The organism is Rothia sp. 11273D007AR (assembly GCF_053547255.1).
Map to the genome: position 1 here is coordinate 1 of NZ_JBPPWJ010000017.1, position 46,917 is coordinate 46,917.

General features: G+C 61.0%; 44 protein-coding genes. 24 read left to right on the forward strand and 20 right to left on the reverse strand.

Going from position 1 to position 46,917, the window contains the following annotated elements:
* Positions 1 to 446 precede the first annotated feature (446 nt).
* Together ACED88_RS09495 and ACED88_RS09500 are read right to left on the reverse strand one after the other, a co-directional pair.
* Positions 447 to 1,124, reverse strand: a complete 678-nt coding sequence (locus ACED88_RS09495) for a potassium channel family protein (RefSeq protein WP_185174178.1) — start codon at positions 1,122 to 1,124, stop codon at positions 447 to 449.
* Positions 1,117 to 2,589, reverse strand: coding sequence for a TrkH family potassium uptake protein (locus ACED88_RS09500; RefSeq protein WP_449109467.1), 1,473 nt, complete (start codon positions 2,587 to 2,589; stop codon positions 1,117 to 1,119). The genes ACED88_RS09495 and ACED88_RS09500 overlap by 8 nt, the downstream gene beginning before the upstream one ends.
* Positions 2,590 to 2,776: 187 nt before the next feature.
* On the opposite strand from ACED88_RS09500, the gene ACED88_RS09505 reads away from it, so the two are divergent.
* The 12 genes from ACED88_RS09505 to ACED88_RS09560 all read left to right on the forward strand — a co-directional run bounded on the left by ACED88_RS09505 (position 2,777) and on the right by ACED88_RS09560 (position 13,224).
* Complete coding sequence (locus tag ACED88_RS09505) at positions 2,777 to 3,928, forward strand: acetoin utilization protein AcuC (RefSeq protein ID WP_449109468.1); 1,152 nt, start codon at positions 2,777 to 2,779, stop codon at positions 3,926 to 3,928.
* Between the two features lie 136 nt (positions 3,929 to 4,064).
* A complete protein-coding gene (locus ACED88_RS09510; protein WP_449109445.1) occupies positions 4,065 to 4,694 on the forward strand; it encodes an ArsR/SmtB family transcription factor in 630 nt (209 codons plus the stop codon).
* A 48-nt stretch (positions 4,695 to 4,742) separates the two neighbouring features.
* On the forward strand, positions 4,743 to 5,978 hold the full coding sequence (locus tag ACED88_RS09515) for an FCD domain-containing protein (RefSeq protein ID WP_449109446.1): 1,236 nt from the start codon (positions 4,743 to 4,745) through the stop codon (positions 5,976 to 5,978).
* Between the two features lie 236 nt (positions 5,979 to 6,214).
* Positions 6,215 to 6,313: a 30S ribosomal protein bS22 gene (locus tag ACED88_RS09520; RefSeq protein ID WP_005504750.1), complete on the forward strand. Its 99-nt coding sequence runs from the start codon at positions 6,215 to 6,217 to the stop codon at positions 6,311 to 6,313.
* A 117-nt stretch (positions 6,314 to 6,430) separates the two neighbouring features.
* The gene (locus ACED88_RS09525) at positions 6,431 to 6,685 is read left to right on the forward strand and encodes a glutaredoxin family protein (RefSeq protein WP_449107594.1); all 255 of its coding nucleotides are present in this window, start codon (positions 6,431 to 6,433) and stop codon (positions 6,683 to 6,685) included.
* Between the two features lie 53 nt (positions 6,686 to 6,738).
* Positions 6,739 to 7,425 carry a histidine phosphatase family protein gene (locus ACED88_RS09530; RefSeq protein ID WP_237199603.1) on the forward strand — a complete coding sequence of 229 codons (687 nt, stop codon included), beginning with the start codon at positions 6,739 to 6,741 and terminating at the stop codon, positions 7,423 to 7,425.
* Positions 7,426 to 7,475: 50 nt separating this feature from the next.
* Entirely contained in the window at positions 7,476 to 8,084 is a 609-nt protein-coding gene (locus tag ACED88_RS09535; RefSeq protein ID WP_377128179.1) for a TlpA family protein disulfide reductase, read from the forward strand.
* Positions 8,077 to 8,829 (forward strand): cytochrome c biogenesis CcdA family protein, encoded by a 753-nt coding sequence (locus ACED88_RS09540; protein WP_185174184.1) that lies wholly within the window; start codon positions 8,077 to 8,079, stop codon positions 8,827 to 8,829. Before ACED88_RS09535 ends, ACED88_RS09540 begins: the two co-directional genes overlap by 8 nt.
* 45 nt (positions 8,830 to 8,874) lie before the next feature.
* Entirely contained in the window at positions 8,875 to 10,479 is a 1,605-nt protein-coding gene (gene resB / locus ACED88_RS09545) for a cytochrome c biogenesis protein ResB (protein WP_449109447.1), read from the forward strand.
* Positions 10,480 to 10,559: 80 nt separating this feature from the next.
* Positions 10,560 to 11,651, forward strand: coding sequence for a c-type cytochrome biogenesis protein CcsB (gene ccsB / locus ACED88_RS09550; RefSeq protein WP_449109448.1), 1,092 nt, complete (start codon positions 10,560 to 10,562; stop codon positions 11,649 to 11,651).
* 153 nt (positions 11,652 to 11,804) lie between these two features.
* Entirely contained in the window at positions 11,805 to 12,122 is a 318-nt protein-coding gene (locus ACED88_RS09555) for a PadR family transcriptional regulator (RefSeq protein WP_449109449.1), read from the forward strand.
* A gap of 37 nt (positions 12,123 to 12,159) precedes the next feature.
* The gene (locus ACED88_RS09560; protein ID WP_449109450.1) at positions 12,160 to 13,224 is read left to right on the forward strand and encodes a hypothetical protein; all 1,065 of its coding nucleotides are present in this window, start codon (positions 12,160 to 12,162) and stop codon (positions 13,222 to 13,224) included.
* A 76-nt stretch (positions 13,225 to 13,300) separates the two neighbouring features.
* Here ACED88_RS09560 and ACED88_RS09565 read toward each other — a convergent pair whose 3' ends face one another.
* A complete protein-coding gene (locus ACED88_RS09565) occupies positions 13,301 to 13,696 on the reverse strand; it encodes a PLD nuclease N-terminal domain-containing protein (protein ID WP_449109451.1) in 396 nt (131 codons plus the stop codon).
* Positions 13,697 to 13,813: 117 nt separating this feature from the next.
* Here ACED88_RS09565 and ACED88_RS09570 point away from each other — a divergent pair, with 117 nt between their 5' ends.
* The gene (locus tag ACED88_RS09570) at positions 13,814 to 14,098 is read left to right on the forward strand and encodes a DUF4229 domain-containing protein (RefSeq protein WP_431464828.1); all 285 of its coding nucleotides are present in this window, start codon (positions 13,814 to 13,816) and stop codon (positions 14,096 to 14,098) included.
* Here the strand turns inward: ACED88_RS09570 and ACED88_RS09575 are convergent.
* Together ACED88_RS09575 and ACED88_RS09580 are read right to left on the reverse strand one after the other, a co-directional pair.
* Positions 14,095 to 15,012 (reverse strand): 1,4-dihydroxy-2-naphthoate polyprenyltransferase, encoded by a 918-nt coding sequence (locus tag ACED88_RS09575; RefSeq protein WP_449109452.1) that lies wholly within the window; start codon positions 15,010 to 15,012, stop codon positions 14,095 to 14,097. The two genes, ACED88_RS09570 and ACED88_RS09575, sit on opposite strands and share 4 nt — an antisense overlap.
* A 90-nt stretch (positions 15,013 to 15,102) precedes the next feature.
* On the reverse strand, positions 15,103 to 16,368 hold the full coding sequence (locus ACED88_RS09580) for an AMP-binding protein (RefSeq protein ID WP_449109453.1): 1,266 nt from the start codon (positions 16,366 to 16,368) through the stop codon (positions 15,103 to 15,105).
* Between the two features lie 106 nt (positions 16,369 to 16,474).
* On the opposite strand from ACED88_RS09580, the gene ACED88_RS09585 reads away from it, so the two are divergent.
* Together ACED88_RS09585 and ACED88_RS09590 are read left to right on the forward strand one after the other, a co-directional pair.
* Complete coding sequence (locus ACED88_RS09585) at positions 16,475 to 16,651, forward strand: hypothetical protein (protein WP_237184993.1); 177 nt, start codon at positions 16,475 to 16,477, stop codon at positions 16,649 to 16,651.
* A 2-nt stretch (positions 16,652 to 16,653) separates the two neighbouring features.
* A complete protein-coding gene (locus ACED88_RS09590; RefSeq protein WP_237199593.1) occupies positions 16,654 to 16,881 on the forward strand; it encodes a hypothetical protein in 228 nt (75 codons plus the stop codon).
* A 62-nt stretch (positions 16,882 to 16,943) separates the two neighbouring features.
* Here the strand turns inward: ACED88_RS09590 and ACED88_RS09595 are convergent, their stop codons facing one another.
* From ACED88_RS09595 to gluQRS, 6 genes are all read right to left on the reverse strand, one after another.
* Complete coding sequence (locus tag ACED88_RS09595; RefSeq protein ID WP_185174195.1) at positions 16,944 to 17,201, reverse strand: Txe/YoeB family addiction module toxin; 258 nt, start codon at positions 17,199 to 17,201, stop codon at positions 16,944 to 16,946.
* Between the two features lie 8 nt (positions 17,202 to 17,209).
* A complete protein-coding gene (locus tag ACED88_RS09600; protein ID WP_185174196.1) occupies positions 17,210 to 17,464 on the reverse strand; it encodes a type II toxin-antitoxin system Phd/YefM family antitoxin in 255 nt (84 codons plus the stop codon).
* Positions 17,465 to 17,696: 232 nt separating this feature from the next.
* Positions 17,697 to 18,650, reverse strand: a complete 954-nt coding sequence (locus ACED88_RS09605; protein ID WP_449109454.1) for a 1,4-dihydroxy-2-naphthoyl-CoA synthase — start codon at positions 18,648 to 18,650, stop codon at positions 17,697 to 17,699.
* 191 nt (positions 18,651 to 18,841) lie between these two features.
* A complete protein-coding gene (putP, locus tag ACED88_RS09610) occupies positions 18,842 to 20,341 on the reverse strand; it encodes a sodium/proline symporter PutP (protein WP_449109455.1) in 1,500 nt (499 codons plus the stop codon).
* 224 nt (positions 20,342 to 20,565) lie between these two features.
* A complete protein-coding gene (locus ACED88_RS09615; RefSeq protein WP_449109456.1) occupies positions 20,566 to 21,504 on the reverse strand; it encodes an EamA family transporter in 939 nt (312 codons plus the stop codon).
* A gap of 8 nt (positions 21,505 to 21,512) precedes the next feature.
* On the reverse strand, positions 21,513 to 22,484 hold the full coding sequence (gene gluQRS / locus ACED88_RS09620; protein ID WP_449109457.1) for a tRNA glutamyl-Q(34) synthetase GluQRS: 972 nt from the start codon (positions 22,482 to 22,484) through the stop codon (positions 21,513 to 21,515).
* 209 nt (positions 22,485 to 22,693) lie between these two features.
* On the opposite strand from gluQRS, the gene ACED88_RS09625 reads away from it, so the two are divergent.
* The gene (locus ACED88_RS09625) at positions 22,694 to 23,608 is read left to right on the forward strand and encodes an MBL fold metallo-hydrolase (RefSeq protein WP_237199588.1); all 915 of its coding nucleotides are present in this window, start codon (positions 22,694 to 22,696) and stop codon (positions 23,606 to 23,608) included.
* Between the two features lie 102 nt (positions 23,609 to 23,710).
* On the opposite strand, the gene ACED88_RS09630 is transcribed toward ACED88_RS09625, so the two are convergent.
* On the reverse strand, positions 23,711 to 25,153 hold the full coding sequence (locus ACED88_RS09630; protein WP_449109458.1) for a phosphatase PAP2 family protein: 1,443 nt from the start codon (positions 25,151 to 25,153) through the stop codon (positions 23,711 to 23,713).
* 218 nt (positions 25,154 to 25,371) lie between these two features.
* On the opposite strand from ACED88_RS09630, the gene ACED88_RS09635 reads away from it, so the two are divergent.
* Together ACED88_RS09635 and menD are read left to right on the forward strand one after the other, a co-directional pair.
* Complete coding sequence (locus ACED88_RS09635; RefSeq protein WP_449109459.1) at positions 25,372 to 26,451, forward strand: o-succinylbenzoate synthase; 1,080 nt, start codon at positions 25,372 to 25,374, stop codon at positions 26,449 to 26,451.
* A gap of 9 nt (positions 26,452 to 26,460) precedes the next feature.
* The gene (menD, locus tag ACED88_RS09640; RefSeq protein WP_449109460.1) at positions 26,461 to 28,188 is read left to right on the forward strand and encodes a 2-succinyl-5-enolpyruvyl-6-hydroxy-3-cyclohexene-1-carboxylic-acid synthase; all 1,728 of its coding nucleotides are present in this window, start codon (positions 26,461 to 26,463) and stop codon (positions 28,186 to 28,188) included.
* 72 nt (positions 28,189 to 28,260) lie between these two features.
* Here the strand turns inward: menD and ACED88_RS09645 are convergent, their stop codons facing one another.
* From ACED88_RS09645 to ACED88_RS09660, 4 genes are all read right to left on the reverse strand, one after another.
* Positions 28,261 to 28,425 carry a methionine/alanine import family NSS transporter small subunit gene (locus ACED88_RS09645; protein ID WP_237204728.1) on the reverse strand — a complete coding sequence of 55 codons (165 nt, stop codon included), beginning with the start codon at positions 28,423 to 28,425 and terminating at the stop codon, positions 28,261 to 28,263.
* 1 nt (position 28,426) lies between these two features.
* Positions 28,427 to 30,043, reverse strand: a complete 1,617-nt coding sequence (locus tag ACED88_RS09650; protein WP_449109461.1) for a sodium-dependent transporter — start codon at positions 30,041 to 30,043, stop codon at positions 28,427 to 28,429.
* Between the two features lie 140 nt (positions 30,044 to 30,183).
* Entirely contained in the window at positions 30,184 to 31,224 is a 1,041-nt protein-coding gene (locus tag ACED88_RS09655; protein ID WP_449107626.1) for a polyprenyl synthetase family protein, read from the reverse strand.
* Positions 31,225 to 31,323: 99 nt separating this feature from the next.
* Positions 31,324 to 32,082, reverse strand: coding sequence for a demethylmenaquinone methyltransferase (locus ACED88_RS09660; RefSeq protein WP_423817185.1), 759 nt, complete (start codon positions 32,080 to 32,082; stop codon positions 31,324 to 31,326).
* Positions 32,083 to 32,181: 99 nt separating this feature from the next.
* On the opposite strand from ACED88_RS09660, the gene ACED88_RS09665 reads away from it, so the two are divergent.
* The 3 genes from ACED88_RS09665 to ACED88_RS09675 all read left to right on the forward strand — a co-directional run bounded on the left by ACED88_RS09665 (position 32,182) and on the right by ACED88_RS09675 (position 34,681).
* The gene (locus ACED88_RS09665) at positions 32,182 to 32,952 is read left to right on the forward strand and encodes an ABC transporter substrate-binding protein (protein WP_237241574.1); all 771 of its coding nucleotides are present in this window, start codon (positions 32,182 to 32,184) and stop codon (positions 32,950 to 32,952) included.
* A gap of 142 nt (positions 32,953 to 33,094) precedes the next feature.
* Positions 33,095 to 33,889 carry an amino acid ABC transporter permease gene (locus ACED88_RS09670; RefSeq protein WP_449109462.1) on the forward strand — a complete coding sequence of 265 codons (795 nt, stop codon included), beginning with the start codon at positions 33,095 to 33,097 and terminating at the stop codon, positions 33,887 to 33,889.
* Positions 33,890 to 33,919: 30 nt separating this feature from the next.
* A complete protein-coding gene (locus ACED88_RS09675) occupies positions 33,920 to 34,681 on the forward strand; it encodes an amino acid ABC transporter ATP-binding protein (protein ID WP_449107613.1) in 762 nt (253 codons plus the stop codon).
* Positions 34,682 to 34,819: 138 nt separating this feature from the next.
* Here the strand turns inward: ACED88_RS09675 and rarD are convergent, their stop codons facing one another.
* Positions 34,820 to 35,788 (reverse strand): EamA family transporter RarD, encoded by a 969-nt coding sequence (gene rarD, locus ACED88_RS09680; protein WP_449109463.1) that lies wholly within the window; start codon positions 35,786 to 35,788, stop codon positions 34,820 to 34,822.
* A gap of 152 nt (positions 35,789 to 35,940) precedes the next feature.
* Positions 35,941 to 37,335 carry a DUF6882 domain-containing protein gene (locus ACED88_RS09685; protein ID WP_449109464.1) on the reverse strand — a complete coding sequence of 465 codons (1,395 nt, stop codon included), beginning with the start codon at positions 37,333 to 37,335 and terminating at the stop codon, positions 35,941 to 35,943.
* 242 nt (positions 37,336 to 37,577) lie between these two features.
* Here ACED88_RS09685 and ACED88_RS09690 point away from each other — a divergent pair, with 242 nt between their 5' ends.
* Positions 37,578 to 38,885 (forward strand): SseB family protein, encoded by a 1,308-nt coding sequence (locus tag ACED88_RS09690; RefSeq protein ID WP_237194848.1) that lies wholly within the window; start codon positions 37,578 to 37,580, stop codon positions 38,883 to 38,885.
* A gap of 31 nt (positions 38,886 to 38,916) precedes the next feature.
* Positions 38,917 to 41,373, forward strand: a complete 2,457-nt coding sequence (locus ACED88_RS09695; RefSeq protein ID WP_449109465.1) for an MMPL family transporter — start codon at positions 38,917 to 38,919, stop codon at positions 41,371 to 41,373.
* A 122-nt stretch (positions 41,374 to 41,495) separates the two neighbouring features.
* Here ACED88_RS09695 and ACED88_RS09700 read toward each other — a convergent pair whose 3' ends face one another.
* Both ACED88_RS09700 and ACED88_RS09705 read right to left on the reverse strand, forming a co-directional pair.
* Positions 41,496 to 42,998, reverse strand: a complete 1,503-nt coding sequence (locus ACED88_RS09700) for a catalase (RefSeq protein ID WP_237184947.1) — start codon at positions 42,996 to 42,998, stop codon at positions 41,496 to 41,498.
* A gap of 86 nt (positions 42,999 to 43,084) precedes the next feature.
* Complete coding sequence (locus ACED88_RS09705; protein WP_449107627.1) at positions 43,085 to 43,633, reverse strand: Fur family transcriptional regulator; 549 nt, start codon at positions 43,631 to 43,633, stop codon at positions 43,085 to 43,087.
* Positions 43,634 to 44,597: 964 nt separating this feature from the next.
* On the opposite strand from ACED88_RS09705, the gene ACED88_RS09710 reads away from it, so the two are divergent.
* On the forward strand, positions 44,598 to 46,917 hold a 2,320-nt coding region (locus ACED88_RS09710; RefSeq protein WP_449109466.1), incomplete at its 3' end, for a sigma-70 family RNA polymerase sigma factor.

A 46,917-nucleotide genomic window follows, 5' to 3' on the forward strand; every position in this document is an offset into this window, starting at 1 on the left:
GGGTGAGGGTGTGGTGGTGCGGCGTGGTTGGGGTGGTCGTGGTGGGTGACGCGCCCGGGGTGGGACACACTTTTCTGCCTATAACCCCTTTTGTCTGTGAAAGTAGTCTAGATACACTAAAGGCCAGTCCGTAGGGAATCGGACTGGCCTTTAGCTTTCTCTTTCACCGGTAGGGATCCGGCTTCAAGAGAAGGCTCGCCACCTGAAGCAGATGGGATTAGGGGGAACCATCTGGGAATCTTCAGGCCTTGAGCTACTTGAACGGGTTCGCGGACCGTTCAGTAATCACTCGCACCTTTAGAGGTAGTTACAACTATATGCCAGTTTTTAAGTTTATGCACCCTGAAATCTGAAAAAAGACGAATTATTTTGGAAGACACCTGGGTGGTTTCTATGCTCAGGTGGGTATAGGGTATGGTCAACCGCTTCTTGTAGGTATAAACCTGTTAGGGTCGTGCGGCAAATCTTTCAATAAGATCTACCTGGCCTGAAACGATTAATAAATCGCGTGAAGAAACCCGGGTGTCGGGGGTTGCGTAGGTAATTTCTTCACCCGGTGATTTTACCCCCACAATGGTCACCCCGTATTTAGACCGCACATCAGACTCTGCCAGGGTGAAGCCGTGGGTCTCCTTGGGTGGGTACATCTTGACGATGGCGAAATCGTCATCGAACTCGATAAAGTCCAGTAGGCGCCCGGAGACCAGGTGGGCTGCTCGTACCCCGGCGTCCGACTCCGGGTAAACAACCCGGTGTGCTCCAATACGGGAGAGAATCTTGCCATGAGAAGGGGTGATAGCTTTAGCCCAAATGCGCTCAATGCCCAGGTCCACCAGGTTGGCGGTAATCAGCACCGAGGCCTCCACAGAGGTGCCCACACCCACTACGGCGGCGGTAAAGTCCTGGGCCCCCAGCTGACGCAGGGCATTCATATCGGTGGCGTCGGCCTCCACCACGTAGGTGAGATCGCCCGACCATTTCTGCACCAGGACGGGGTCTTTCTCAACAGCAAGAACCTCTTTATTCTGGCGGACGAGCTGGGCAGCGGTAGCCGACCCAAAGCGTCCTAGGCCAATCACCAGCACGGGGGCGCTGTGGGCTGGGCGGAAGTCTTTTCTAGCCAATGATGGGCCTTTCTTCGGGGAACTTGTAGAGGCGGCGACGGGAGCGCATCGCCAAGCCGGTGGCTACGGTGATGGTGCCGATACGGCCAATGAGCATGAGGACAGAAAGAATGTAGGTTCCGGACGGCGGCAGCTCAGCTGAGAGCCCTGTGGATAGGCCGCAGGTCGCGTAAGCTGAGATAACCTCAAAGAGGGCCCGGTCGAGGCCGACGTTGCCAATCAGCATGATGGCGGTGGTGCCAGCTAGCACGAACATGAAGCTCATCATGATGACGGAGATAGCGATGCGCAGGACGGCGTCGGGGATGGTGCGGTTGAAAGCAACGACGAAGTGGTCGCCGCGGGCTTCTGCCAGAATCGCCAGGAAGACCACGGTAATGGTGGTGATTTTGATGCCGCCTGCGGTAGATGCGGAGCCGCCGCCGATGAACATGAGTACGTCGGTGAGCAGCATGGTGACGGGGTGGATATCTGCCATGTCAACCAGATTGAAGCCTCCGGAGCGGGTCATGATGGATGCGAAGGCGGCGTTGAGTGCTTTGTCGCCCGCGCCCATGGCACCGATGGTGCGGTCGTTGCCCCACTCTAGGGCGCCCCAGGCAAAAGAGCCCAGAAAGAAGAGCACCAGCGTGCCGATGATGGTGAGCTTGGCGTTAAGATTCCATTTACTAAAGCGCAGGTTGTTGCGCAGCACCAGAATGACAGGGAAGCCGAGGGATCCCACCATCACGCCCAGGGCAATAGGGAAGAGAATCCAGAGATCGTGGCCGTAGGGCACAATACCGTCTGAGTGGGGGGTGAAGCCCGCGTTGTTGAAGGACGAGACCGCATAGAAGACGCCGTGCCAGACTGCCTGCCAGAGGGGCTCCCCCAATACCAGGAAGCGGGGGATGAGCGTGAAGGCGATCAGACCCTCAATGGCGATGGAGGTAAAGGCCACGGTGCGAAGAACTGAACCTACTTCACCCAGGCGTCCGATATTGAGGGATTCCTGGGCGATAATTTTGGAGCGCAACCCCAGCTTGCGCCCTACCGCCAGCGCCAGGATGGAAGTGAGGGTGAGCGTGCCGAGGCCGCCAATCTGCGATCCTAAGAGAATCATGAGCTGGCCAAAGAAGGTCCACTGTTCGGCGGTAGAAACCGTGGTGAGACCTGTGACGGTCACGGCACTAGTCGCCGTAAAAACAGCGTGGTGGAACTCCACCTGCTGGCCATCGCGTGAGGCCCAGGGGGTGTAGAGCATGAGCGAGAAGAAAATAATGACCAGCAAGAAGGCTGCAATGGCAATACGCGAGGACGACGACCCAAAGAGGCGGTCTACCAGGTCGCGCAGGTGGGCCAAGCGAGCCTGAAAGGCTGCCGAAAACTTAACAATCTTAAGGAGCTGCTGGTACTCCAGCTGCCCCTGTTCCATGGCGTCCAGAACCCGCTTGCGCTCCTGGACCTTGCGCACAATTTTGCCCACGTTCTTCACCTCGCTTTCTTCTGCCGTCTCTAGCGTAGTCTGCGTGTCATACAAGCGGGGTGTGGTGCCCGCAGAGTTTTTATGTGTTTAATGGTAAGTGTGACTCAACTTACCAAAGGAGGTAGTGCTGGTGGCTATTATCGACAGCCTCACGCCCACCGACGTGCGTGTGCTCTGGACCCCTGCCATGGCCAACTACTATTTTGGCGACTATCACCCCATGCACCCCTCGCGACTCGATGCCACGGCTACGCTGGCTCGGGACCTTGGGATTTTTGACCTCCCGCAGGTAGAGCTTGAAGAGCCCGAAATTGCTACCGTGCATCAGCTTATGCTGGCCCACGACTACCCCTATATCGACGCGGTTCAAAAAATCAGCGCCGACCCCACGCTGACCATCGCCAGCTGTGGCCTGGGCACCGAAGATACCCCCGGGTTTGAGGGGGTGCACGAGGCTTCCGCCCGACTTGCCGGTGGCACCTACCAGGCTGCCGAAGCTATCTTGAGTGGCAAGGTCAAGCACGCGGTTAATTTTGGCGGAGGCATGCACCACGCCTCACGCGACCATGCCAGCGGTTTCTGTATTTATAACGACTGCGCTGTGGGCATAGCTCGTCTACTTGAAGCGGGAGTGCAACGGGTCGTTTACATCGATGTGGACGCTCACCACGGGGACGGTACACAAAGTATCTTCTGGGATAACCCTAATGTCATGACCATTTCCCTGCACGAGAGTGGCATGACTCTCTTTCCCGGTACGGGTTTCGCCAACGAAGTGGGTCCCGAAGGGACGGCAGCAGGAACCTCGGTCAATATTGCCATGCCCGAAAGTACCACCGATTCAGGGTGGCTTCGAGCTTTTGACGCTGTGGTCCCTAGCCTTCTGCGGCAGTTCCAGCCCGAGGTGATCGTCAGCCAGCACGGCTGTGACTCCCACCTGGCCGATGACATGTCGCACCTGAATATCAGCATCAACGGTCAGCGGGAAATTGCCGCCCATATCTCCCTTCTGGCGGACGAGCTGTGCGAGGGGCGATGGATTGCCACCGGGGGAGGGGGCTACTCCATCTATAACGCTGTGCCCCGCTCCTGGAGCCACCTTATTGCGGTGGCGGCCGGGCAGCCCCTCGATATAAATATGCCAACTCCGGAATCATGGCAGGCTTATATGCTTGAAAAGTATGGTACCAAGGTGCCTACCATGATGGGGGATCCCGTGGACCTCTGGTGGTATTCCTGGGAGGTTGGCTATGACCCAGCCAGCAGCGTAGACCGTAGCATTATGGCCACCCGCAAGGAAGTATTCCCCCTATGGGGCCTTGACCCCTGGTACGACTAGCTACGGGTGCGATAGAGTGTCGAGGCGTAACGTTGGACCCAAAATTTCTGTGTGCTAGCTGGGCATAGACGATGAGTGTCCCCATTTCTGCTGGTCAAACATGCAATTGTGGGTATATATGTGTAAAGATGTCAGTATGAAAGACGACGTATTTGCTGTTATCGCTGACCCCACGCGGCGACACATCCTCCAGGCACTAGCCGTCGAACGACTGGCCGTTGGCGAACTGGTTGAGGAGCTGGGCGTCAGTCAGCCCACCGTATCCAAGCACCTCAAAGTGCTGCGTACCGCCGGTCTGGTCGAAACTGAAGCCGTGGGCCAAAAGCGTTTTTACTCTATTACCCCCACTCCCCTCACCACCGTTACCGACTGGGTAGATGGTTTGCTGGCTGCCCCCGCTGCTGAGCCTGAAACCGCTTCTATTCCCGAGGAGCCGGAAGAGGCGCCCGCTCCGGTCGTTGACGTGCCCCACCCCAACACCGCCGGTATTACCTTTACCCCGCTGACCCCCTTTACCCCCGTGCTCGATAACCGGGTGGACGAAGACATCGTAGAGAGCCAGGAGAGCCAGGAGAGCCAGGAGAGCCAGGAAGCTGTGAGTCAGGAGGTCGCTGCTCAGGAAGCTATCCGTCAGGTGGTGGCTGACTCCGAGGCTCGTGCTAGAGTTACTGACTCTCAGGCCTACAGCCCTGCCGGTGAAGAAACCGGCGATGATCGCGGATTGCTGGCCAATCTTACCCGCTGGGGCCGCCGTAGCTCCCGCTAGGCTCCTGCCCTAACACACTGCTAGTTTCAAAGGACACCGTAAGACTGTATGGCACACCACCAGCAGCTTCTCGACTGGATCGAGAATGAACTGATTAACCAGACCCTGCACCTGGGCGATAGTTTGCCCGATGACAGGGTACTGGCCCATGAAGTGGGGATCAGCCAGAACCATATGCGGGAGAGCCTTAAGCACTGCGAAGAAATCGGAGTGCTGAGGCTCTATGAGGGGCGCAAGAAAAGCATTATCGCCCAGCTGGTGCGGGAACCGGCAGCTTCTGCCGGGCCAGCCGTCAGCCTTTATTTGGCGAGCTCTCGTTCTCCTCGGCAAGACCTCCTATCGACCTGCCTACTTCTTGAAAGCTACGCGCTGGCCGGGCCCGCCTTCGACCAGACCGCCTTTGAAGAGCTCGACCGTATCGTTGAGGTTATGCAGGACGATGCTACTAGCCTGAGTGATTTCCACGAGCTCGAAGCGGATTTCCATATCCAACTCGGAAGGCTATCGGGCAATGCCCTTATCTCTGCTCTGCTAGCCACCCTGCGTGATGCCATGATTGAGGCCCGCTTTGAGCTTGTCAGCCAGGTGCCGCTGTGGAGCGCTACGTCGTCTCGCCTGCGTATGGAGTACCGGGCTATTGTCGATGCTGCCCGCTCCGGTGACGCAGCGCTAGCCCAGACCCTGCTCAAGGCTAACTTGCAGGAGCGTTTTGCTGAAGCGGGCCACCCGGTAGATCTTGATACCTCGAATCAGGGCGGTAGCGGGGTCAATCTTGAACCCATTGAGGTAGAGACCCAGGAGTTGGTTCCAGAAGACTGGGGCGGCCCCATTGAGCCTGAGCTCTTTGAAGCTCTCACCACCATCCAACCTATCGAAGTAGCCCCTACAGCAGATTTGCCCCCTGCCAAGAGCGTAAGCCGCCGGAAGCGAGGGACGGTGAGCCCGGTCGTCCGCGCCGCTAGCTCTGCCGCCAGCCCTGACCCCGGGGCAGCAGCCTCCCAGGAAGCCGAGACGCCCACGGCCAGCGAGGCCCCCGAGTCGCAGGACGCAAGGGAAGAAACTGCCAGCGATGGTGCTAAAGCCGTAGCCCCGCAGGGCGACAGAAATCAGCCCTCCAAAAAGCGTTTTGACGTTGTTGGATATTTTGGTTTCCGTAAAAGCGCCCCCGTTCAGGGCAATACTGAAGCCGACGAAGAACTCTTTGACGCCGATGCGGAGGGGGATCCCGAAGAAGAGGCCGCTACCCTGCGCGAGGGGTACGAATACGCCACCAGCGACCGCTAGGCGGTAGATAAAACGAGAAAATGCTCTCACTTGCCGGTGAACAGGGAGCGAAAAGTCCTCTTACCCTGTAGGCTTGGGAGAGAGCGTTTTTTCACGCCGAGGGTATTGCTATGCCCTTTATGCGTGCTTTGGAGCGTTTATACCGGTATAGCGCCCGGATAGCTACCGACCTACCGCCCCCGGGTGGTTGCTGTCGGCCGGGTATCGACCACTATTTAATAAGTGAGGTGAATCCAATGGGTTCAGTTATCAAGAAGCGCCGCAAGCGTATGTCTAAGAAGAAGCACCGCAAGCTTCTTCGCAAGACTCGCCACCAGCGCCGCAACAAGAAGTAAATTCTTCACCGCGAGCCCCGCACCTGTTTCGGTGCGGGGCTCGCGCTGTATCACCGGACTTTTCGGGGCGGACGAGCCCGCTCGCCTCGTGGGGGAGCGGCGGGTTAGAGTGGAGTAATGGCTACACCACTCATTGAACTGCTCACTAAGCCCGGCTGCCATCTGTGCGAAGCTGCTCGGGAGACGACCGGCCAGGTGGTAGGCAGCTACGGGCTGACCTATACAGAAATCAACGTTGAAGAGCACCCCGACCTGTTGGAGCGTCACCGCACCGAGATCCCGGTGCTGCGGGTTGATGGTGAGGTTAAGGACTTCTGGCAGGTCAATGCCAAACGCCTGGCGAAGATTATTGAGAAGAAACTGGCGGAGTAAACCGGCGGGGTTGCTGGTTAGCGCTTACTGACTAGGTTTGAGAGACTAGAGATATGAATACTTCTTCGGCAACTGTCACCGTGCACCTGATGCGCCACGGCGAGGTGCACAACCCCGACCGTATCGTGTATGGGCGTCTGCCCAACTACCACCTGTCTGAGACGGGTCAGAAGATGGTGCGCCTGTCTGCCGAAGAGTTCAAGCGCCGCGCGGACGCCGGTGCCAACATCGTGCACCTGGTCTGCTCCCCGCTCACCCGCACCCGCGAGTCGGCTGCCCCCATCGAGGAACTGCTGGGCCTGGTCGCCCAGCCCGATGAGCGCGTGATTGAGGCCGGGAACTATTTTGAGGGCCTGCACGTGAATAAGCAGGAGCTGCTGGGCAACCCCCGCCACTGGAAGCACCTGCTCAACCCCCTGCGTCCGTCCTGGGGTGAACCCTACCGGGACCAGGTAACGCGCATGGCTGAGGCTATTAAGGACGCCGCCCGCACCGCCTACGAGAAGGGCGGGGACGGCGCTGAGGCGATTATTGTCTCGCACCAGCTACCCATCTGGATGGCCCGCACCTCTGTAGAGGGCGGGGCGCTGCCGCACGACCCGCGCAGCCGCCAGTGCAATTTAGCTTCCATTACAAGTTTTACCTTCCCCAATATTTTCGCCCCTGGCAAGCCAAAACTCTCCTATGTTGAGCCTGCTGCCGAGCTCTATTCAGGTGTTATTCAGTTACCGGGGTCATAATGGCACCGACTGTAAGCGCACATTACACTGACCTGAAAGACCTGTAATTCATGTCTACCTCTTTCCCCCTACGTGTGAGCCGCAAACAGGCCCTGAGCATCGCCGCTTTAGGAACTGTTGGCCTGCTCTCTGCCTGCTCATCAAGCCAGGACTCCCTGGCTGCCCAGGCAGATGCCGGAGATTCCAAGGGCTACATCGCCGGTGATGGTAGCGTCACCGAATACGCTGCTGGTGAGCGCGGTGAACCCGTTGACTTCGAAAGCGAGCTCTTTGACGGCACCGTCGTCTCAGCCGCAGACCTGCGCGGTAAGCCCGTGCTGCTGAACTTCTGGTACGCAGGGTGCGCCCCCTGTCGCGTGGAAGCTCCCTGGCTCAACGAACTGCACGACACCTACGGTGAGAAGGTCGCCTTCTACGGGGCCAACGTGCGCGACGAAAAGGGGACCGCTGAGGCTTTTGAGAAGAACTTCTCCGTGCCCTACCCCTCCTTCCGCGACGTGACCGGCAAGGTGCTGCTTGCCATGAGCAAGTACGTGCCTGCCCAGGCGGTGCCGACCACGGTCGTCCTCGACGCTGAAGGGCGCGTAGCGGCCCGTATTCTGGGGCAAATCGACAAGTCTGTGCTGGGCACCCTGCTCGAAGACCAGGTCAGTGCCTAGCTTCGGCAATATCGTTCTCGACGGCTCCCTCTGGCTCGCCCTGCCCCTTGCGGCACTGGCGGGCCTAGTCTCGTTTGCCTCCCCCTGCGTGCTACCGCTGGTGCCGGGCTACCTGGGCTACGTGACCGGCCTATCGGGGGGAGAGATGAGCCCCCGCCGCCGCAATCTGCGCATGGTTACCGGTATCGGCCTGTTTGTGCTGGGCTTCTCGTTTATCTTCGTGCTCATGTCTGTGGTCCTAGCCCAGCTAGGGGCGGCCCCCTGGCTACGCGGGCAGGGCTGGGTCAACCTGGTGTTGGGCCTGCTAGTGATTGTGATGGGTCTGGTCTTCATGGGCCGCTTCGACTTCTTCCAACGCGACCGCAAAATTGAAGCCAAACCCCCGGCCGGCCTCTGGGGCGCACCGATTCTGGGCATCACCTTTGGTCTGGGCTGGGCCCCCTGTATCGGCCCGACCTTCGCGGCCGTGCAGACCCTGGTCTATACCGGAGGCTCCGATAACACCAAGGCGGTGCTTCTGACCCTGGCCTACTGCTTGGGACTAGGCATCCCCTTCCTGCTCGTGGCGCTGGGCGTTGCCCGCGGCGTCAACACCATGGGCTGGGCCCGCCGAAACCGACTCCTGCTCCAGCGCCTGGGCGGCATCATGCTCATCATCATCGGCCTGCTTCTGGCGACCGGCCTCTGGACGCAGCTGATGTCCTGGTTCCAGGCCAGCATGCCGGTCTACGAACTCCCCATCTAAACACACCCCACACTGACGCACCGAACCGAAGATAGCAAGGAAAACATGGCAGAGACTCAGGACGCCCCGGCCCTAGGCCCGCTGGAAATGCTCCGCTGGGCCTGGACGCAGCTGACCAAGATGAACACCGCCCTCTTCCTGCTGCTCATGCTGGCGGTCGCCGCTGTGCCCGGTTCGGTCTTTCCCCAGCGTATTCAGGACCCCGCCGCTGTAGCCGACTACATCGAGGTGCACCCCACCTGGGGCCCTATCGCTGATAAGCTCCAGCTCTTTGACGTCTTCTCGTCGGTCTGGTTTGCGGCTATCTATATTCTGCTCTTTGTGTCCCTGATTGGCTGCGTGCTTCCCCGCGCTACCAAGCATTATCAAGCCATGCGGTCAGGGCCCGCCCGCACCCCCAAGAACTTCTCCCGCCTACCCCAGCACCGCACCCTCACCATTCCGGTAGGCGCGGGTGCCGGGGAGCTAACAGCCTCCCGCGCTATTGAGGACGCTGCGGCCGTGCTGAAAAAGCGCCACTACCGTATCGAGGTGCGCGAAGAAGCTCCGGGAGTCGTGAACGTTGCTGCTGAACGCGGCTACCTGCGCGAACTGGGAAACATTCTCTTCCACCTGGCCATGATCGGCGTGCTGATTGCGGTAGCGCTTGGCTCCCTCTTTGGCTACAGCGGCCAGCGCGTGGTGACCGAGGACGAAACCTTCGTCAACTCCCTGGTCGCCTATGACTCCTTCAGCCCCGGCACCAACTACAACCCCGACTGGCTGGTGCCCTACTCAGCCACCCTCAACAACCTGACCGTCGAATACGACCGCCAGGAAGGCTCACCCACCTACGGCTCAGATATCAACTACGAAGCTGACTTCACCCTCACCAGTGCAGACGGTGAACAGCGCGAGCAGACCCTCAGAGTCAATGAACCCATCTACTTTGAGGGAACCTCTATCTACCTGCTGGGCAACGGTTACTCGCCGGTCGTCCGTATCACCAACACTGACGGCTCTGTTGCCTACGAGGGGCCCGTGGTGGGCCTACCCTCGGGCCGTAGCTACCTCTCATCTATCGTGCTGAAGGTTCCGGACGCCCACCCCGACCAGCTGGGCTTCGTCGGCATGTTCCTGCCCACCGGCGAACGCACCACCGGCAGCGCCCCCACCTCTATCGACTCAGACCTGCTTAACCCCATGCTGGTGCTCCAAAGCTACGCGGGCGACCTCGGGCTTGATAACGGCGTGCCCCAGAACGTGTACGTACTCGACGTTGATAGCCTGACCCCGCTCAACACCATGGCCGCCGGTAACGGCATTGTGCTCGATGCCAGCAACAACACCGCCACCCTGCCCGATGGCCACGGAACTATCGAATTCCTGGGTGTTAAGCGCTACGCTGGCATTGAGATCAGGTCAGACCCCGGTCGCCCGATCGCCCTGGTCTCAGCAACCCTGCTCTTTGGCGGCCTGCTGATCTCGGTCTTCGTCGCCCGCCGCCGCGTCTGGGTACGAGCCACCGAAAGCGGCACCGGGCCAGACCGCGTACTCACCGTCGAATACGGCCTCCTGGCCCGCGGCGAAGACCCCCGCCTCGCCACCGAAGCCGACAAACTCACCGACCTCTTCGCAGAGCGGTGGGGACTAGAATTTGATGAAGCCTAACCTACCCACCGCCCGCCCCGGGGCAACCCGGCCGGGCACCGGCGTCCGCGCCCTACCTCAACCTGTGAAGTGAGAACACCATGTCAGAAGTCAACATAGAGCTCGCCCGCTGGAGCGAACTCTTCATGTACCTAGCAGCCATCACCTACATGGTTGCCTTCGTCGCCTTCGCCTGGGACGTCGCTGCCCACTCCCGCACCACCAAGCGCCTAGAAGCAGCCAATGCCCCCGAACCTGAAAAGGAACTCGTGGGCGCGGGCACAGCCGTCAAGAACGCCCGATCTGCCCGCATCACCGGCACCGAACAGGGCACCGGCGCCCGCGGTATGGGCTACAAGCGGTCAGCAGCCGCTAAAATCTCCGGCCACGTTGCCGACTCAGAAATGCGCTACGGCACCGGCGAACGCCGCCCCGCCGCCCGCGCCGGTGTGGTCATCCTGGCCCTGGGCTGCCTCATCCACCTAGCCGGTGTGCTCTCCCGCGCCTTCGCCGCTAACCGCGTGCCCTGGGGCAACATGTACGAGTTCTGCACCACCGGCGCCCTGCTCGTAGTCGTGGTCTACCTGGGCTTCCTCATCTTCCGCGACCTGCGCTTTGTAGGCACCCTGGTCTCTGGCCTCGCCCTGACCATGATGACCGCAGCCACCATCGCCTACCCCACCCCTGTAGGTCAGCTGGTGCCCGCCCTACAGTCCTACTGGCTGGTCATCCACGTATCCATTGCCGTACTCGCTTCAGCCATCTTCACCATCACCTTCGCCATGGCAGTCCTGCAGCTGGTGCAGACCGCCCGCGAACGTCAGATCATTGAGGGCACCGACAGCTCCCTGGTGCGCCTGGGCTTCATGCGTCTGATCCCCTCATCCACCGCCCTGGAAAACTTCTCCTTCCGCCTCAACACCGTGGGCTTTGCCATGTGGACCTTCACCCTGGGTGCCGGCGCCATCTGGGCCGAGAAAGCCTGGGGCCGCTACTGGGGCTGGGACACCAAGGAAGTCTGGACCTTCATCATCTGGGTGGTCTATGCCGCCTACCTGCACGCCCGCGCGACCCGCGGCTGGTCAGGCCCGCCCAGCGCCTGGCTCTCTATCGCAGGCTACCTCTGTATCATCTTCAACTTCACCGTGGTCAACGTGTACTTCTCGGGCCTGCACTCCTACTCAGGTCTGTAAACCGGTTTATCGCTGACGCTTTTCCACAGGTTCAAAGAAGCCCCCGCACATTGTGTGCGGGGGCTTCTGCGTAGGTGCTGTTCGGTAATAATCGACAAAAGTCTTGAAACCTATCTAGGTAGATGTTGTACTTAGGTACAGAAGGAGGTGCCCATGAACCCCACTACCTACCCGCCGGCCCTGGTGCGGGCAACCTTGCCCACCGCCGTCCTGGCCTGCCTGGCTCAAGAAAACCTGCACGGCTACGGCCTGGCTACCCGCCTGGAAGAGATGGGCTACGGACGCCTGCGCGGCGGCTCCCTCTACCCGGCTCTTTCCAAGCTCGAAGAAGCCGGGTACGTCACCACCAGCTGGACGGAAGGGGAGAGCGGCCCCGCCCGCCGCCAGTACCGGCTGACGGACGCAGGCGCCCGCCAGCTCGCCGACGAACGAGCTACCCTGGCCCGGCTCACTAGCGCCCTTGGAGCCTAAACCCACCAGACGTTTCTATATGACTCAAGGAGGAGACATGGCAAACAACCCCTACGAACGCCTGACCGCCGCAATCGAAGAAGCCAGCGACAACCCGGCAGACAAAGACTGGGTACAAACTGCCTTTGCGACCCTCGCTACAAACGGTGTCAAAGCAGTCACCAGCGAAAGCGCCCTCAACGGCATCATCCGCCAGGTGGCTGAAACCGGCCAAAGCGCCACCGACCTCTACGGTAGCCCTCAGGAATGGGCCGCAGAAAAAATCACCACCTGGCGCGAAAAGGGGACCCAGGCTTTTTCCGAAGACGAGCCATGGGCCCTCAAAGAAGTAATGGTGGCAGGTTTCTTGACCGGGGCGTTCTTTAGCATTCTTTTCTGGGTTGTCAGCGTTCTACCCAGCGACAGGCCGAGCTCCCAGCCGCTGGGCTTCTATCTTCTTCCCGGGGCCTTGGGCATGCTTTTGCTTGCTCAGCTCGTTACCTTCCAACACAGCCGTAAAAAATTTGGCTTTACCGCTGCCGTACTTCTGACAGCGCTCGTTATTCTGGCTGGCTCAGCAGCTATCGGGCTTGGTTTATTTGCCTCCTACGAGGTTTTCACCCAGCGCTTTCCCAGCTGGGCCCACCTAGTGGCTGCCCTGGGGTTGGGTGTTTTGGGAACAGCTGTGGGCTTCCTGCTGCCCTCACCCCCGCAGGTTACAGGTCTAGATGAGGAAGAAGATTACCAGGACGATGAAACCTGGCTTGCTCGATTCAAGCAGGAGCTGAGGGGGCGTGGCGATATCTCAGACGCTCGCGTGCGCGAAGAAGTTTCCAGGGTCAAAGAGCATGCGTATGAAAGCGGTAGTAGCTACCTGGAAGAATTCGGCCACCCGGTAGTCTATGCCCGTTCCCTCTCAGAGCAAAAGAAGGTCAGACCCTACCGGCTTTACCTGCACTCCCTACTCATGCTCGCGATATTCGGTCTATGGGGCTACGGACTTTACACGACCGATGACTACGCTAGCTTGACCTGGCGCCTGCCACTCCTAGTTGTCATTGTCATCGGGGGTGTACTTGAAACTAGAAGGCACTACCGGGCCTACCGCCAGGCCAAGAAATAAGAGCGAACCCCACACTTTGTCACGAGTCCCACCTGTAAACCGTGGGGCTCGTGACAAAACGTGGGGTTCGAAAAAACTAGGACTCGTCGTCCGGCTCAGTGGCCTCCTCGCCCTGGGCAGAGCCCTGCCCACCGGCGTCCTTACGCTTCTTGCGTTCCTGCCACTCGGCGTCCTGGCGCTCGCGCCGGGCCCGGGCCTCCAAGAACTTCAAAAACTCAGGGTCATCATCGGGAGCCACCGGCGGTTTGGTAGTAGGCGCCCCAAAAGACCCGTGGCGCGACCCGCGCGGCCGCCCCAGCCAGAACCACAGCACCGACCCCAGCAGCGGAAAGAGCACCAGCACAGCAAGCCAGGCCCCCTTGGGCAGGGTGCGAACGCGCAAACGGTCGGTCTGGGCGGCATCCAGAATCGAATAAATCCACACGCCCAGCAGAAGAGCGGCGCCGCCAATAATCAAAATAGCTCTACCCATACCACCATTTTTCCATGAACAGGCCCGCCCACCCCTCTTTGTGCGCTCACAGCGTGCCAGCTGAGCAGGTGCCCGCCGCGCAGACCCTGCCCGCAGCGGGTTGGGTAGAATGAAGGGGTGAATTTTCTGAAGTACTCCCTGCTCCGCCTGCTGTTCTCAGCTGCCGCCTTCTTCGCCTCCTACTACTTTGGCGTGGGCTTCATCCTGGCCATCATCTTCGGCGCGCTCATCGGCTTCGCCATCTGCTACCTGGCCTTCCCCCGCCTGCACGACGCCGCAGCTGCCGACTTTAACCGGATGATTCGCCGCAAGAACAAGCCCAAGAAAACGACCGTTGAAGACGAAAACCAGGCGATTGAAGACGAGCTGGACGAAGCAGCCCGCCGTAGCCAGGGCCTTTAGTAGCCGGTAAAGACGGTGGCCCGCTCAGCAAAGATTTCAAGCGGGTGCAGGGCTACCGCTAGGGCAATGAGCAGTGAATAAATGAGGGCAATGATGCCAGCCTGCTTAAGCACCGGAATCAAGTCGCGTCCCAGGGCACCCGAGAGCACCACCAGGGCCGAATGAACGACCGGCCCAATCAGAATAAAGGCCAGGGCGTACCAGGGGTTCTGCGGAACCAGCAGGGCGGTCAGGGCCAGACCCAGGCCCATCTCTACGGCGTAGGTGATGCGCGAAGCGCGGTCGCCCAGGCGCACCGCCAGGGTCTTCTTACCCGCCTCAATGTCGGTGGGAATATCGCGTACGTTATTAGCCATCAGCAGGGCACAGGAGAAAAGCCCCAGGGCGACGGCGAAGACCCAGGAGCTCAGGGTCAGCTGGTTGCTCTGGGTAAACATGGTGCCGAGGGTGGCGACCAGGCCAAAGTAGATAAAGACGAAAATATCGCCCAGGCCCATGTAACCGTAGGGGTGCTTGCCGCCGGTGTAACCCCAGGCCGCCAGCACAGCCGAGGCACCGATAGCCAGGAACCACCACTGCTGCGAGAGCATAATCAGGGCTAGACCGCTGACCCCCGCCAGACCAAAGCAGATAAAGGCCGCCATCTTCACGTGGGAGGGCTTGGCGACGCCCGAGCCGACCAGGCGCAGGGGACCTACGCGCACCTCGTCCGTGCCCTTAATACCGTCGGAGTAGTCGTTGGCGTAGTTGACGCCCACCTGCAAGAAGAAGGCCACCAAGAAGGCCAATAGGGCGCGGACGGGCTTGAACTGGTGCACCTCGTAGGCCGCCGCAGACCCCGCAATAATAGGAGCTGCCGCCAGGGGGAGCGTGCGCAGGCGCGCCCCCTCAATCCACTGTGCAACCGTTGCCACTGCCTTGCTCCTTATCAGCCCAAATGTTTACCTGGCGTTGTGCCGCCACAAATACACACCATTCTCTCACTTTTTAGCGGTTGGTGCCCGCTAGCTGCCGCGTGATGTGCCCCGGCCGCCCTGCTGGGCCTGCCAGGCCGCTGTTAGGAGGGCCTGTACCGCCCGCCGGTCAGGCTTGCCGGTGGGAAGAGTCGGCAGCTCAGGGAGCACCTTAACGAGTTTGGGGGCGGACGCCGTCCCCAGCTTTTCTGCCACCAGCTGGGGGAGGGCGTCCGCAAGCTCAGAAGCGCGTGCGCTGCTGCCCGCCACCAGGGTGACGGCGGCGGTGATGGCGGTACCCCAGCGGGCATCTGGAAGGCCGGCGACCAGGGCTTCGCGCACAGCCGGGTGACTTTCGAGGGCGGTAGCTACGGCTGCCGCGCTGGTTTTGATACCGCCGGAAATGAGCACGTCGTCGGCGCGACCCGCTACGGTGAGGGCTCCGGTGCGCAGGTCTTGGGTGCCCAGATCGTCGGTGCGGTACCAGCGGGTTCCCTGACCGTCTACAAAGAAGTGGGCGGCGGTGCGTTGAGGGTCATTGGCGTAGCCGCTGGCGATGGTTGGCCCGCCCAGCCAGATACGCCCGGGAGCTTGTGGGTCGGCGGCATCGGCTTCTATCTGCACGCGGACGCCCGGCAACGGCTTGCCCTCGTAGACGCAGCCCCCGGCGGTTTCGGCCGACCCGTAGGTGCGTACTACGGGGAGCTCCAGGGCGCGGGCGGTCGCGATGAGATCGGCGCTGGCCGGTGCCCCGCCCAGCAGAATTGCAGAGAAAGAGCGCAGAGCGGTGAGGGTTTCTTCGCGGAGGGTGCCCTCCGGAGTTTCGAGCAGGCGGTGTAGCTGGGTGGGTACCAGGGAGACCAGCCGGTGCGGGGCTGAGAGTTTTTCGGCGGAGCTGACGAAATCCTGGGCCGTGAAGCGGGCACCCTCGCTGACTGAAGCAGTCAGGACGGGGACGGTACCTGCCAGGGCAGACCTCGCCACCACCTGCGCCCCGGCAACGTACTGTAGGGGCAGAGCCAGGAGCCATTGGGCGCTACTTGTCCCGGTGGCTGTTTCTGTACCCTGAGCCGACGCACGTAGCGCCGAGGTAGAGAGCACCGTCTGCTTGGGGGCACCGGTGGAGCCGCTGGTCGTAACGACCAGGGCGGGGGCGTCCTGCCCTCTCTCTAGCTCTGCAAAGCGGGTGCTGAAGGTGTGCAGGGCTTCGGTGACCTGCTGGGCGGGGCTGGCGGGCTGATTTGCTCCGACGCGGACGGCGCCTCCCGGCTCGGGCAGGACGGGTGCAGGGAGCGGGGTAAGGGAATCTAGTGTCATGGCTCTTTTTAGTCTACGCCTGGTGATTATTGCCAAATAGTATGCCTACTTGGTAATCTTGTAGGTAACACCTTCTGCTTCTCAAGGTCGAGATAGGAGCCAACCCATGCTTGAAGTAACCGGTGCAGAAATCGCGATTCTGCTACTTTATCTGGCCCTGCTGGTGCTCTTTTTTGTAGTGCTCCTGGGGTTCCATAAGAAAAATAAGACCGAAATTCGGGTGATTCGTAAGCGCCTGGGGCTGGGCGAAAATGCCACAGGTAACACCGACAAGGGAGCCTAACCATGACTGTACTTGCTACTAATCCGCTGGTGCCCACTGCCGGGGAGGCCGTTCTTTCTGTAATTGGCCTGGCCTACCTGGTCTTCATGCTGGTTTTCCTGGTCTTTCTGGTCAACGTGCTACTGACCTGGCACCGCAAGAACAAGCTGCGCATCATCGAGCTGGAGTTCGAAGAACGCGCCATCGATAACCGCAAGGCTGCCCGCCGCATGGCAGGCCCTGAGGCCTAGCCCCGAGCTGAACGCAAGGACGCCCCGCCCTACCTTCCGTGGAGAAGACGGGGTGGGGCGTCCTACTCGTAGTGGTACCTCACCGCAGCAATGCGCACAGAGTTGCCCACGATTTTGTAGACCAGCCGGTGTTCTTCGGTAATTCTGCGTGACCAGTAGCCGGAGAGGTTGTTGCGCAGGGCCTCTGGCTTGCCAATACCTTCGTTGCCGTTGCGTTGGATATCTTTGAGTAGGGTATTGATTCTTTTGAGAACCTTGCGATCTTGCCTCTGCCACCACAGGTAATCTTCCCAGGCCTGACTGCTCCAGATAAGTTCCACGCTGCTGCCTAATCTTCGAGAAGTGCTTGACTGGAGCCTCCGCCTGCTTCGAGTTCATCGATTGCATCGAGTAGCTTACGGGCATTGGCAGGCGAACGTAAGAGGTGAGCGGTCTCTTTGAGCGATTCGTATTCGGCAAGTGAAAGAATGACGGCAGGTTCGCGCCCTGCCCTGGTGATGACGACTTCTTCAAGGTCTTCTACCGCGATATCGAGTACCTGGGCGTAGTTGGCGCGGGACTCGGTGTAGGTCATAGTTTTCATCAGAACCTCCTGTACAGAAAACTGTACGCTTGAGAGGCGGTATCTTCAAGAGCTAATGTTTTTCCTTTGGAATACCGCACGCTGCAGGGGAAGTATCGTCTTATTCTTTTGCTCAGACAGCGAAAGCCCACCAGACTCTCGTAATGTCCACAGTGAAGGTGGACAGTATGAGAGTCTGGTGGGCACTTAGCCTGCGCGGCACTGAGCCGGGCGCGCGGACGCCTGTGAGCGGCTAGAAGTAGTAGGGGTAGTTCTCCCAGTTGGGGTCGCGCTTCTCGAGGAAGGCGTCACGGCCCTCGACGGCCTCATCGGTCATGTAGGCCATGCGGGTGGCCTCACCGGCAAAGACCTGCTGGCCGACCATGCCGTCGTCCGGAAGGTTGAAAGCGAACTTGAGCATACGAATCGCCTGCGGTGACTGGCGGGCAATGTGGGCCGCGTACTCCAGGCCCTTGGTCTCCAGCTCGGCGTGGGGTACCACGTCATTCACAGCGCCCATCTCGTACATGCGCTTGGCGTCGTATTCCTTAGCCAGGAAGAAAATCTCGCGGGCAAACTTCTGGCCCACCTGGCGGGCCAGCAGGGCTGAGCCGTAGCCGGCGTCAAAGGACCCCACGGTCGCGTCGGTCTGCTTGAACTTGCCGTACTCCTCAGAGGCAATGGTCAGATCGGCAACCACATGCAGGGAGTGGCCGCCACCGGCCGCCCAGCCCGACACCAGGGCGATGACCACCTTGGGCATGGTGCGAATCAGGCGCTGCACCTCCAGAATGTGCAGGCGCCCTGCGCGGGCAGGGTCAATCGAATCGCGGGTCTCGCCCTCGGCGTAGCGGTAGCCGTCGCGGCCGCGAATGCGCTGGTCGCCGCCGGAGCAGAAGGCCCAGCCGCCGTCCTTGGCAGAGGGGCCGTTGCCGGTCAGCAGCACGGTGCCCACGTTGGAGGTCATGCGGGCGTGATCCAGCACCCGGTAGAGTTCATCGACGGTGTGGGGGCGGAAGGCGTTGCGTACCTCGGGCCGGTCAAAGGCGATGCGGACGGTTGGTAGGTCGCGCAGGATCTCACCGGCCTCGTCGCGTTCCACCTGGCGGTGGTAGGTGATATCGGTTAGGTCCTCAAAGCCCTCAACCAGACGCCACTGGTGGGGGTCGAAAATGTCAGAAACCTTGGCAGGAAGTTCGTTAGTCATAGCCACCAGTCTACCCAGGGGTGCCCCGGGCTGGTTCCTTGCATGTAATTGAAAGTTTCATCTGCGCGTTCAATGCACGCGCAGATGAAACTTTCGACGACACTCGGCGCAGAAAAGGACGGACGCTACCTCCAGCGCCCCTGCCCGCAGGCAGGGGAGTGGGGTGCGGCGTCCTGACTTAGACGAAGCTGCTAGCGGGAGAGCTCCACGGCGCGGTCGAACTCTTCGTTGATCTCGCGGGCGGTGGCGGAGTCACCCTTGTAGGTGGCAACCGACACCAGGTAGGCAAAGAGCAGGTTGACCAGGAAGCCGGGCACGATCTCGTACATGTAACCCGAGAGCACCTCGTTGTAGCCCCAGACGAAGACGGTGATGGTGCCTGCCACCATACCCGCTACGGCGCCAAGTGCGGTGAGCTTGCGCCAGTAGAGGGAGAGAATCACGATGGGGCCGAAGGCTGCGCCGAAGCCAGCCCAAGCGAAGGAGACCAGGGAGAGCACAGAGGAGTCGGGGTTCCAGGCCAGCAGACCTGCGATGACAGAGACAACCAGCACGCCCGCGCGGCCTAGCCAGAGGCCCTTGGCGTCTGAGAGTTCCTTGCCGCCGCTGGTGAGCTTGTAGAGGTCTTCAGCCAGGGCAGATGAGCAGACAATCAGCTGGGAGGAAAGGGTTGACATGATAGCCGCCAGCACCGCTGCCAGCACGAAACCGGCCAGCAGGGGGTGGAGCAGAATCTGGGACATATCCAGGAAGACTGACTCAGCATTGGTGGTGTCGGTCAGGGTCGCTTCGGGGTGGTGGGCAAAGTAGGCGATACCGATAAGACCGGCGCTCATGGCACCGACCAGGGTGGCGATCATCCAGGTGATGCCGATGCGGCGGCCGGCGGTGGCGTCCTGGGCTGAGCGCAGGCCCATGAAGCGCACGATGATGTGGGGCTGGCCGAAGTAGCCTAGACCCCAGGCAGCTGAGGAAAGAATGCCCAACACGGTGGTGCCCGCAAAGAAGGAGAGGGCGGTGGGGTTAACGGACTCGATGGTGCTCTCAAGGCCGGAGAAGCCGCCCACGTAAACCAGCGCCATAATCGGCAGAACAATCAGAGCGGTGAGCATGAGTAGACCCTGCACAACGTCCGTGTAGGTTGCGCCTAGGAAGCCGCCAAAGAGGGTGTAGGCAACGGTGATACCGGCGACCAGCAGCATGCCGGTGTGGTAGTTACCGCCGAAGGATGACTGGAAGAAGACGCCCCCAGCGACCATGCCGGAGGAGACGTAGAAGGTGAAGAAAATCAGAATCACCAGGGCTGCGAAGATGCGGATGATGCCGCGGGAGTCGCGCAGGCGGTTGTGGAAGAAGGAGGGGACGGTCACCGAGTTGCTGGAGACTTCGGTGTAGGCGCGAAGGCGGGGGGCTACGAACTTCCAGTTGAGCCAGGCGCCGATAGTTAGGCCGATTGCGATCCAGGCTTCGGCTAGGCCGGTGATGTAGAGGGCGCCGGGCAGGCCCATGAGTAGCCAGCCTGACATGTCCGAGGCTCCTGCAGAGAGAGCGGCGGCGGTGGGGGAGAGGGAGCGCCCGCCCAGTACGTAGTCGTCGAGGTTCTTGTTCTTGGACTTGGCCCAGATGCCAATGCCGACCATGGCGGCGAAGTAGATAGCCAGGGCTATCAGTTGGTAGGTGGTGTTGCTCATGAGCTCCCCTTGGGTTGTGGGCGAGGACGTGCGAGGTTGGGAGGTGCGGCACCGCACCCACCCTTTTGTGCAGTTTCTCTAAAGTATCTTGTTTAGATTACTTGAGGTGTTTACTGAAGCACACGTTTTGGTCTGTGGGTTAGCTTACACCCTGAGGGTCTGGGTGACACTATCTCGCCGCCTGAAGCTATTTAGAATCTTCGTACAAAAACGGTGAGCTTTTCTTAAGAGTGCTTCTGCGAGCGTGGATCTATCACGGGTAGGGCCGATGTATGCAGTGTTACCGCGATGGCTGACCTGTTGGTGCGCCAGACGATGTAGGCGCCGGAGGCGGCGATGAGCACAATGCCCAGGTAAGACCAGGTAGAGAGCACTTCACCCAGCATGAAGGTACCCACGATGGCCCCTACCACGGGGTCGATGGAGAAGAGCACCCCGATGACGGCGGCGCTGGTCAGCTGCCCGGCGATGTTATCGGCAGAATAGGCCAGGGCTACGCCCACGATGGCGGAGAGAGCCAGCTTGAACCAGGCGTCCGCGTCCAGACCCGCCATGGCGGGCACCGATAGGGGAAGCTGGATGAGAGCCGAAAAAGCCAGCGACATGGTGGTGCCGCGCAGGCCGCTGGTCGCGGCGGACGCTGAACCCATGCGGGCCGAGAAGATGGTGTAGCCGGCCATTGAGGCGGCTGACCCGAGGGCCCAGATGAAGCCGATGGGGTGGGCGTCCCCCGCGAGGGTAGGCCCGGCAATCATCACAACCCCGGCCAGGGCGAAAAAGGCAATGAGCCCGTCGCGCAGGCGCCGCACACCGAGCAGAGCCACCACAAAGGCACCCAGATATTCAAAGGTCACCGCCACGCCCAAAGGAATATGGTGCACCGCGTTGTAGAAACAGACGCTCATCAGGGTCAGCACCAGCCCGTAGACCAGCACCTGGGGAAGGTCCCGCCGCCGCAGGGCAAGGGGGTTAGGGCGCACCAGCGCCCACAGGACCACAGCGGCAATCAGAGCACGCAGGGCGGCGACCTGGGTGGGGCCAACGCTGGTAAAGAGCACCGAGACAATCGCAGCTGAAATCTGAATACCCAGGGAGCCAGTGAGGATCAGAAGCAGGGCAGCGGTGCCCCGGCGTTCGGCCGGTATGCGGTCAGCGAGGTTCACAGCGTCTCCTAAAGCCCGCAGGTGCTTTCAAGCAGCGGGTCTACTACAGTCCAGGGGGCCTGCTTGATACGGTCTGGGCTGAAGACAGAGAGCATCTCAGCGGCGGTTTCGGGCAGGTGGGGGCCGCTTTCGCCAGCGCTTGCCCCGGTGAGCGGGGGCAGCGGAATAGAGGCAGCAATCATACGCATGATGTGGTCGGTGCTGACCCCGGCGGCGGTGAGCTCGGCGAGGGTCACGGCCCCGTCCCGTTTAGCCAGGCGCTTGCCCTCGGTGTTGAGGGCCAGGGGGACATGGGCGTAGGCAGGTACCTGCAACCCCAATAGGTGAGCTAGATAGGCCTGGCGGGGAGCAGAGGGCAGCAGGTCATCGCCGCGCACCACCTCGGTGACCCCCTGGTAGTCGTCATCAACCACGCACACCAGGTTGTAGGCGTAGACCCCGTCGGCCCGCACCAGCACAAAATCGTCGACAGCGTCGGTGTATTCCCCGGTGAAACGGTCGGTGACAGTCCATTTGCTCACCTGGGCTTTGAGGCGCAAGGACGCCGGCCTCAGCTGCCTGCGCTCAGCCCTTTCTGCCTCGGTGAGGTTGCGGCAGGTGCCGGGGTAGGCACCGGGGGCGCCGTGCGGGGCACTGGAGGCCTCCTGAATTTCTTTGCGGGTGCAGTAGCACTCGTAAACTAGCCCGGCCTCGCACAGACGGGTAAGGGCGTCCGCGTAGGCATCTAGGCGGGTGGACTGGTAGAGCACCTCCCCGTCCCAGTCGATGCCCAGGGCGGCAAGGTCGGCCAGCTGACGCTCTGCCGCCCCCTTCTTGACCCGGTCTAAATCCTCCACCCGCATCACAAAACGGCCTCCCGCGGTACGGGCCATCATCCAGGCCAGTAGGGCGGTGCGTAGGTTGCCCAGGTGCAGGTCACCGGAAGGGGAAGGCGCATAACGGCCGCAGGGAACGGGAACAGGAGCGGTTTTGATAGACATCACCCCACTAGTCTAGTGCCCAGGGGAAGCTAGCGGGTTGAGGGCAGCTACCCCTGATGAGCCGGTAGCTAAGGTGATACATCTTTTTATGACATAAGATTGCGCTCAACCTGCGTAACACCGTTAAAGAAGGGCAGTGTGGTGAGAAATAACTGCTTAGCCACTCGTAAACACGGTAGGCACCTTTTATTTCAAGTACCTTAGAGAGTATGGCTAGAACTCTTGAAATTGCCGATGGTATCTATCAGATCTCAACGGATAACTACCGTCTTAACTCCGGTCTGATTGTGGGCGCAGAGAAGGCTATGGTGGTTGACACCGGCGCCGGGCCCCGTCAGGGAGCCGAGATCCTGAGAGCCGTGCGACGGGTCACCGAGCTTCCTCTGGTTGCGGTCAACACCCACGCGCACTTCGACCGCTTCATGGGCAACGCCGTGTTCGCAGCTGACGGAGTCACCGACATCTGGGCCCACCCCCGCGCCGCCCGCGCTATCGAAAGCTACGGCGACCGCCAGCGTCTTTACGTTGAGGTGCTAGAACCCGAGATGGCCCACCAGGCTGGCCCCAACACCCAGCTTGTTGTACCCACCCGGTTCTTGCCCGGCGACGGTACCCGTCCGGCCTTTACCCGGGTAGAACTGGGCCAGCGGGCCGTTACCCTCATGTACCTGGGCCTGGCCCACACCGACGGCGACGTGCTGGTAGGGGTAGACGACGTCCTGTTCGCCGGTGACATCATCGAGCAGGGCTCAGACCCCGCCTTCGACGACTCCTACCCCGAACTGTGGGTTAGCACCCTACGCACCCTGGCAGGGCTCGACCGCTACCGCATCTTCGTTCCCGGGCACGGCACCCCGGTGGAGAGTTCCTTCATCGAGCGTATGGCCGACACCATGGAAGACGCCGTACAGAAAATTGCTGACTCTGCCCTGAAGAAGGTCAAGGGGGCAACGACAGCCTCCATGTACCAGCTACCCTATTCGGGGGGATCCACCCGAATTCTGCTCGACCGTCTCACGAAGCTCGAAGCCCGTGAGGCTGAGGGGCAGGGGCTCTCGACCGTCACGTTTGAGGGGGATGCTGCCTCTGGCCTGACCGGCCCCATTACCCTGGGGCAGGGTTAGAAGCACCTCGCACGATTTGCTCAGAAGCTTAGGCGCGAGACAGAAAGAGCTACCCAGCTCAATGCCGGGTAGCTCTTGTCTTTAAACTGAATCCAGTCTGTATTAGTAAGCCCAGACCTTCCGGTAGGCACTGCGCTTCTTATTCTGGGGGCGTAGCAGGGCAATCTGCGTGCTGGTGGTCAGAGCCGCTACCGCCCCGATGAGACAGATAGCTGCCATAAAGGCAGAGCCGGGAATCGGGTTGGTGTAGGTGACCCAGTAGAGGGCCAGGGCGCAGAAACCCGAGAAGAACCCTGAGATAGAAAGCAGGGGAACCAGGATCAGCCCTGATCGCTGGGTGTCGCTCATATCAAGTTCCTCTGAGCGCATGAAACGCAGAATCACGAGCCCCAGCACACCCCAGAGACCGGTGACCAGAATAGCTGTGACCACATCGGCTGGGCGGTGCCAGCCATTGACCACGGTGGAATAGCCGGCCGCTACCGTAAAGACCATGCTAATCAGGGCCACGGTGGGGCGGAAGCGCTTGGGGGAGGCCAGGAAGAGAGCCAGGCCCGCAGCCGCCGCGAAGGTCGTGTGGCCGGACGGTGCCGAGTTACCCAGGGCCTCCTGAATACCCAGGTTGGGCTTGACGATGATGTAGTTCTTCAGCAGCTGGGTGGTCAGGTTAGCACCGGCGGCAATGGCCACACCGACCAGGGCTGGCACAAAGCGGTGCTTCCACAGCAGCACAAAGAGAATGCCGATAGCCGCGGTAATACCGGCGGCGGTGGGAATGAAGTCGAGCAGGGTAGAGGTCTGCTCAGTGTAGGTCATGAACTGGTAGGAGAACTCCTGGAAGGAAATCTCGTCGAGCTCCTGGCCGGTTGACGTTGTAATAAAGAAAACAAAGGCTGCCACCAGAAGGCAGAAGAGGGTTCCTGCCGCAAAGAAGTGCTGGATCAGCGTCCAGAGCGAGGGGCGAGTCTGCCGAATATGCGAGGGAGTGAGCATATGCAACCGGCCCGAGGGGGAGTACTCCCCTGAGTGAGCCTGGCTGCTGTAGGGCGCCTGGCCGTAGCCCTGCGCCGGGTGGCCGGGGCGGGGGCGTCCTTGCTGAGCAGCGGCAGGGGCCCCGTAGCTAGCCTGTGGCGCCCGGTGGGCGCTGACTGCGTCCGGACGCGGGGCCGCCGCTTGGGCGCGGGCCTTGCTCGCCGCCCGGGCGGCACGTTCCTTCTTGACCCGGTGCGCTGCCTCCTGGGCCGCTGCCTGCGCGGCGGCAAAACCGGTTTTAGCTGCCGCCAGGCCACTGGCGGTACCGGCCTGGAGCTTAGCTTTCAGAACCTCGCCCTGGGGCGCAGAAGGCGCGGCAGGGAGCACCACGGTGGCGTCATCATCTGTAAAAGTAGCCCTTACCCGAGAAGCGGGAAGCACCTCGGTGGCGTCGTCACCGGGGCTGGTCGGCAGGGCAACCGTGCGGTCGTTATAGGTCTGGGGCGTTAGCACCTCGGTGGCATCGTCGGGTGTGCCAGAAACAGCGTTAGAATCGCGCTTCTCAAAACTCACAGTTATCCCCAAAGACCTTTCTGCTGCGTGTAGACACCTCAACGAGCCTACCAAGCTGTACCTGTTATTTCAGCCCTAGGCCCTGCTAAGAGCTAACAGGCTCAGCCTGTAGTGCTATTGTGGCAAACTCACATGGGACTTTCCTGAGAGAACCCCTAATGTTGCGCGAGCGCCCCAGCTACACCCCACAGCTAAAGCCGAAGAGTAGATTAGAAGACATGACAGCTCACGCCCTCACTCCAGGCTTTGCCCTGCCCCCGCTCGAAGAAATCCTGGCCGCTACCCGCGTCGTAGCCCTGCCCATGCGGGTGAAGTTCCGCGGCGTCAGCCTACGTGAAACCGCCCTGATTCAAGGCCCGGCTGGCTGGGGAGAATTTGCTGCTTTTACCGAGTACGAGCCGGCAGAGGCGTCCGCCTGGCTGGCCTGCGCCATCGAGGCGGCCTGGCTGCCCTACCCGCAGCCGCTGCGTACCAGCATTCCGCTCAATGCTACGGTGCCCGCGGTGCCTGCTCAAGCGGTAGAGGACGTGCTAGCCCGCTACCAGGGGCAGGTGCGGGAAATCAAAATCAAGGTGGCTGAGGCGGGTCTGCCCTTTGAAGAATCCCTGGCCCAGGACCTGGCCCGGGTAGCGGCCGTCCGCGCGGCCTGCCCCGGGGCTCGCCTGAAGATTGACGCCAACGGCGGCTGGGAGGAGGGCCAGGCCGTCCGCGCCCTCAATGAGCTAGCTGACTACGACCTGCTTTACGCCGAGCAGCCTGTGCCGGGTATCGAGGGCCTGGCCCGGGTGCGCGAGGCACTGCGGGCCCGGGGTAACCCTCTGCTGATCGCCGCCGATGAGGCTGTGCGTAAGGCCGATGACCCGTTACGGGTCGCCCGCCTGGGAGCAGCTGACCTGATGATTATTAAGGCCGCACCCCTGGGAGGAGTCAGACGGGCCCTAGAGCTAGTGGAGCAGGCCGCCCTACCTGCGGTTGTCTCATCGGCTCTTGAAAGTTCGGTCGGCATCCGTACCGGGGCAGCGCTGGCCGCTGCCCTGCCCCAGTTGCCCTACGGGTGCGGGCTGGGCACGGTCTCCCTCCTGGCTCAGGACGTCACCCCCAGCCCCCTCGTAGCCCGAGACGGCTACCTGCCCCTGCGCGATATCGCCCCTGACCCCCGGCTCCTCGAAGAGGCAGCAGCCAGCCCCGAACGCACCGCCTGGTGGCACCGCCGAATCGAAGCCTGCTACCGCCTACTTGAACAGGGGCATCTGGGCAGCAGCAGAACCCGGCTGAGTGTTGAAGAGGGCAGCGAGTAAACTGGTGGGGTGACTGATGCACCCTCAACCTCCTTTATGACCGCAATTTCTGTGCTCGACACCCTCGTGCGGGCAGGAATGCGGCATGTTCTCATCGCTCCGGGATCGCGCTCAGCCCCCCTAGCCTATGCACTCGCTGCCCTAGACCAGGCCGGGGTCATCGAAGCCCACGTGCGCATCGACGAGCGCAGCGCCGCCTTCACAGCTTTGGGAATGGCCAAGGCCAGCGGCCAACCGGTGGGTATCGTCACCACCAGCGGCACCGCCGTGGGCGAGTGCCTCCCGGCCCTCATGGAGGCCTACCACACTGGCGCACCCCTGGCCCTGCTCTCGGCCGACCGCCCTGCCCGGCTCCAGGGCACCGGCGCCAACCAAACCACCGACCAGCAAGTGATTGCTCCGGCACACACCCGGGCGTCCTGCACCCTTGAAAACTACACGGCCGACCCCGCCGACCCCCAGAGCGCCCAGCTCAACGCGGCGCTCGCAGCTCTGACCGGGCGTTCAGCAGATAACTGGGACACCCCCTCAACCACCCCGCGAGGCCCCGTCCAAATCAACCTGGCCCTTGACACCCCGCTCACCCCCAACCCCCTTGACCAGCAGATCCTAGAGCGATGGGCGCGCTCGCTGGCTGAGAACCCACCGGCGCCTGCCACCCCGCTACCTCCCGCCGACCCCAGCGCAGCTAGCTGGCTACGCGCAGGCACCAACGAGGGGGCTTGGCGGACGGACAGCGCCGGTACCGCCCGCCGTACCGTCGTGGTGGCCGGTGACGGGGCAGGGCCTATCGCCCAGGCCTTTGCCCAGCAGCAGGGTCTACCCCTGCTGGCCGAACCCTCATCGAACGCCCGCTTCTCACCCCTGGCCGTGCCCGCCTACCGGCAGGTACTGGCAGGGCACCTGGGGCAGCAGATTGAGCGGGCCGTTATCTTCGGTCACCCCACCCTCTCCCGGCCGGTTGCCACCCTGCTGACCAACTCCGCGGTAGAACGCACCCTCTACGCCCCCTCACCTGCCCCCTGGTATGAGCCCGGGGCCCTTGACCTGCGGGAGATCGCGACCCTGGCTGAACTGGCCGACTTCGCAGGCACAGGTCGGGGAGCTACCACCGAGGACGGCCACGACTGGACGACCAGCTGGAGCGAAGCCGGGCAGGAACTAGCCCGCGAACTGAACCAGCAGGTCGCCAACTACCGGGCAGGCACCTACACCCTGAACACCCAACCCGGCGCAAGCTCAGCCGACCGCACCGCAGGCTACGCCCTGGCAGAAGCCACCTGGCGGAGCTGCCTAGAAGATGGCGCCGTGCTGATGGTGGGCTCATCCAACCTCATCCGCGACCTTGACCTCATCGCCCCCTCCCTGGCAGCCTCACCCCTGGTCTTTGCCAACCGCGGACTAGCCGGTATCGACGGCACCATCGCCACCGCGTCCGGAATCTCCCTGGCCCTCAACCGCCCGGTACGCGTGCTCGTCGGAGACCTCACCTTCCTACACGACACCGGCTCCCTCAACATCGGCCCCCTCGAACGCAAACCCAACCTCGACGTGCTGGTCTACGACGACCGGGGCGGCGGAATCTTCTCAACCCTGGAACACGGCCAACTAGCCCAACACGAGAAATTCGCCCCGGCCGTCCGCCGCTTCTTCACCACCCCGCACACCGCCCAGCTCGAAGAACTCGCAGCAGTCTGGGGCGAGAACGGAATCAGCGTCAGGGTGGTGCGGCCGTAGGGTCTTCTTACTAGTTACGAAAAAGCCCCTCCACACCTGCGTGTGGAGGGGCTTTTCTCTGCGGAGGGCCGGTTACTTCTGGGCGGTTTCGGTGGCCCAGGGAACTGCGGTCTCGTCGGCCTCTACATCGCTACCCGATTCGTCGGGGTTGCGGGAGAGATGAACCAGGGCTAGGCCCAGGCCGCCCCAGATGAGGGCGATGGAGACAATCAGCATAACGATGGCGATGGAGCTCATGCTAGGCACCTTCCTTTTCGGTGGCTGACTGGGCTGTCGACTGGGCGGTGGCGTCTACGTGGTCGTGGACGACCTTGCCGCCTGCAACCGGGGGAGCCGGGGGAGTCAGCGCTGCGCGGGAGGTCTTAGACCAGGGCAGCATGGAGATGATGATAGCTACGACCAGCAGGGCGATGACCATGCCCCAGCCGAAGATGTTGAGCATCTGGTCGGGGTAGCCCTCGTAGGGTTCGTTGATCAGGCCGATGAAGGTGTTGATCAGGGAGTAGCCCAGGATGACGGGGGTGACGCCTGCCAGTAGGAACATCCAGAGCTTGCCCATCTTCCAGGACGAACGCTCGTTGAGGTGGTCGCGGAAGATCGGCAGGGCACGCAGCAGGTAGGCAACTACGAAGATGGAGACCAGGCCTGCGGCCAGGATGCCGAACTGGTTGACGAAGTTATCCAGGATATCCAGGACGTAGAGGCCGGAGGTGGTGGCCATGAGCAGGGTTGAGATTACCGCGATGGGGGCGATGACCAGCAGGGTGGAGCGCACACGGCCCAGGTTGAACTTGTCTTCAACACCGGCAACGATAACCTCAACGATGGAGATCATGGAGGTGAAGCCTGCAAAGAGCAGGGAGCCGAAGAAGAGCACACCGATCAGGGTGCCGCCGGGGGCCTGGGAGATGATGGTGGGGAAGGCGATGAAGGCCAGGCCAATACCTGAGGTTGCTACCTCGGAGACCTGGGTGCCAGCGGCGGTTGCCATGAAGCCCAGGGCTGCGAAGACGCCGATACCGGCCAGCAGCTCGAAGGAGGAGTTAGCGAAGCCCACAACCGCGCCGGAGCCGGTCAGGTTGGTCTTGTTCTTCAGGTAGGAGGCGTAGGTAATCATGATGCCGAAGCCGATGGACAGGGAGAAGAAGATCTGGCCGTAGGCTGCAACCCAGACACCGGGTTCGGTCAGAGCGGCCCAGTCGGGGGTGAAGAGGGCATCGAGGCCGGTCATTGCGCCGTCCAGGGTCAGGGAGTAGCCGACCATAACCAGGAACATGATGACCAGCACGGGGATGAAGAAGACGTTAGCCAGGCCCACGCCCTTCTGTACACCCAGGGACATGATGAGGGCCAGCAGTACCCAGATGCCGATGAGGGGGTAGAGGATGCCGGGCACGAAGTCGAAGGTGAGAGCGACCGGGTCAGCCAGCTGCAGGACGTCCGCGAAGAAGAAGGTCTGCGGATCCTCACCCCAGGCGTGGGTGAAGGAGTAGATGAAGTAGCGGGCAGCCCAGGCAAGAATCGCTGCGTAGTAGATAGCGATGATGAAGTTGATGCCCATGTGCCACCAGCCGATGAACTCGGTCTTGCGGTTCAGGCGGCGGAAGGCCAGGGGAGAGGACGCGCGGGCGCGGTGACCGATGACGTAGTCAAAGAAGAGGAAGGGCAGACCCGCGGTCAGCAGGGCGACCAGGTAAGGGATCATGAAGGCGCCGCCGCCGTTATCGTAGGCGACGTAGGGGAAGCGCCAGATGTTACCGAGACCAACGGCTGAACCGATAGCTGCAAAGATAAAGACCTTGCGGCTTGAGAAGCCTTCTCGTTTCTTGGGCGCCGAGGTGGGGTTTGAACTCATGTGAGTAGTCCTCCGCAGGCTAACGTGTGAATGAATCTTTTGTAGTATGTGGGTTCAGGCTAGCAAGTGATAAATAAATCTCAAATAGTGGATAGAAAATTGGGTAAAAAAATCCCGGCGGTTTCCCGCCGGGAGTAGCTCTAGGCATCGCGGTGGACGACGGCGTGAGCGAAGGACTTGAGGGCCTCCTTGACCACTGAGTCGGGCAGGGGCTCGATGGCCGCAATAGCGTCGTCAGCCCACTGGTAGGCAATCTTCCAGGCTTCAGTGGTGGCCGGGTGGGCCGAAAGCGCTGCAACGGCCTCGGCTAGAGCCTCGTCGCTGGTCAGGTCGCCCTGAATCAGCTGCTGGACGTGCTGGGCTTCAAGGTCGCCGGTTGCGGCAGCCCGGTCGAGCAGGATGGTGGGCAGGGTGGGGACGCCCTCGCGCAGGTCAGTGCCGGGGGTCTTGCCGGATGCCGCACCCGAGCTGGTGACGTCGATGACGTCGTCGGCCAGCTGGAAGGCCACGCCTACCAATTCGCCGTAGCGGGCCAGCATCTGCACGGTTGCCTCGGGGGAGTCAGACAGGATAGTGCCGTAGGAGCCTGCTGCCGCGATGAGGGAGCCGGTCTTGCCCTCGATGACCTTAATGTAGTGGCTGAGAATGTCTTCGTTTTTCTCGGGGCCGGTGGTTTCAAAGAGCTGACCCAGTACCAGGCGTTCAAAGGTCTGAGCCTGCACAGCTAGAGCGCGGCCACCCAGTTCGGAAACAATCAGGGAGGCGCGGGAGAAGATAAGGTCACCGGTCAGAATGGCGACCGAGTTGCCCCAGATGTTCTGGGCGGTATCTACACCGCGGCGCTTGGGGGCGTCGTCCATAACGTCGTCGTGGTAGAGAGTGGCCAGGTGGGTCAGCTCAACGACAACAGCTGCGTCGATGACCCGGTCGTTGATGCCGCCACCGGCTTCTGCTGCCAGTAGGGTGAGCAGGGGACGCACCCGCTTGCCACCGGCAGAAAGCAGGTGGCGGGAGGCCACGTCTGCCAGGTGATTGGTCTGGGCAACCGCGCGTTCTAGGCGCTGCTCAACCTCAGAAAGGGCCTCAAGAATCTTGGGGCCGAGTTCAGCGTCCTGCGCAATGAGTTCAAACCCCTTGGGCAGGTTGAAGTCAGCTTCGGGCATGAGCGCTTCAACGCTCATAGGGGAGCTGGTGGGTTCAGTCACGGTGTCTTTCACATTTCTTCGGTGGGTGGCTGCGGCCCAGAGCCGCGGCAAGCTGCTGGTGTAAGTCTACCGGGTTTACTGCTCGGGCTTATAAGCGCGGTGCAGGGCTACGATGCCGCCGGTCAGGTTCTTGTACTGAACGTTCTGCCAGCCTGCTTCGGTGAAGTGGCGGGCCAGCTCGTCCTGGGCGGGCCAGGCAAGAATGGACTCGGCCAGGTATTCGTAGCTTTCGGGGTTAGAAGAGACCTTGCGCGCAATCGGTGGAATCAGCTTCATGATGTAGTTGCGGTAGATGGCGCGGAAGGGGGCGAAGGTGGGGGTGGAGAACTCGTTGATGACGATGCGTCCGCCGGGCTTGGTCACGCGGTAGAGCTCGCGCAGGGCCTGGGGGTAGTCGGCGACGTTGCGCAGGCCGTAGCTCATGGTGACGGCGTCAAACTCTTCGTCGGCAAAGGGAAGGGCGGTGACGTCCGCCTGCACGAACTCGATGTCGGGGCGGCGGCGGCGGCCTACGGCCAGCATGCCCTCGGAGAGGTCGGCGGCGATGACCTTAACACCGGCGTCGGCGAAGGGTTCGGACGAGGTGCCGGTTCCGGCGGCGACGTCAAGGACCTTCTGGCCGGGGTGGGCGTCGACCGCAGCAACGGTCTGCTTACGCCAGTAGATGTGCTGGCCCAGCGACATGATGCCGTTCATTAGGTCGTAGCGTTCGGCTACCTGATCGAACATGGATGAGATGTCGGTGGTCTTTTTGTTAAGGTCTGCTCGGTTCACCCTGCCTATTTTGTCATGTTTGTGTCTAAAGCTCACCTTGGGGGTGTGTAAAAAATTCATAATGAATATTCATGCATAGGTTTGCATTTTTACGCATAGCGGGGCAGAATAAAGCTCAAAGCACATCGCACCTACACAGTTTTAGATACGAGGTACACCATGAAGAAGGCCCCCTTCGCTCTCGCAGCAGCCGCCCTGATGCTCACCGCCTGTGGCTCCTCTAGCACCGGTACCACCACCGAGTCAGGCGTTTCCCTGATTTCAGAGGGCAAGCTGACCGTCTGCACCAACCCTCCCTACGCTCCTTTCGAATACGAAGAAAACGGCAAGATCGTTGGCCTGGACGCCGATATCGCAGCAGCTATCGCCTCAGACCTGGGCGTCGAAGCCGAAATGTTCACCACCAGCTTCGAGGGTATCCAGTCCGGTGTAGCCCTTTCCTCCAAGCAGTGCGACATTGCCCTGTCTGGTATCACCATCACCGATGAGCGCAAGACCGTCATGAACTTCACCGACTCCTACGTCGATGACAACCTGGCGATCCTGGTTCCCGCTGGCTCCGACATCAAGAGCGACGCTGACCTCTCCGGCCGTAACATCGGCGTACAGCAGGCTACCAGTGGCGAAAAGTACGCCCAGGACGCCGGCGCTAATACTGTTCAGTACGAAGACAACGGCCTGCTCCTGCAGGCACTACAGACCGGCCAGGTCGATGCCATCGTCGGTAACATCACCGTGCTGTCTGAGATGCTGACCTCTGACTCATCCCTCTCTGTAGTCCAGGAAATCGAGACTGGCGAGCAGATTGCCGGTGCCGTAGCGACCGAGAACACCGCTCTGCTTGACTCCGCCAACGCCACCCTCAAGAAGATGGAAGAGGACGGCCGCCTGGCAGACCTGCGTGAAAAATACCTGGGCGTATCCCAGTAATCACGGATAACGGGTAGTAGCATAAACCCAAGCTCACCAACGGGGGTAGGCTAGCGCAGATGCAGCCTACCCCTCACCCGTTTATCTCTCGTCCTTCGCCGATATGATCCCGGGCAACCGGGGAACAAAAGGAAGACCACCCATGGCACTGTCGACCCGGCAGAAACAAACCTACGCCCGCTACGCCCAGTACGCCCTGCTGGCTATCATCGCACTCGTCGTTATTCTTGTCGCTGACTGGGGAACCCTGCGCGATAAGGCCTTTAACCCTGAGATTATTGCCCAGCAGTTCCCCAACATCATCACCGTTGCCCTCAAGAACACCCTGACTTACACAGCCCTGGGCTTCGTAGTGGGCCTGGCTGGCGGTGTTCTGCTGGCCCTGATGAAGATTTCATCGGTTGCCCCCTACCGCTGGCTAGCTTCGCTCTACATCGAGCTCTTCCGCGGTCTGCCCGCGCTGCTGGTCTTTATTGCCTTCGGTTACGGTATCCCCCTGGCCTTCGGCCTGCGCCTGAACAACTACGTCACCGTCATGCTGGCCCTGGGTATGGTGTCGGCTGCCTACATCGGTGAGGTACTGCGCGCCGGCCTGGAAGCTGTACCCAAGGGTCAGTACGAGGCAGCCCGCTCCCTGGGCATGAGCCACACCCGCGCCATGGTCACCGTCATCATCCCCCAGGCCTTCCGTATCGTCCTGCCCCCGCTCACCAACGAGATTATCCTGCTCACCAAGGACTCCTCCCTGGTCTACCTGCTCGGTATGTCGGTAGCCCAGTACGAACTGACCAAGTTCGGCCGTGAAGGCATCTCGGGGTCCGGCGCGGGCCTCACCCCGCTCGTCCTGGCAGGCGCCTGCTACCTGATTATTACCGTCCCGCTGGGCTTCCTTGCCCGCCACTTCGAAAAGCGTGCCAAGGCCCGCTCCCGCAAGTAAAGCACCCACCTACCCCAGGAAGAACCAGCCATGACTCTTCAGACCGCACCAGCGTCCGTCACCATCACCAACCTGCATAAGTCCTACGGCGACGTCAAAGTGCTCAAGGGCATCGACATGTCGGTAGCCCCCGGCGAGGTCGTCTGCCTGATCGGCCCCTCCGGCTCGGGCAAGTCCACCCTACTCCGCTGCGTCAACCTGCTCGAAACCCCTAACTCCGGCAGTATCGAGGTGGCCGGTCACTCGGTGACCGACCCCGATGTTGATATCGACGCCATGCGCCGCTCCGTGGGTATGGTCTTTCAGCAGTTCAACCTCTTCCCCCACCTGACCGTGCTCGAAAACTGCACCGTCGCTCAGGTCAAGGTGCTCAAGCGCTCTAAAGCCGAAGCCAAAGAAATCGCCCTGGCCAACCTCGAAAAGGTAGGCCTAGCTGATAAGGCAGCCCGCCACCCCGACCAGCTTTCCGGTGGCCAGCAGCAGCGCGTCGCTATCGCCCGTGCCCTCTCCATGAACCCCGCCCTCATGCTCTTTGACGAGCCCACCAGCGCTCTTGACCCCGAGACCGTGGGTGACGTGCTCTCCATCATGCGCCAGCTCGCCGCCGAGGGCATGACCATGATCGTGGTAACCCACGAGATGGCTTTCGCCCGCGATGTGGCTGACCGTGTGGTCTTCATGGACGGCGGCGTGGTGGTCGAGGAGGGCCCCTCCGACGCCGTCATCGGCAACCCCCAGCACGAGCGCACCCAGCTCTTCCTCTCTCGCGTGCTCAACCCCACCGCCCAGTAGATTTAGCCCAGTAGATTCAGCCCGGTAGGTTCAGCGCTGCCAGAGCATAAAAGCAGCCCAGGCCCCTTGATTGCGGACCTGGGCTGCTTTTTTGTGCTTGTTTTTCTGTGGGGCTGTCTCAGCCGGCTTTGATCTTGCCTAGTCGTTCTTGATCTGGGGCAGCATACCTGTGTTGGTATCGGGGGAGGGGACCTCGGCGGACGGCTGCTGGGCACGTACCCTGCGCTGGGTGAGCAGGGAGTCTGCGATGAAGAAGGCTGCAGCTACCCACACCAGCATAAAACCTGCCCAGCGGCCCGCTGAGAGGTGTTCCTGGGTCACGAACAGGGCAACGAGGAACTGAAGAGTGGGGCCAACGTACTGCACCATTCCCAGCACAGAGAGCGGGACGCGGGCAGCGGCTCCCGCAAAGAGAAGCAGGGGCACCGCCGTGAGCACACCGCTGGCTACCAGAATCCAGAAATGGGCTGGGCCTTCTGTCAGCAGGGTAAGCTGACCGCTGTGCGCAAAGTACCACATCAGTACAGCTGCCAGAGGGGTCAGGAGCAGGGTCTCCATGGTCAGAGATACCAGGGCCGGCACCGCCCCAATCCGTTTCTTGACCAGCCCGTAGAAGCCGAAAGTGAAAGCCAACCCCAGGCCCAGCCAAGGGACTGAGCCGTAAAAGACCACCATCACCAGCACCGCGAGCGCAGCAACACCGATACCGGCCCACTGGAGGGGGCGCAGGCGCTCACCCAGGAAGACGACGCCTAGGGCGACCGAGACAATGGGGTTGATGTAGTAGCCCAGGGAGGCTTCCATAACGTTGTTACTGGTGGTGGCAATGACGTAGAGCAGCCAGTTGCCGAAAATGAGTAGGCTAGCAACTAGCAGAAGGCCTACCTGGCGCAGATTGCCCAGCACCGTCAGCAGATTTTTGACCTGCCGGGTGAGCGGGAGCAGGGCTAAACAGAAGACCAGCGAAAACAGCACCCGGCCCGCCACGATCTCTAGGGGAGTGGCTGGGGCTGTCAGCATGAAGTAGAGGGGGAAGAGCCCCCAGATCAGGTAGCAGAAAAAGGCGTAGAGACCGCCCACTACCTGCTCATTTTTGGCTGTGCTCACCGTTGCGTTCCTCGTGCTTCTCTCGGTGGTGTGTGGGTTCTGCGTTAGGTAGGGACTTCTACCGCTCACGGGGAATGTGAGTCAGCGGCGCTATGAGAAAGTGGCTACCCGGTGTATACCGGGTAGCCACTGACAGGTGCTCGGGATGAAGCCTAGAGGCCGAAGAAGCGGCTGAAGAAGCCCTTCTTTTCTTCCTTGGGCTTGGGCTTAGTCGCAGCTTCTGCGCGTTCAGCCTCAAGATCGGGTGCCTGGCCAGCCAGACGGATGTCTGAGGCAGGGCGGGCAGGCTCGTCAACCTGCTCGTAGCCGGCGGGGGCCTGCTCAGTCTGCTCAGCTTCTTCGATAGCCTGCTCCGCAGCAACAGAACCGGTCTGGGGCTCCTCTACCTGAACAGGCTCATCGCGCACGATATCTTCATCGGCGATAGCGCTGGTGGTGACACGGCCGGGGCGGGCGTCCTCAGCAGGTTCGCGGTCGTAGGGCTGCTCGGCGTTGGGGTAAACCCGGTCGGTAGTGATGGTACCTTCGACCTCTTCCTCACGGGCAGCCTCTTCGGCGCGTTCCTTCTCAAGACGCTCGGCCTCAGCTGCTTCAGCTGCAGCGCGCTCTTCAGCGGCAGCAATTTCAGCCTCGCGAGCTTCGATGGCGGCCTGTTCAGCGGCCAGAGCTTCAGCCTCGGCTGCACGGGCGGCTTCGGCGCGGGCCTCGTCCTCACGGGCAGCTTCTTCAGCCGCCAGGCGGTTAGCCTCTTCGCGGGCTGCGACCTGGGCAGCGGCCTCCTGGGCTGCTACAGCTTCGATGCCCTGACGCTCAGCAGCAAGCTGTTCGCGCAGGTCACGGGCAGTCTGCGCCAGGCGAGCCAGCTCGTCGGCACCGACCTGGGGCTCAGCAGCCTCGATACCCGAAATCTTGCCGTTATCGAACCAGAGGCGCAGGGCGCCGTCCGAAGCGGTGATGACGGCGGTTGCCTCGGTGTCCCAGGCAATGTGGGCGCCGCGCAGCTTGGCGTAGGAATCTACGGCGCGCAGGTGGTTCACGGCGGTGCCGGTCTGCAGGGCCTGTGCCATAACCTGGCCCATACGGTTGACGGTGGGGGCCTCAAGTTCAAGCTGGCTGCCATCGAGCAGAATCCAGGCACGGACGCCTGCCCCGGCAGTCACGGGGTAGTGGGCGTAGACGCCGGTCAGCGCTTTGGAGGCCAGGGTCAGTTTGCGGGCCAGACCCGAGTCGAGGGGGAGCTCATCGGTGGTGAGCTCAGAGATGCTGTGCTTCGCTCCGCCTTCACGCGCCTGGATTGCTGCCGAAACGACGCGGTCGGGGAAGTGACCGAGCTCCTGCCACGACCAAATCCAGGAACCGCGGTTCTCGGATTCAGTACCCAGCAGGTAGGGGGTGAGGCTTACGGAAGCATCAGACTGGAGGGTGAATGACGGTGCAGAGAAATCCACCGTCCATTCTGCGCCGCCGCTGATTTCAGCAAGACGGGCCTGGTACTCGGTGGAGATAAAGATTGAATCGTCAATCAGATCCTGCAGTGTAGTAGTCATACGGTCAAGGCTAGCAACTCTTATGGGGCTCCCGCACCTTTTTGCCGCGGTAAGAGCTTGAATTTCTGACATATTCAGCACCCTCCTTGAAACTAGGGGAGAATCACTCAGGAAGAAGGCGGGTGTGCTCTGCCCCGAGGCGGGTAGTTTCTTGGTTTAATGGGGTAGATAACTCGCGCCCCTTGGCTTTACCTCCGGTAGCGCCGATAGGGCTTTGCTTCGCCCAAACCTTCAGGAACAGTATGTCGCCTTCTTCGCCCCGTTACACCGAGATTGAACGCCCCGCTATGGTGCAAGATGCCTTGAACGCTATTGGTAGCTGGATGCTGGGTACGGTCAAGGTTGAACCCGGCTGGAATGAGCTGGTACTCGATATCAAGCCCCTCTCTGAAACTGTATTTGTGCGCATTACTGAATCACGCGATGAGCAGGATTATGTGGGCACTGTGGGGCCGGTGAAATCTAATAGCCCTGTGCTTCCCGCTATTGAGCAGCTGCAGCACGCCTCTTTTGTCGAGGGGGAGGGCACCTGGTTCACCGCATCTGTGGTGATTACCGCCAGCAACTGGCCTGAGCCCCAGTACCAGATTGGGGCGTCCTACGACCGTGCCCACGAGCCGGTGGACTGGAACGGCGAGGGCCGCCTGAGTGCCCGCGATATCCGCGCCCACTTTGAACTTTTCCCCCGCGACCCCGAGCACGTGCCTGACTGGGCCGCTGTGCGCCTGGCAGGACGCCGGGGCGCAGGTTTCGCTGAAACCGGTGGGGAAGGTGCCCTGCCTGTAGGCCCCGTCAACCGCTATCTGACTGAGGCCCTGGCGGGCTTCGCAACCGCCAGGAGCGAGCAGTCCTTAGCGAACGTCGTCCGCACCGCCCAGGGTGGCAATCTCATCATGGATATCTCCCAGAGCACGGTGACTCCTGAGGGTACCCCTCAGCTCAACTACCAGGTGCTGCGCCTCGCTAACGGAATGAGGGCACTGACCGCCTACTCAGCAACTGAACCTGCTAAAACCTACTCAGCTCAGGTGCTGAACGCCCCTCACCCCCGCCTGGTGGTAGAACACGCCATGAAGGTTTTCCTGCAGGTAGCCCACGACGAAACAATAGACGTGCTGGTGCTGGACCCCGGTAGCGAGCACGAGTGCTTTATTGAAAAAGCCCAGATCCAGTGGGTGATTGGGTCCCCGCATAACATGCCGGCCCAACGAGCTCTCGTTGAAGAAAATATGCATGATCTGCTGATGGCTCTCACAGCCCCTGCGTCTGTGCTCCTGCTGGGTGTACGTGCAGATGATCCGGTAGGCCACCCTGTCATGCTTAAGAAAGACGATGACAGCGAAGAAAACGTCGCCTTAGTCTTTACAACAGCTGCCGAAGTTGCCGCTCTTGACCCGACCCTGGTGGTACGTAGCGCCCCGGCACTCGAGGCCCTCAAACTCTTTGCCGCCGGTGAAAGTAGCGCTGTACGCATCAATGCCCTGGCACCCCACGCCACTCTCCCTATGGAACAGGTGCGCCAGCTCATTTCAGTAGTAGAATCTCAGTAAACCCCCACCCCCTTACTTCAGGAGTTCCCCCATGACAGGCGCCCTGCGCACGCTCGGCCTCACCGCGGCTCGTCATGCCCGAGCCACCATCGTGATATGGCTGGTACTTCTGATTCTTGCAGCCGTTGGGGCACTGACCCTAGCACGCGGTGCAACGGCTAACTACACCATGCCGGGGGCTTCTTTTGAAGCTGTGCGGGAAGACCTTCAAGCCAAGATTCCCGACAACGGTATCTCTAGCGGCTACGTGGTTCTTGAAGCCGACAACGGTTTCGATGACACCCAGAAGCAGGCAATCGCCCAGGCTGTTACTACGATCGACCAGCTGCCCGAGGTTGCTGGTTCCCTTGACCCCTTCGTGGCAGCAGATGCGGTGACCCAGGCGTCCGTACAACTTGAGGACGCTAAAGCCCAGCTGGCCCAAGCCAAGGCGCAAATTGATGAGGGACAGGCCCAGCTAGATGCCGCTAAAGCAGCCCTACCTCAGGGGCTGAGCTCAGAAGAAATTGCGGCACTAGCCCCCGACCTGGCGGCTCAAGAAACCGCCCTGGCGCAAGCCCGCACCACCCTGCGATCCAACCAGGATAAGGTCGATGCTGCCCAGCGCGAACTAGATGCGGCGGCCGATACGAACACGGTGAGCGAAGACGGTACCGCAGCCATCGTCAATATCGCCTTCAACCAAGACACTAACTCCCTGCCCACCTCGGTGCGGGAAGAAGTCTTTAGCACCTTTGACACGCTCAAAGACACCGGCCTGACCGTCAACTATAGCTACGAACTCGACCAAGACGTCAGCGACGTCTTCGGTATCTCAGAAATTATTGGCCTGGTCGTAGCCTTTATCGTCCTGCTGATTACCCTGGGGGCGGTCGTAGCCGCCGGTCTACCCCTGGTGCTCGCCCTCATCGGGGCCGGGACCGCCGTTGCCCTGGTGTACACCAGTACTGCCTTCATCGGTATGACCGCCACCGACCCCGTCCTCGCCCTCATGCTGGGTCTTGGCGTCGGTATCGACTACGCCCTGCTGATTCTCTACCGCTTCCGCGAAGAACTGCGCGATGGAGAAGACGTGCTGGACGCAGTAGGCACCGCCAACTCAACAGCAGGTCACTCCGTGCTCTTTGCTGGAATGACTAACATCATCGCGCTGTCTGCCCTTTGCCTGACAGGCCTACCCTTCCTCGCCATCATGGGCTTCGCCGGTGCCTTTGCCGTAGCCCTCGTCGTGGCTTCCTCGCTCACCCTGGTACCGGCCGTCCTGAGCCTGCTGGGCACCCGTGTCCTCACCCGCGCTCAACGGGAGGAACTGAAACAGCTCAACCTGGCCCGCACCCAGGAAATCCAGGTACCCCGTAACCGCCGTGAAGCCTTCGCCGAAATCGAAGCTGCCTACAAGGGCTGGGGAGGCTTCGTGACCCGCCACCCCATTGCTATGACCCTCGTTTCGGTAGCTGTGCTGGTACTGGCGATTATCCCTACCACCTCCCTTCGACTAGGCCTGCCCGACGGCTCATACCAGGCCACCAACTCAACCTCCTACCAGGCCTACCAGACCATCTCCGAAAAGTTCGGTGAAGGCGTCAACGGGCCTATCATCGCGGGACTTACCCTCACCGTCCCCGGCGACGAAGCCCGCCTGCGCGATGTCGCCCTCGACGTGGCAGACCGCCTCAAAAACAATAAAATCGAAAGCGTCGCTATCGTCGCTACCAGTGACGACAACGCCACCGCCATTTTGGCCTTCTTCCCCAGTGAAGGGCCCTCGGCAGACAGCACCCTCGCCACCGTTCATGCCATGAACGACAAACTGGAAGCAACCGAAAAAGCTACCGCAACCACCATCGGCCTGACCGGCTCCACCGTAGCCAACATCGAGATTTCAGAACGTATCTCAAGCTCTATCCCGCTCTACCTCGGGGTCGTGATTGCCCTTTGCCTGGTCCTGATGGCCTTTGTCTTCCGCTCCATCATCGTGCCGGTCATGGCCACTATCGGCTTCCTGCTGTCTACCCTGGCATCGTTCGGAGCCGTCGTCGCTGTTTACCAGTGGGGCTGGCTAGCTGACATCTTCGGTGTTACCCAGCCCGGGCCTATCCTGGCCTTCCTGCCCATCCTGCTCATCGGCATCCTGTTTGGCCTCTCGGTCGACTACCAAATCTTCATCGTCTCGGGCATGCGCGACGCCCACCGCAAGGGCCACTCGGCAGGCGATGCCGTCGTACTGGGCTACAAGCAGGGTGGAGCCGTTGTGACTGCCTGCGGCGTCATCATGGTCGCTGTTTTCGCCGGATTCATCTTCTCCCACCTCACCGCAGTGCGCCCCATCGGCTTCGCCCTAGCCCTGGGCGTTGCCATGGACGCCTTCCTCATCCGCACCACCTTCATCCCCGCCACCATGTATATGCTGGGTGAAGCTGCCTGGTGGTGGCCTTTTGAGAAGAAGGAACGCGACGAAGAAGACGCCCCCAAACACATTGCCGAATAAGGTACAGAGCAAGGCCTAACCCCGCCAGCTTTCACCAGCACTACAAAGCCGCCCCCGACGTCCTTATCCAAAAGGACGCCGGGGGCGGCTTCTTCACGACAAGCTAGGCTCGACCGCAGACCTTAGGTGGTCTGGGGAGTGGGCTCGTTGCTCTTCTCGTTGTTGTGCTTGTAGGCTTCACGGACGCGGGCACCGAGCTCTTCGTGGACTGAATCCCAGTACTTGAAGGCACGCTCACGAATCTCGTCAGAGACAACAGCACCAACGTGGCCGGCGATGTTCTCGACCAGACGGGCCTTAGCAGCATCATCCATGACATCGGCGTAGAGGGTGCGAGCCTGGCCGAAGTCGTCGTCCTCAGCGTGCAGGGTAGCAGCAGCGCGAACCAGAGCGCCGTCAGCTTCCCAAGAACCCTCACCGGCGCGGGCAGCGTCAGCGTGGGGGCCACCGAAGGTGTTGGGGGCGTAGACGGGGGTGTCGGGGCTGTTGAAGGTGTAGCGCATAGCGCCGTCCTGGCTGTAGTTGTTCACTTCAGCGTTCTTCGCGTAGTTGACCGGCAGGTCAGCGAAGTTGGTGCCAACGCGGTAGCGGTGGGCATCGGGGTAGGAGAAGATACGGCCCAGCAGCATCTTGTCGGGGGAAGCTGCAATACCCGGAACGAAGTTAGAGGGTGAGAAGGTAGCCTGCTCGATCTGAGCGAAGAAGTTCTCGGGGTTCTTGTTCAGGGTCATCTTACCCACCTTGATCAGGGGGTAGTCGGCGTGGGGCCAGACCTTGGTCAGGTCGAAGGGGTTGAAGCGGTAGGTCTTGGCGTCCTCGTAGGGCATGACCTGAACGTAGAGAGTCCATGAGGGGAACTCGCCGCGCTCGATAGCCTCGTAGAGGTCCTGACGGTGGTAGTCAGCGTTTTCGCCAGCGATACGCTCAGCGTCAGCACCGGTCAGGAAGTCGTTGCCCTGGTCGGTCTTGAAGTGGTACTTGACCCAGAAACGCTCACCTTCGGCGTTGATCCACTGGTAGGTGTGTGAACCGAAGCCGTCCATATGGCGCAGGGTAGCGGGGATGCCGCGGTCACCCATGAGCCAGGTTACCTGGTGGGCTGACTCGGTGCGCAGGCTCCAGAAGTCCCACTGCATGTCGTTGTTGCGCAGGCCGTTGCCGGGCAGACGCTTCTGGGAGTGAATGAAGTCGGGGAACTTGATGGCGTCGCGGATGAAGAAGATGGGGGTGTTGTTACCGACCAGGTCGTAGTTGCCCTCGGTGGTGTAGAACTTCACCGCAAAACCGCGGGGGTCGCGCCAGGTGTCGGGTGAACCCTGCTCACCGGCAACGGTGGAGAAACGAATCAGCATCTCGGTGGATACACCGGGCTGGAAGAGAGCTGCGCGGGTGTACTTGGAGACATCTTCGGTGGTCTCAAAGACACCGAATGCGCCGGTGCCCTTAGCGTGGACAACGCGCTCGGGGACGCGCTCGCGGTTGAACTGGGCGAGCTTTTCGACGGTGTAGGCGTCGTGCAGGACGATGGGGCCGTCGGCACCTACGGTCAGGGAGTCGTTGTCTGAGGCAACGGGGGCACCCTGGGTGGTGGTGGTAAATGAACCGGGCTTAATCGGGTTGTTCATTTTTCCTACTTTCCTGTGTGGGGTTGTTTTCTGCTTGTCTCTAGGGGCGGTTCTAGTAGTCAGGCAGAGGGTGATGACGCTCTGCCCTAGCTGGCCAGTGCCTGGTTGGCAGCTGCCTGCTGGGCGAGGGCCACTTCTTTTTCGTCGGCATTTTGGCAGTCGGCGCAGATGCCTCGGTAGAGCACATCGGCGCTGAGAAGTGCCATGCCGTGAAAATCGCTGGGGGTCAGGCAGGGGGCTGCCCCGACGGCACAATCCACGTCTTCGACCCTGCCGCAGCGGATGCAGTAGGCGTGGTGGTGGTTGTCGCCGGTGCGGGTCTCGTAGAGCCCTGCTGACCCCGGTGGTTCGAACTTGCGGAGCATGTTGATGTCGGTGAGGTCGGCAAGGACGACGTACACCGACTGTACGGTGATGCCCGGCAGTTCCTGGCGGACGGCGGTAACAACGGCGTCTGCGGTGGAGTGGGGGTTATCGTGCACAGCGGCAAGTACGGCTAGGCGCTGCTTGGTGACGCGGCGTCCCTTGGCTCGGAGCTGGGCCGACCAGGCTTCTTGGTAAGCACTAGCAGGGGGCTCGGTGCTGCCGGGGATGTGGCTGCAGCCGTTGGCTCCGAGGGTGCTCGTTGTTGACATCATGTCACCATAATATCTTTATTCTGAGTCTTTCACAATAAGGTGAGGCTGAGGATTGCCTCAGGGTTGGCTGGGTCCCCCCCCTCATTGAGGGCGCCCAGTTGGTGCGCCCAACCTTCCCTGCGCTGGGCGCTGTTTGCCCGCGTCCTTGCCACTCGTTGGGGCTGTGGTGCCGCTTCATTCCTCCAGAATCTAAAAAGTTTTTAAAAACTTCGCGTTGTAAAAAGGCTTGTCAGCGGCGTATTTAAGGGTTGGTGAAAAAGTTTTTTAAAAAAACTTCCTGTTTTCGCGTCATGAAACGGGCCCCAGCCACTCTTTATCTATGACAGCGAAAAACTGTCGGGTGTGCCTACCGGTTTCATGATCGCCTGGTAGCGCACCACCCCAATTTGCTATGGGAAGCAGAGCGGGGAACAAGGGAATAAAACGTGCCCGTCAATCGTGGGGATTCGACGAGCACAACGGCGCCTCCGTTGGGACTAGGGGAAAACAGCCCAACGGGCAGGGAGCCAACACTGTGATGTGTTAAGGTGCAGAGCCGCCGCTGCTGGAACTTATCGAGCGGCTCTGCCCACCACACGCCAAAGCAGCCCCACCGCACAGGGCCGTTCGCGGGTTCTGTGCTCGGGCAAATATACACAACCCAATACACTTTCAGATGCTTTCGCAGGCACTGAAACGCTAAGTGCCAACACTGTTCGTGGGTGGTGGCGCACAAGCTACACACTCACCGCCAAGCGGGGGTGCCTCCAGGGAAGGGCGCCGCCGTCACTCAACAGAGGGTAGAGAGGCTCGCACCGCTTTACCGCTAGGGACAACATCAGCCCGGCTCCTGCAGTCCGTAAGGAGCCGGGCTGCTGTTGTTCTTTCCACAAACTACTGCACGCGCGGCAGAATCCCGATAGACTAATAGAATGCCCCACCACTCTAACTAGGGGTAACTCGCATAAACCCAGGGATTTTCATGCAATCACACAACACCGCGCAACCAGCTACTGGCGGCCCCACCGACGAGCTGTTGCTCTCGGACGTCCGCGAAGGCAAGCTAGATTCGTTCGGCGTTCTGTATGAACGTTACGTGTCAATGGCTCGTGCCATTGCTTATAAGCACACCTCTAACAACACCCTCTCAGAAGACATCGTCTCGGAAGCCTTTGTGCGTGTGCTCCAGGCTCTCAAAAACGGTAAGGGCCCCCGAACATTCATGGGTGGGTACCTGGCCACCACTATCGCCCACCTGGCAGCGGAAAACGGGCTCATTGCTCAAAAGGAAGTTCCTAGTGAAGAGGAACACCTGGAGTCAATGGGTTCGCTGGACGAAACCGTCTTGAAATTACATGAGTCCGATGAGCTCATCAGTGCCTTTACCGGTTTGCCGGAACGTTGGCAGACCGTGCTCTGGATGACCGAGGTTGAAGATAAGAAGCCTCGCGAAGTTGCCCAGACCATGAACCTCTCTGCCAACGCTGTTTCGGCGCTGGCAACCCGTGCTCGTGAGAGCCTTCGCGAAGGTTTCTTGCGGGCCCATCAGAACGCGCCGAAGACCGACGAATGCGCCCAGTACTCACCTCACCTGAGCTCTATGGTGCGTGGCTCCCTGACCAAAAAACGTAGCGAAGCCTTGCGTCTGCATCTGTCGGTGTGCTCCTATTGCACCTCGGAATATCTGACCCTGGCCGGTATCAACAAGTCCATGCGCGTTTGGGTTTTCCCCGTGCTGGCGGGCTTGGTGCCCGTTATTACCGATGGTTCCAAGGTGCTGCTGCCCTTCCTTGCCGGTGGCGTAGCCGGTGGGGCAGCCGCCGGTGCTGGAGCTCAGAGCGGTCTCTTCTCAGGGCTGGGGGGCGGACGCTGGACGCCCGGGAGCCAGGCTTTAGCGGGTGCTGCCGCTGTCGTAACCGCTATTGGTGCGGTTGCCGGTGGCATGGCTCTGGTCAATAATTCTTCGGCAGGGTCGGCGGTCATCAGCGCAGACTCTCAGCTGCAGACTCCGAAGGCTCAAGCAAATGAAGAAAATTCTGGAGTCACCGATAGCCTGGTGAATGAGCCCCAGAATGTTTCTAGCGGTATGACCGCTGAAACCCTTCGCTCATCTGTGGCTGCTAACGGCCCTTCCGCAGTGCAGGGGAATAACAGCGCTAACGGCGGGGGCCCCACAAATTCTTTGGCCCAGGCAGCGGGTTCAGAAAATGCTACCTCCCAGCAGGTCGATGCTGACCAAGGCAGTAACGCTGCTACCCCGGCAGCTAGTAGTGGCGAAACCGAACCTGCTGTGTCGGCAGGTAGCCCATCTGTCCCTTCGCAGGGGAACGCTGCGCCCGTTGCTGAGCCGGTTGCAGTGCAAGTCCCCAATGCTAATCCTGAGCTGCCTGGCGCCCCTGAAGCACCTGCTAATCCTGTAGAGCCTAGTGCTCCAGTAGCTCCTTCTGCCCCTGTGGATTCGGCTATACCCGGTGAGCCGGTTGCGCCGACTGATCCTGTAGGGCCGGTGGCCCCTGTGGAGCCCAGTACACCAGAGCCTGAAGCTCCTGTGGTTCCTACTGAGCCGACCGCGCCTACCGAGCCTGAGGCACCGGTTGAGCCGGTCGCCCCGGTTGTTCCTGTAGAACCTGAAAGTCCGGTAGAGCCGGTGGCTCCCGTTGAACCGGTGGTTCCTAGTGAACCTACAGATCCGGCTGAACCTGTTGAACCGACCGATCCTGTTGAACCGACTGAACCGGTTGACCCTGTCGACCCAGTTGAGCCTGTTGAACCGACTATTCCGGTTGAACCTACTGACCCGGTTGAGCCTGTTGAGCCGACCGAGCCTGCTGGCCCGTTCGTTCCGGTTAACCCTGTAGAGCCGACTGATCCTACTACTCCGGTCGAGTCAGTTGAACCGACCGACCCGACAGTTCCCGTTGAACCGGTTGACCCTGTCGACCCCACGGTTCCCGTCGACCCGACTGACCCGACCACTCCGGTCGAGCCAGTTGAACCTACCGACCCGACTGTTCCGGTTGACCCGACTGTTCCGGTTGAGCCTGTTGACCCAACGGTTCCTGTTGACCCAACTGACCCGACCACTCCGGTCGAGCCAGTTGAACCTACCGACCCGACTGTTCCGGTTGACCCGACTGTTCCGGTTGAGCCTGTTGACCCAACGGTTCCTGTTGACCCAACTGACCCGACCACTCCGGTCGAGCCAGTTGAACCTACCGACCCGACTGTTCCGGCTGAGCCGACCGTTCCGGTAGAACCTACTGATCCGGTAGAACCTGTTGACCCAACTGACCCGACCACTC

What these genes read in the sequence shown, in the direction of transcription:
- ACED88_RS09520 (WP_005504750.1), top strand. Translation starts at nt 6,215, where the DNA reads ATGGGTTCAGTTATCAAGAAGCGCCGCAAGCGTATGTCTAAGAAGAAG.
- ACED88_RS09635 (WP_449109459.1), top strand. Translation starts at nt 25,372, where the DNA reads ATGACAGCTCACGCCCTCACTCCAGGCTTTGCCCTGCCCCCGCTCGAA.
- ACED88_RS09535 (WP_377128179.1), top strand. Translation starts at nt 7,476, where the DNA reads ATGTCTACCTCTTTCCCCCTACGTGTGAGCCGCAAACAGGCCCTGAGC.
- ACED88_RS09510 (WP_449109445.1), top strand. Translation starts at nt 4,065, where the DNA reads ATGAAAGACGACGTATTTGCTGTTATCGCTGACCCCACGCGGCGACAC.
- ACED88_RS09590 (WP_237199593.1), top strand. Translation starts at nt 16,654, where the DNA reads ATGACTGTACTTGCTACTAATCCGCTGGTGCCCACTGCCGGGGAGGCC.
- ACED88_RS09645 (WP_237204728.1), bottom strand. Translation starts at nt 28,425, where the DNA reads ATGAGCTCCATCGCCATCGTTATGCTGATTGTCTCCATCGCCCTCATC.
- ACED88_RS09565 (WP_449109451.1), bottom strand. Translation starts at nt 13,696, where the DNA reads ATGGGTAGAGCTATTTTGATTATTGGCGGCGCCGCTCTTCTGCTGGGC.
- ACED88_RS09700 (WP_237184947.1), bottom strand. Translation starts at nt 42,998, where the DNA reads ATGAACAACCCGATTAAGCCCGGTTCATTTACCACCACCACCCAGGGT.
- ACED88_RS09675 (WP_449107613.1), top strand. Translation starts at nt 33,920, where the DNA reads ATGACTCTTCAGACCGCACCAGCGTCCGTCACCATCACCAACCTGCAT.
- ACED88_RS09585 (WP_237184993.1), top strand. Translation starts at nt 16,475, where the DNA reads ATGCTTGAAGTAACCGGTGCAGAAATCGCGATTCTGCTACTTTATCTG.
- ACED88_RS09650 (WP_449109461.1), bottom strand. Translation starts at nt 30,043, where the DNA reads ATGAGTTCAAACCCCACCTCGGCGCCCAAGAAACGAGAAGGCTTCTCA.
- ACED88_RS09505 (WP_449109468.1), top strand. Translation starts at nt 2,777, where the DNA reads ATGGCCAACTACTATTTTGGCGACTATCACCCCATGCACCCCTCGCGA.
- ACED88_RS09660 (WP_423817185.1), bottom strand. Translation starts at nt 32,082, where the DNA reads ATGAATTTTTTACACACCCCCAAGGTGAGCTTTAGACACAAACATGAC.
- ACED88_RS09560 (WP_449109450.1), top strand. Translation starts at nt 12,160, where the DNA reads ATGGCAAACAACCCCTACGAACGCCTGACCGCCGCAATCGAAGAAGCC.
- ACED88_RS09580 (WP_449109453.1), bottom strand. Translation starts at nt 16,368, where the DNA reads ATGACACTAGATTCCCTTACCCCGCTCCCTGCACCCGTCCTGCCCGAG.
- gluQRS (WP_449109457.1), bottom strand. Translation starts at nt 22,484, where the DNA reads ATGTCTATCAAAACCGCTCCTGTTCCCGTTCCCTGCGGCCGTTATGCG.
- ACED88_RS09600 (WP_185174196.1), bottom strand. Translation starts at nt 17,464, where the DNA reads ATGAAAACTATGACCTACACCGAGTCCCGCGCCAACTACGCCCAGGTA.
- ACED88_RS09670 (WP_449109462.1), top strand. Translation starts at nt 33,095, where the DNA reads ATGGCACTGTCGACCCGGCAGAAACAAACCTACGCCCGCTACGCCCAG.
- putP (WP_449109455.1), bottom strand. Translation starts at nt 20,341, where the DNA reads ATGAGCAACACCACCTACCAACTGATAGCCCTGGCTATCTACTTCGCC.
- ACED88_RS09515 (WP_449109446.1), top strand. Translation starts at nt 4,743, where the DNA reads ATGGCACACCACCAGCAGCTTCTCGACTGGATCGAGAATGAACTGATT.
- ACED88_RS09530 (WP_237199603.1), top strand. Translation starts at nt 6,739, where the DNA reads ATGAATACTTCTTCGGCAACTGTCACCGTGCACCTGATGCGCCACGGC.
- ACED88_RS09555 (WP_449109449.1), top strand. Translation starts at nt 11,805, where the DNA reads ATGAACCCCACTACCTACCCGCCGGCCCTGGTGCGGGCAACCTTGCCC.
- ccsB (WP_449109448.1), top strand. Translation starts at nt 10,560, where the DNA reads ATGTCAGAAGTCAACATAGAGCTCGCCCGCTGGAGCGAACTCTTCATG.
- ACED88_RS09605 (WP_449109454.1), bottom strand. Translation starts at nt 18,650, where the DNA reads ATGACTAACGAACTTCCTGCCAAGGTTTCTGACATTTTCGACCCCCAC.
- ACED88_RS09525 (WP_449107594.1), top strand. Translation starts at nt 6,431, where the DNA reads ATGGCTACACCACTCATTGAACTGCTCACTAAGCCCGGCTGCCATCTG.
- ACED88_RS09695 (WP_449109465.1), top strand. Translation starts at nt 38,917, where the DNA reads ATGACAGGCGCCCTGCGCACGCTCGGCCTCACCGCGGCTCGTCATGCC.
- resB (WP_449109447.1), top strand. Translation starts at nt 8,875, where the DNA reads ATGGCAGAGACTCAGGACGCCCCGGCCCTAGGCCCGCTGGAAATGCTC.
- ACED88_RS09705 (WP_449107627.1), bottom strand. Translation starts at nt 43,633, where the DNA reads ATGTCAACAACGAGCACCCTCGGAGCCAACGGCTGCAGCCACATCCCC.
- ACED88_RS09625 (WP_237199588.1), top strand. Translation starts at nt 22,694, where the DNA reads ATGGCTAGAACTCTTGAAATTGCCGATGGTATCTATCAGATCTCAACG.
- ACED88_RS09690 (WP_237194848.1), top strand. Translation starts at nt 37,578, where the DNA reads ATGTCGCCTTCTTCGCCCCGTTACACCGAGATTGAACGCCCCGCTATG.
- ACED88_RS09665 (WP_237241574.1), top strand. Translation starts at nt 32,182, where the DNA reads ATGAAGAAGGCCCCCTTCGCTCTCGCAGCAGCCGCCCTGATGCTCACC.
- ACED88_RS09685 (WP_449109464.1), bottom strand. Translation starts at nt 37,335, where the DNA reads ATGACTACTACACTGCAGGATCTGATTGACGATTCAATCTTTATCTCC.
- ACED88_RS09655 (WP_449107626.1), bottom strand. Translation starts at nt 31,224, where the DNA reads ATGAGCGTTGAAGCGCTCATGCCCGAAGCTGACTTCAACCTGCCCAAG.